Source organism: Sphingobium phenoxybenzoativorans (assembly GCF_001757355.1).
GTDB lineage: Bacteria > Pseudomonadota > Alphaproteobacteria > Sphingomonadales > Sphingomonadaceae > Sphingobium > Sphingobium phenoxybenzoativorans.
In genome coordinates, this window is sequence record NZ_MINO01000010.1 from 1 (window position 1) to 57,671 (window position 57,671).

At 57.9% G+C, this 57,671-nt stretch carries 50 protein-coding genes (1 of these 50 running past the window's edge); 32 read left to right on the forward strand and 18 right to left on the reverse strand.

The genetic code is table 11. The features are described 5' to 3' along the window. The first annotated feature begins 640 nt into the window (after nt 1-640). From BHQ40_RS07500 to BHQ40_RS07525, 6 genes are all read left to right on the forward strand, one after another. Nucleotides 641-1,699: a Rieske 2Fe-2S domain-containing protein gene (locus BHQ40_RS07500; RefSeq protein WP_070154635.1), complete on the forward strand. Its 1,059-nt coding sequence runs from the start codon at nt 641-643 to the stop codon at nt 1,697-1,699. A gap of 199 nt (nt 1,700-1,898) precedes the next feature. Next, a complete protein-coding gene (locus BHQ40_RS07505; protein WP_070154464.1) occupies nt 1,899-3,125 on the forward strand; it encodes a CaiB/BaiF CoA transferase family protein in 1,227 nt (408 codons plus the stop codon). Continuing rightward, entirely contained in the window at nt 3,122-4,045 is a 924-nt protein-coding gene (locus BHQ40_RS07510; RefSeq protein WP_070154466.1) for a hydroxymethylglutaryl-CoA lyase, read from the forward strand. The genes BHQ40_RS07505 and BHQ40_RS07510 overlap by 4 nt, the downstream gene beginning before the upstream one ends. Nucleotides 4,046-4,247: 202 nt before the next feature. Next, entirely contained in the window at nt 4,248-5,183 is a 936-nt protein-coding gene (locus tag BHQ40_RS07515; protein ID WP_070154468.1) for a LysR family transcriptional regulator, read from the forward strand. Between the two features lie 124 nt (nt 5,184-5,307). After that, nucleotides 5,308-5,835 carry a cupin domain-containing protein gene (locus BHQ40_RS07520; RefSeq protein WP_070154470.1) on the forward strand — a complete coding sequence of 176 codons (528 nt, stop codon included), beginning with the start codon at nt 5,308-5,310 and terminating at the stop codon, nt 5,833-5,835. 496 nt (nt 5,836-6,331) lie between these two features. Continuing rightward, nucleotides 6,332-8,593 carry a TonB-dependent receptor gene (locus BHQ40_RS07525; protein WP_070154472.1) on the forward strand — a complete coding sequence of 754 codons (2,262 nt, stop codon included), beginning with the start codon at nt 6,332-6,334 and terminating at the stop codon, nt 8,591-8,593. A 13-nt stretch (nt 8,594-8,606) separates the two neighbouring features. Here the strand turns inward: BHQ40_RS07525 and BHQ40_RS25615 are convergent, their stop codons facing one another. Then, nucleotides 8,607-8,825, reverse strand: a complete 219-nt coding sequence (locus BHQ40_RS25615; protein ID WP_139139221.1) for a hypothetical protein — start codon at nt 8,823-8,825, stop codon at nt 8,607-8,609. A 92-nt stretch (nt 8,826-8,917) separates the two neighbouring features. Between BHQ40_RS25615 and BHQ40_RS07530 the strand changes: the two genes are divergently transcribed. The 6 genes from BHQ40_RS07530 (at nt 8,918) to BHQ40_RS07555 (ending at nt 15,041) form a co-directional block, all read left to right on the forward strand. Further along, a complete protein-coding gene (locus tag BHQ40_RS07530; RefSeq protein WP_070154474.1) occupies nt 8,918-9,811 on the forward strand; it encodes a LysR family transcriptional regulator in 894 nt (297 codons plus the stop codon). A gap of 111 nt (nt 9,812-9,922) precedes the next feature. Further along, nucleotides 9,923-10,744, forward strand: a complete 822-nt coding sequence (locus BHQ40_RS07535; protein ID WP_070154475.1) for an SDR family NAD(P)-dependent oxidoreductase — start codon at nt 9,923-9,925, stop codon at nt 10,742-10,744. A 287-nt stretch (nt 10,745-11,031) separates the two neighbouring features. Continuing rightward, the gene (locus tag BHQ40_RS07540; protein WP_070154477.1) at nt 11,032-12,099 is read left to right on the forward strand and encodes an LLM class flavin-dependent oxidoreductase; all 1,068 of its coding nucleotides are present in this window, start codon (nt 11,032-11,034) and stop codon (nt 12,097-12,099) included. Between the two features lie 23 nt (nt 12,100-12,122). Beyond that, a complete protein-coding gene (locus tag BHQ40_RS07545) occupies nt 12,123-13,310 on the forward strand; it encodes a CaiB/BaiF CoA transferase family protein (RefSeq protein ID WP_070154479.1) in 1,188 nt (395 codons plus the stop codon). Beyond that, a complete protein-coding gene (locus BHQ40_RS07550; protein WP_070154481.1) occupies nt 13,311-14,102 on the forward strand; it encodes an enoyl-CoA hydratase/isomerase family protein in 792 nt (263 codons plus the stop codon). 87 nt (nt 14,103-14,189) lie between these two features. Next, nucleotides 14,190-15,041 (forward strand): MaoC/PaaZ C-terminal domain-containing protein, encoded by an 852-nt coding sequence (locus BHQ40_RS07555; RefSeq protein WP_070154483.1) that lies wholly within the window; start codon nt 14,190-14,192, stop codon nt 15,039-15,041. A 137-nt stretch (nt 15,042-15,178) separates the two neighbouring features. On the opposite strand, the gene BHQ40_RS07560 is transcribed toward BHQ40_RS07555, so the two are convergent. After that, the gene (locus BHQ40_RS07560) at nt 15,179-16,162 is read right to left on the reverse strand and encodes an Ldh family oxidoreductase (RefSeq protein WP_070154485.1); all 984 of its coding nucleotides are present in this window, start codon (nt 16,160-16,162) and stop codon (nt 15,179-15,181) included. Between the two features lie 583 nt (nt 16,163-16,745). Here BHQ40_RS07560 and BHQ40_RS07565 point away from each other — a divergent pair. The 4 genes from BHQ40_RS07565 to BHQ40_RS07580 all read left to right on the forward strand — a co-directional run bounded on the left by BHQ40_RS07565 (nt 16,746) and on the right by BHQ40_RS07580 (nt 20,984). After that, complete coding sequence (locus BHQ40_RS07565; protein ID WP_083276765.1) at nt 16,746-18,266, forward strand: aldehyde dehydrogenase family protein; 1,521 nt, start codon at nt 16,746-16,748, stop codon at nt 18,264-18,266. 99 nt (nt 18,267-18,365) lie between these two features. Further along, nucleotides 18,366-19,166 carry an enoyl-CoA hydratase-related protein gene (locus BHQ40_RS07570; RefSeq protein ID WP_070154487.1) on the forward strand — a complete coding sequence of 267 codons (801 nt, stop codon included), beginning with the start codon at nt 18,366-18,368 and terminating at the stop codon, nt 19,164-19,166. Nucleotides 19,167-19,212: 46 nt separating this feature from the next. Continuing rightward, entirely contained in the window at nt 19,213-20,130 is a 918-nt protein-coding gene (locus tag BHQ40_RS07575) for an SDR family NAD(P)-dependent oxidoreductase (RefSeq protein WP_070154489.1), read from the forward strand. An 86-nt stretch (nt 20,131-20,216) separates the two neighbouring features. Beyond that, nucleotides 20,217-20,984, forward strand: coding sequence for an SDR family NAD(P)-dependent oxidoreductase (locus BHQ40_RS07580; RefSeq protein ID WP_070154491.1), 768 nt, complete (start codon nt 20,217-20,219; stop codon nt 20,982-20,984). 114 nt (nt 20,985-21,098) lie between these two features. Here the strand turns inward: BHQ40_RS07580 and BHQ40_RS07585 are convergent, their stop codons facing one another. Both BHQ40_RS07585 and BHQ40_RS07590 read right to left on the reverse strand, forming a co-directional pair. Further along, a complete protein-coding gene (locus BHQ40_RS07585) occupies nt 21,099-21,392 on the reverse strand; it encodes a putative quinol monooxygenase (protein WP_070154493.1) in 294 nt (97 codons plus the stop codon). Between the two features lie 102 nt (nt 21,393-21,494). Continuing rightward, the gene (locus BHQ40_RS07590; protein WP_070154495.1) at nt 21,495-22,319 is read right to left on the reverse strand and encodes an IclR family transcriptional regulator; all 825 of its coding nucleotides are present in this window, start codon (nt 22,317-22,319) and stop codon (nt 21,495-21,497) included. 144 nt (nt 22,320-22,463) lie between these two features. On the opposite strand from BHQ40_RS07590, the gene BHQ40_RS07595 reads away from it, so the two are divergent. The 13 genes from BHQ40_RS07595 to BHQ40_RS07655 all read left to right on the forward strand — a co-directional run bounded on the left by BHQ40_RS07595 (nt 22,464) and on the right by BHQ40_RS07655 (nt 40,461). Beyond that, nucleotides 22,464-24,029, forward strand: coding sequence for an acetate--CoA ligase (locus BHQ40_RS07595; protein ID WP_070154639.1), 1,566 nt, complete (start codon nt 22,464-22,466; stop codon nt 24,027-24,029). A gap of 20 nt (nt 24,030-24,049) precedes the next feature. Continuing rightward, the gene (locus BHQ40_RS07600) at nt 24,050-25,195 is read left to right on the forward strand and encodes an FAS1-like dehydratase domain-containing protein (RefSeq protein WP_070154497.1); all 1,146 of its coding nucleotides are present in this window, start codon (nt 24,050-24,052) and stop codon (nt 25,193-25,195) included. 107 nt (nt 25,196-25,302) lie between these two features. Further along, nucleotides 25,303-26,904, forward strand: coding sequence for a carboxyl transferase domain-containing protein (locus tag BHQ40_RS07605; RefSeq protein ID WP_070154499.1), 1,602 nt, complete (start codon nt 25,303-25,305; stop codon nt 26,902-26,904). A gap of 5 nt (nt 26,905-26,909) precedes the next feature. After that, nucleotides 26,910-28,781 (forward strand): acetyl-CoA carboxylase biotin carboxylase subunit, encoded by a 1,872-nt coding sequence (locus BHQ40_RS07610; RefSeq protein WP_070154641.1) that lies wholly within the window; start codon nt 26,910-26,912, stop codon nt 28,779-28,781. Continuing rightward, entirely contained in the window at nt 28,781-29,233 is a 453-nt protein-coding gene (locus BHQ40_RS07615) for a MaoC family dehydratase (protein WP_070154501.1), read from the forward strand. The genes BHQ40_RS07610 and BHQ40_RS07615 overlap by 1 nt, the downstream gene beginning before the upstream one ends. A 14-nt stretch (nt 29,234-29,247) precedes the next feature. After that, nucleotides 29,248-30,090 (forward strand): HpcH/HpaI aldolase/citrate lyase family protein, encoded by an 843-nt coding sequence (locus tag BHQ40_RS07620; protein ID WP_070154503.1) that lies wholly within the window; start codon nt 29,248-29,250, stop codon nt 30,088-30,090. A 213-nt stretch (nt 30,091-30,303) separates the two neighbouring features. Continuing rightward, nucleotides 30,304-31,971, forward strand: coding sequence for a GMC family oxidoreductase (locus BHQ40_RS07625; protein ID WP_070154505.1), 1,668 nt, complete (start codon nt 30,304-30,306; stop codon nt 31,969-31,971). A gap of 38 nt (nt 31,972-32,009) precedes the next feature. Then, nucleotides 32,010-33,137: a 3,4-dihydroxy-2-butanone-4-phosphate synthase gene (locus BHQ40_RS07630; RefSeq protein ID WP_070154507.1), complete on the forward strand. Its 1,128-nt coding sequence runs from the start codon at nt 32,010-32,012 to the stop codon at nt 33,135-33,137. Between the two features lie 548 nt (nt 33,138-33,685). Beyond that, nucleotides 33,686-34,372 carry a class II aldolase/adducin family protein gene (locus tag BHQ40_RS07635; protein ID WP_070154509.1) on the forward strand — a complete coding sequence of 229 codons (687 nt, stop codon included), beginning with the start codon at nt 33,686-33,688 and terminating at the stop codon, nt 34,370-34,372. Between the two features lie 148 nt (nt 34,373-34,520). Beyond that, nucleotides 34,521-37,142 (forward strand): TonB-dependent receptor, encoded by a 2,622-nt coding sequence (locus BHQ40_RS07640; protein WP_070154511.1) that lies wholly within the window; start codon nt 34,521-34,523, stop codon nt 37,140-37,142. A gap of 12 nt (nt 37,143-37,154) precedes the next feature. Next, nucleotides 37,155-38,519, forward strand: a complete 1,365-nt coding sequence (locus tag BHQ40_RS07645) for an LLM class flavin-dependent oxidoreductase (RefSeq protein WP_070154513.1) — start codon at nt 37,155-37,157, stop codon at nt 38,517-38,519. 22 nt (nt 38,520-38,541) lie between these two features. Then, complete coding sequence (locus tag BHQ40_RS07650; RefSeq protein WP_139139222.1) at nt 38,542-39,675, forward strand: ABC transporter substrate-binding protein; 1,134 nt, start codon at nt 38,542-38,544, stop codon at nt 39,673-39,675. 15 nt (nt 39,676-39,690) lie between these two features. Then, nucleotides 39,691-40,461, forward strand: coding sequence for a GntR family transcriptional regulator (locus BHQ40_RS07655; protein ID WP_070154517.1), 771 nt, complete (start codon nt 39,691-39,693; stop codon nt 40,459-40,461). 30 nt (nt 40,462-40,491) lie between these two features. Here the strand turns inward: BHQ40_RS07655 and BHQ40_RS07660 are convergent, their stop codons facing one another. From BHQ40_RS07660 to BHQ40_RS07705, 10 genes are all read right to left on the reverse strand, one after another. Continuing rightward, entirely contained in the window at nt 40,492-41,118 is a 627-nt protein-coding gene (locus BHQ40_RS07660; RefSeq protein ID WP_070154518.1) for a chromate resistance protein ChrB domain-containing protein, read from the reverse strand. 64 nt (nt 41,119-41,182) lie between these two features. Then, entirely contained in the window at nt 41,183-41,971 is a 789-nt protein-coding gene (locus BHQ40_RS07665; RefSeq protein WP_216094861.1) for an SDR family NAD(P)-dependent oxidoreductase, read from the reverse strand. A 62-nt stretch (nt 41,972-42,033) separates the two neighbouring features. Further along, the gene (locus BHQ40_RS07670) at nt 42,034-42,894 is read right to left on the reverse strand and encodes a fumarylacetoacetate hydrolase family protein (protein WP_070154521.1); all 861 of its coding nucleotides are present in this window, start codon (nt 42,892-42,894) and stop codon (nt 42,034-42,036) included. Between the two features lie 47 nt (nt 42,895-42,941). After that, nucleotides 42,942-44,417, reverse strand: coding sequence for an aldehyde dehydrogenase (locus BHQ40_RS07675; protein ID WP_070154523.1), 1,476 nt, complete (start codon nt 44,415-44,417; stop codon nt 42,942-42,944). Nucleotides 44,418-44,425: 8 nt separating this feature from the next. Then, nucleotides 44,426-45,343, reverse strand: a complete 918-nt coding sequence (locus BHQ40_RS07680) for an SMP-30/gluconolactonase/LRE family protein (protein ID WP_070154525.1) — start codon at nt 45,341-45,343, stop codon at nt 44,426-44,428. Nucleotides 45,344-45,360: 17 nt separating this feature from the next. Continuing rightward, nucleotides 45,361-46,272, reverse strand: a complete 912-nt coding sequence (locus tag BHQ40_RS07685; protein WP_070154527.1) for an NAD(P)-dependent oxidoreductase — start codon at nt 46,270-46,272, stop codon at nt 45,361-45,363. Between the two features lie 92 nt (nt 46,273-46,364). Then, nucleotides 46,365-47,489 carry an LLM class flavin-dependent oxidoreductase gene (locus BHQ40_RS07690; protein ID WP_070154529.1) on the reverse strand — a complete coding sequence of 375 codons (1,125 nt, stop codon included), beginning with the start codon at nt 47,487-47,489 and terminating at the stop codon, nt 46,365-46,367. Nucleotides 47,490-47,528: 39 nt separating this feature from the next. Continuing rightward, on the reverse strand, nt 47,529-47,906 hold the full coding sequence (locus BHQ40_RS07695; RefSeq protein ID WP_070154531.1) for a carboxymuconolactone decarboxylase family protein: 378 nt from the start codon (nt 47,904-47,906) through the stop codon (nt 47,529-47,531). Beyond that, on the reverse strand, nt 47,903-49,153 hold the full coding sequence (locus BHQ40_RS07700; RefSeq protein ID WP_070154533.1) for a CaiB/BaiF CoA transferase family protein: 1,251 nt from the start codon (nt 49,151-49,153) through the stop codon (nt 47,903-47,905). Before BHQ40_RS07700 ends, BHQ40_RS07695 begins: the two co-directional genes overlap by 4 nt. Before the next feature lie 46 nt (nt 49,154-49,199). After that, nucleotides 49,200-49,952: an SDR family NAD(P)-dependent oxidoreductase gene (locus BHQ40_RS07705; RefSeq protein WP_070154534.1), complete on the reverse strand. Its 753-nt coding sequence runs from the start codon at nt 49,950-49,952 to the stop codon at nt 49,200-49,202. Between the two features lie 159 nt (nt 49,953-50,111). On the opposite strand from BHQ40_RS07705, the gene BHQ40_RS07710 reads away from it, so the two are divergent. Then, a complete protein-coding gene (locus BHQ40_RS07710) occupies nt 50,112-50,684 on the forward strand; it encodes a VOC family protein (RefSeq protein WP_070154535.1) in 573 nt (190 codons plus the stop codon). Between the two features lie 89 nt (nt 50,685-50,773). Further along, on the forward strand, nt 50,774-51,307 hold the full coding sequence (locus BHQ40_RS07715) for a cupin domain-containing protein (RefSeq protein WP_083276766.1): 534 nt from the start codon (nt 50,774-50,776) through the stop codon (nt 51,305-51,307). A 150-nt stretch (nt 51,308-51,457) separates the two neighbouring features. Here the strand turns inward: BHQ40_RS07715 and BHQ40_RS07720 are convergent, their stop codons facing one another. Then, nucleotides 51,458-53,572 carry a TonB-dependent receptor gene (locus tag BHQ40_RS07720; protein WP_171905794.1) on the reverse strand — a complete coding sequence of 705 codons (2,115 nt, stop codon included), beginning with the start codon at nt 53,570-53,572 and terminating at the stop codon, nt 51,458-51,460. A gap of 593 nt (nt 53,573-54,165) precedes the next feature. Next, nucleotides 54,166-55,962 carry an FAD-dependent monooxygenase gene (locus tag BHQ40_RS07725; protein ID WP_070154538.1) on the reverse strand — a complete coding sequence of 599 codons (1,797 nt, stop codon included), beginning with the start codon at nt 55,960-55,962 and terminating at the stop codon, nt 54,166-54,168. A gap of 381 nt (nt 55,963-56,343) precedes the next feature. Here BHQ40_RS07725 and BHQ40_RS07730 point away from each other — a divergent pair, with 381 nt between their 5' ends. Next, a complete protein-coding gene (locus tag BHQ40_RS07730; RefSeq protein WP_070154540.1) occupies nt 56,344-57,006 on the forward strand; it encodes a TetR/AcrR family transcriptional regulator in 663 nt (220 codons plus the stop codon). A 19-nt stretch (nt 57,007-57,025) separates the two neighbouring features. Here BHQ40_RS07730 and BHQ40_RS07735 read toward each other — a convergent pair whose 3' ends face one another. Continuing rightward, nucleotides 57,026-57,574 (reverse strand): carboxymuconolactone decarboxylase family protein, encoded by a 549-nt coding sequence (locus BHQ40_RS07735; protein WP_070154541.1) that lies wholly within the window; start codon nt 57,572-57,574, stop codon nt 57,026-57,028. Next, a protein-coding gene (locus tag BHQ40_RS07740; protein ID WP_070154544.1) for an AMP-binding protein crosses the window boundary here: on the reverse strand, nt 57,571-57,671 show its final stretch. The gene runs 1,555 nt beyond the window's last position; only the last 101 of its 1,656 coding nucleotides appear in the window; its start codon lies off the right edge, out of view — the gene reads right to left on this strand; the stop codon is at nt 57,571-57,573. The genes BHQ40_RS07735 and BHQ40_RS07740 overlap by 4 nt, the downstream gene beginning before the upstream one ends.

The window sequence follows — 57,671 nt, forward strand, 5'->3', positions numbered from 1 at the left end:
CCGCCTACGAACCCGCGACCGCCGATGATGCGTCGAGCTGGACCAGCGAGCGCGAGACCGTAAACGCCTGATAAAAGCCCACGCCGCATCAGTTCACTTTGGTCGTGAGCTGATGCGGACGAGCCAAGCATCTTCCACGACGTTAAAATGGTTGCGGCCAGTATGGGCTGTTTCAGTGGTGGGAGGCTAGTGGTCAGTCTGGGGAGGGTCCGCCGCCTGGTCTGTGGTCATTGGTTCGTGTGATTTATCTTCACAGCGCAGATCAGGTTGTGATGCATGTGGTGATCGCCTGCGGAATTTTGTGAAGGCGTTTCGCTAAATCTTCGTGATGGCCCCCTTCGGTAGTTTGCCTAGGCATCCGGTAAACGTCCCGCCGGTAATCCACTGCATATTTTCGGGCAGGCGGTTGGCGCAGAAATATCAGGCAAACGGACGCCGCCCGACCTCGCGCGAATTATCGATAGAGCGTTTGCGTTAGGCAGAACTTCCAAAGGGCAGGCCGTTTCACTGGCTACAGGGCCCAGGATGATGCTGGTGCTGGATTTGCCTTCGCTCAGCCGGTGAGAGCGAACATACCGTCAATTGCAAAGCGAAAAATCGCTGGCGGTTGACCGGTCCAAAATCACTAGGAGAGGTTTTGGTGAGCTATATTAAAGACCGCTGGTATTGCGCCGCCTGGGGCCATGAACTGGTTCGAGATCCTTTCACGCGCACATTGCTGAACGAAAAAGTCGTTTTATATCGAACGGAGCAGGGGCATCCGGTCGCTCTCGGCAATGTCTGCCCTCATCGCTTCGCGCCGATGCATCAAGGCAGGTTGCGGGGGAACGATATCGAATGTCCCTATCATGGACTTCGTTTCTCTCCAGACGGCGCATGTGCGCTCAATCCTCATGGTTCGATGATCCCGCCGGGATTGCGCCTCAAATCCTATCCAGTGATCGATAGATACGCCATGGTCTGGATATGGATGGGCGAAGCCGATGAGGCCGATCCGGCGCTTATCCCAGAATTTCCGGCGCATGATGATGGCGGATATAAAACAGTCGGCGGCATGATTCCGGTCAAGGGAAGCTACCAGCTTGTCGCCGACAATCTGCTCGATCTTTCCCATACCCAATTTCTGCATCCGATACTCGTGGTCCCTGACGACCCGGAAACCAGGGTCGAGCATGATATCCTGCAGGATGGCGACACGATTACCACCATATATAATCAGCGAAATACCAGGCCCTTTGGTTTTACCGGATTGATCTGGCCAGATGCCCCGGAGAGGCTGGACGGCCTGAGCGGCGTCCGGTGGGACGCGCCCGCCAATATGCTTCTAAAGCTGCATTTCGTCTCGCGCGATCCGGGCGATGACAGGGAATTGCGCATTTGGGGAGCGGAGCTTGTGACGCCGGAGACTGAGACCAGTTGCCACTATTTCTGGTCTGCATCGCGCAACTTCCGCCTGGACGATGAAATGTTCGGTCAGCAGCTTGGCGATGCGATCGCCAATGTCTTTACGTTTGAGGATGGCGCCATGATTGCCGAGGTGCAGGCGAACATGGGTGATGAGACCGATTTAATCGCCATGCGGCCGGTAATTCTTCCAACCGATCAGGCGGCGATCCGCGCACGCAGGATAGTCGGCAAACTGCTTCGGGCCGAGCAGAGCAGGAAAGGTGAGCCGGAACAGGTTATAGCTCAACTGTAAAATTGTTCGGATGGTCAGTCGGATTGGCCAAAATTCGAAGTCCAATGAGCTCGGTCTTGGCGCAGCAAGCCACTGGATATCTATCAATCATATCAAACCGCGAACCCGCCTTTGCCGAACGCGAAATGGACTTGCGGGGCCATGGCAATAGCAGGGGATCGATGACCTCGCGGTCACTCCAACAATGACGGAATAATATATGGCGGCCTTGTTAAACGGACTGCGGATTTTGGAGATTGGGCATTTCGTAGCAGCGCCGTTCTGCACGCGCCTGTTGGGCGATCTGGGTGCAGACATAATCAAGATAGAGCCGCTCGATGGTGATCCGGTGCGTCAATGGGGTGCGCAAATCGACGGCAAATCGCTGTGGTGGTCGATGCATGGGCGGAACAAGCGCAGCATTACGCTCAATTTGAAGAAGCCCGAAGCGCGCGAGATCATCCTTGGTCTGGTTGCGTCATGCGATGCCGTTGTTGAAAATTTCAGGCCGGGTCAGCTTGCAAAGCTTGGGCTGGGACCGGACGTGCTGCGTGGCGTGCGCCCCGACCTGGTGATGGCGCACATTTCAGGATTTGGGCAGGATGGCCCATATCGCGACCGCGCGGCGTTCGGCGTCGTGGGTGAAGCGGTCGGAGGGCTTCGTTATCTGACCAATCATCGGCCGGGCGAGAGCGATCTTCCTCCTGTACGAGTTGGCGTTAGCATCGGGGACTCGCTCGCCGGCCTCTATGCCGCTTTCGGCGTTATGGCGGCGCTTTGGGAGCGTGACCGGTCTGGCCGCCCCAGCGATAGCGAAGCGGCTTCGCCGCACAGCCTTGACGTGGCGCTGTCGGAGGCTGTTTTCAGTATGATGGAGGGGATGCTCCCCGAATATGGGGCGCTTGGGAAAGTGAAGCAGCCGACAGGCGGCGGCATCGCAACGGCTGCGCCATCCAATGCTTACCCGACCGCAGACGGTAACTGGATGCTGATTGCGGCAAATTCGGAACCACTGTTCGCCAAACTCGCCATGCTGATGGGTAAGCCCGAACTGATCGGCGATCCGCGCTATGTCTCCAACCAGACCAGGGTTGAGAATGCGGCGCAGCTTGACGCCGTCATCAGCGACTGGAGCAGCGGTTTTAATTCCGAGGATTTGGCGGATAAGCTCGTCGCCGCTGACATTCCCGCGTGTAAGGCCTATACTGCGGCGGATTGTGCGGCGGATCCCCAATTTCGCTATCGGGATATGGTGCGCGCGGTTGATGATCCGCAATTTGCCGACCCCGTTTTGCAAGCGGGCATTGTGCCGCGTGTCGGCAGTTCCGCGGGTTCGATCCGCTGGCCGGGGCCGCCGCTTGGCGCTCACACCGAAGAAATTCTTGTCGGAATGCTAGGCATGCATCCGACGGAGGTCGCGAAGCTCAGGGCCGAGGGAGTGATATGATGCGCGACGTAACGCTGGTTGAGGTTGGCACGCGGGATGGTTTTCAGCCGATAGCGCCGTTTATCCCGACTGAAACCAAAATTGCCCTGATGGGTAAGCTGTACGAAGCCGGTATCCGGCGGATGGAAGTGACATCTTTCGTCAATCCGGCGGCGGTGCCGCAACTTGCCGATGCAGCGCAAATACTCGATGCGGCCAGGGATTTTCCTGATCTGGATGCGCAGGTGCTTGTTCCGACGGTCCGGCAAGCCGAACGCGCGCTTGCTGCTGGCGCAAATCATCTCGCCTTTGTTCTGTCCGTGTCCGAAGCGCATAATCAGAATAATGTGCGGCGGTCTCCGGCGCAGTCCGTGGACGAGTGCCGGGATATCGTAAATCTTCTGCCGGCGGGCACCAAGCTGCGCGTCAACGTCGCCACCGCATTTGATTGCCCCTTTCTTGGCGAACTCGATCAGTCGGAGACGCTGGCAATCGCCCGCAGGCTGGCAGAGATTGCCCCTGAAGCTGAAATCGCACTGTGTGACACCACGGGGCGCGTAAGCCCGGACCGCATTTCCTCTCTCTTTGAACTGGTGCAGAAAGAATGTGCGCCTTCGGTCCGCTGGGCGTTCCATGGCCATGACACCTATGGAATGGGCGCAGCCAATGTCTGGGCGGCATGGAATGCGGGGATCGATGTTATCGATTCCTCGATCGCCGGGCTGGGCGGCTGCCCATTCGCTCCCGGAGCCACGGGCAATGTCGCGACCGAAGACGTCGCCTGGATGTTCAACAATGCCGGGATTAAAACCGGAATCGATATCACCCGCCTTGTCGAGGCGGCAGATGCGTTTGCGAAGATTCCGGGCGCCTTGATTGGTGGACGGGTGCGCGATGCTGTTGCGGCGCGCGAACGTGCTGACAGGGCCAGAGCCGCATGACAGGCTGGAAAACGGCTCTCTGTAAAATTCGGATTTTGCGGATTTGTGATCGCACTTGACACTTACTGTTCAAATGATCAACAAAAGGATGGTCTTTTTGCTATTGGGTGATCATTGCTGAGTCATCTCGCTCGGCATCATGGAGGAGCGGGCACCTCATTGCGTTTGTTTGTTCTGGGGGTGATCGTGCGGTCAAATTGTCATGGTGGCTAATCATAGCTGGTCCATCAAAGAGATTGATCTCACTTCGCTGAGGTTGTTTGCCGCGACGGTGGAGGAAGGCACGCTGGCCCGCGCGGCGGAGCGTGAGCATATCGCGATATCCGCAATCAGCCGGCGCATTTCTGACCTGGAATGGCGTTGCGGCGTCACGCTGCTGGAAAGGCGAGACCGGGGCGTCGTTCCGAGTGCGGCCGGCCAGATACTGGTAAACCAGATCCGCGATCTTCTCGATCTGCTTCAGCGCATGGTGCTGGACATGGAGGCGATACGGGGCGGGACGCGCGGGCATATTCGCGTTCATGCGCATATGTCGGCGACGTCAGGTCTGCTGCCGGGAAAAATTGCCGAATTTGTCGCCGCCAATCCTGGCGTTGATGTCGAGCTCGACGAATTTACCAGCATCGAAGTGATCCATTCGGTGCGCACTGGCACGGCCGATATTGGATTGGTGTCGGGCACTGTGGATGGCGGTGACCTACACTTGATACCGTGGGAAATCGATGAGCTGGTTGCGATCCTGCCGCCGGGCCACGCGCTTGCGGAGCGCAGTTCGCTCCAGCTTTCCGACATGCTGGGCGAATATTTCGTTGGTATGCAGCGAGACAGCGCGTTGCTGAGTTTGTACCGGCATCAGGCGATGGTTTTGGGTAAGACGCTCAAAGAGCGCGCGCACGCGACCAGCTTTGAGAGTGTGCGCAAGATGGTGTCGGTGGGCCTCGGCGTGGCAATATTGCCTGCGGTCGCTGCGCATCCCTTTGTCGAAGAATTGGGCATCAATGTCCGGCCGTTGAAAGAAACCTGGGCGCATCGCCCCTTGATGCTGTGCGTGCGCGACCCGGCGCAACTTCTCGCGGCGACGCGATTGCTCGTACAACATCTGACAGGCGAGGCTCCCCGCCTGATGGCGCGCGCGTGACCACATTTCGTCAAATTGCGAACGCACCTTTGCCAAACGCGAAATAGACTCGCCGGGCCACGACAAGGGAATAAGTCCGCGCGGCCGCGCATGGCGGCATCGGCGTAGAATTAGGAGATGGATCATGCCTGTCAAACGCAGACGTGTGGTTACTGCACATAAGAATAACCGCGCGATCGTTGCGAGCGATGTCGAGCTTCCCATGGAAACCATTCCGGGGGTAAAAGGCTTCACAATATGCGATATGTGGGCTGCTGCGGATATCCAACTTCCTGATGATGGCGAGTTGCGCGAATATCCGTGGTTCTTTCCTCCGGTCGGCGGTTTTCGCTGCACGCATTTGGTGCTGGACGCCAATACAGAGGCTAATCATGAGGAGCTGCAGCCTGGGGAGGATGATGGAAAACCCAGCGCGCTCTCTGAAATGACCGACAAGCCTGGGATGCATCGGTCCGCAACCGTTGATGCTGGATATATTGTGAGCGGCAGCGTGGTATGTGAGCTTGACGATGGCGAGACCATGACGCTTCATGCGGGCGATACATTTATTCAGGGCGGCACCATCCATGCATGGAGCAATCCCTTTGACGAACCGTGCCACATATTTGCCGTCAGCGTTGGCGCCAAGCATGCGCTTGTTGAAGGTCATTAATTCGTCAACCGATGTGCGGCGTCGCTAGGCGGCGTCATACCGATAGAAGGAAGGGTCGAGCCACAGAATGGCTTGGCCCTTTTTCTGTTCTAAGCTGAGCGGCCCAGTTGCTGAGACCCGCGTTAAAGGGACTGACTTGCTGATCAGCTAATCATCTAACGCAAAGCATGATCGCGATTTTTGATAAAATGTGTGAAATCAGCGGCGCTCGGCAAATTGCATTAATAGCTTCGCTAGTCCGAGGTATGTCTTTTAAATACATGAATTTAAAAGATAATTTTTCGATATGGCTCAGCGCTGGCTGTCGTGCCCGCTTATTCCTTTCCCCCAAAAAGTGATGAATTCCGCAATCTCGGAAAGGCTCACTTGCCCAACCGGGAATGGAGTTGCCTCCCCTTCTTTGGGAAAATGCCGCTTCGAGTTTCAACCGCACCACTCTCCGGAAACAGGGGATGTGGGCGCATATCTTTGCCTGATACTCTGGGAGGGGGTAATAATGCTTCGCAAATTCCTGACTTCATCTGCAATTTTGACTGTGTCGATGCTTGGCGCGACCGCAGTCAATGCGCAGCAAACAGGTTCGGCTCCACAGGATGCTGCAGCGGACCAAGGCTCAAAGATCGAGGACATCGTCGTAACCGCACAGCGGCAGACGTCGAGCGTTCAGCAGACGCCTCTGGCGATCACGGCTGTCGGGGGCGACATGCTGAAGGATCGCGGCATTGCCGATCTCGATGCGTTGACGCGCTCAATCCCGAATGTGAACTTCTCGCGTCTTGGGGGAGACGCGCGGATATTCATTCGCGGTATCGGTCTTGAGGGCGTTGACGCAGGCGCCGACGGCCGCGTCGCCGTCTACACCGATGATGTCGTTAATGCTCGCCCGCAGGCTGCGCTGACGTCGCTCTTTGACATCAATCGCATCGAGGTGCTTCGCGGGCCGCAGGGTACGCTTTACGGCCGCAACGCAACGGCTGGCGCTGTTAACATCATCTCCAATGACCCGACGGATACCTTGGATGGTTATGCTGCGATCACCGCTGGCAATTATAACCTGATCCGCACGGAAGGCGCGATCAGCGGTCCTTTGTCCGACACGGTTTCTGCGCGTTTCGCTTTCCAGACCAATGATCGTGACGGCTTCGGAAAGAATATCACCACGGGCAACGATGTTGACAGCGAGCGGAGCCGCGCGGCGCGCGCTAAGCTGCGTTTCGAGCCGTCAGAGACGTTCCATCTGACCCTGACCGGCGACTATCGCTGGGAGAAGGACAATGCAGGCGGCTACGCCTTTGTTCGCAATAATCCGTTCTTCCCTGATGTGGCCACTGTGAATGGCTTTGCGCATCCGGCGAGCCGGCGTGATCGCGCCGGTATTGATCAGCGCTTCTACATGGAAAATTATGGTCTGTCGGCAAACGCCACGCTTGAAATTGCGGACCATGTCGATCTCACTTCGGTTACCGGCTATCGCCACGTCAACCAGGCAGGCACCAGCACCGGTGATGACGCCGATCCTTCGACCACCACGCTTGATGTCGCCAACAAGGCGGACCAGTTTTCGCAGGAATTGCGTTTGTCGCTGAAGCGCGGGCCGGTCGATCTGGTCGTCGGCGGCTTCTATTTCCATGAGAAGAATAGCTTCCGGCTGAATCTCGGCGCGTCCGGTCTTCTGTTCGGCGGAAATCTGCAGCCCATCTATCAGGGCTTTGGCCAGGGCGGCACGCAAAAGACGAATGCCTATGCCGCTTTCGCCCAGGCTACTCTTCACGTTACTGACGCTTTGGGCATCGATATCGGCGCGCGGTACAGCTATGAAAAGCGGGCCATCGATCGCTATAATCAGCTCGATTTCGTCAATATCTATCAGCCCACAACGCCTTTGGTCGTTGGGTGCGTTGCTCCGCCGATTACCGGTTTCATCCCCGGAACCACGAGCTGCAGCGCGACTGGTCCGAGCAGCGCGTCCTGGTCGTCCTTCGATCCGAAGGCTACTGTTCATTATCAGGTGGCTGACGGTGTCATGGCCTATGCGACCTATTCGCGTGGTTTCAAGAGCGGTGGTTTCGACTTCACTCAGTTGAGCCCGGCCTATAACCCTGAGAAGCTCACCAATTATGAGGCGGGTATCAAGGCCGATCTTTTCGACCGGAGCGTTCGCGTCAATCTGTCCGGCTTCTATTATGACTATAGCAACCTGCAGATCACCATCCTCAACCTGCAGCCGCCAACGCCTGGCCCTGTAACGCTCAACGCGGCGAAGGCCCGGCTCTATGGTGCGGAAGCGGAAATCACCGCAGTCCCCGTCGATGATCTGCGGATGTCGTTCAATCTCGCTTGGCTGAAAAGCGAATATCGTGAGCTTTTCGACACGAACCTGTTCACGGGACAGTTGACCAATCTGGCAGGCAACCAGTTGACATCCGCGCCCAAGTATAAGGTGGTTAGCGAGATCGGTTATACCTTCCATCCGGACTTCGCCGACATTACGCCTCGCGCGGAGCTGAGCTGGACGAGCAAGCTGCAATTCTCCCAGTTCAATTTTGACTTCGTGTCGCAGCCGTCGCGCTGGGAGCTGAACCTCTATCTGGATGTTGTTCGCAAGGGCGATTGGACGATCAGCGCCTATGGCCGCAGCGTCACCAATAAGCTGTATTATGTTTCTCAGGTGGTTGCCGCGCCCTTCTCCGGTGCGCCGATCCTCGGCATGCCGGCGGCTCCGGCGACATATGGGCTTTCTGTAACCAAGCACTTCTAACTCTTGAAAATGATCACTGCCGCCAGTCGAAAATGGCGGGCGGCAGTGGCCAAACCGGCGAAGGAATAGCGGTCACGTCTTTATTTCCCTGCAACACCTGCAACTGTTTGAGACGGCTGGATGTGAGATTCTGCGGCCAGGGACCGGCTTGCCCCCGTTCTTCTGGGGAGGCTTCATTCCATGATGATTTCCCGCTCTTTACGGCGTCAAGAATGCTGCGGGCCTCGACCAAGAAAATAGAATTTCCGCATAGATCCAGAGCATGGGCAATTCGGGGATGCCGGCCAGTTTTCGCAATGGTCTGTTGAGTAGGGGAGGCGTAACATGAATGAACTTGCCGAGCTGCGGACCTTTGTCGCCGTTGTGGAAAATGGCAGTTTTTCAAAAACGGCAAGGCAGACTGGAAGATCCACCAGTTCAATCGCCCGCCAAGTGAGCGCCCTTGAAGATCGGCTGGGGATCAGCCTTCTGCACAGAACGACACGGCAGCAAGGACTGACAGACGGCGGCGCCGCCTTCTATGAGGGCGCGATAAAAGTTCTATCCAGTCTGGACAATCTCCAGCGCGATGTGTCGGCTTACCAGAGCGAACTGAAAGGTGTCTTGCGCGCCCAGATCCGCGCCTCGGCGGCCCTGTCCATCATTGCGCCGGAACTTCCCCGATTTTTGGAACAATATCCGGACATCAAGCTCAACCTCGTCCTTGCGGATGAGCAGGTCGATCTCGTCGCCAATGGCCTCGACGTTGCCGTCTGGCTGGGGCATCTCAACGACTCCGGCCTCATCGCGCGGCGCCTTAGCGCAAACAAGCGGATACTTTGTGGAAGTCCCGCCTATTTTGAACGCTATGGCGAGCCGAAGCATCCTTCGGATCTTCAACAGCATAACTGCCTTTTGTACCGCGCGGTGAACTACGGCAATCTGTGGCGGTTTGAGAAAGGCGACGAGAAGCTGGAAGTGCATGTTGCCGGTAATCTGGAATCCGAAAATGGATCGATCCTGCTTACCAGTTGCATAAATGGCATAGGGTTGTTTGTGGCGCAGGAATGGATGCTCCGCGGCCCCGTGCGTGACGGACGGTTGCGTCCCGTGCTGACCGATTACATCATCAACCCGTCGAACGACAATGACACGGCGCTCCATGTCGTATGGCCGCCGACGAAGAAGCTCTCGCCAAAGGCGCGCGCCTTCATCGATTTTCTGGTCTCGCTTTTTTAGCATGGCATTGTCCGGCTGGCTCCTTTGTGGCCATCCCGGAAATATCCTGATGGCTGAGCGTCGCGGCGGCCCGCGCATCTGCCTGCTGATGAGAAATCAAGGAGTATTACAATGACCGGATCATCCCGTGATCGTACGAGTAATGGTCCGGTAGCCGGAAGGCTTGCCGGCAAGATCGCCGTCGTGACAGGGGCAGGCGGGGGGCAGGGGCAGGCTGCGGCTATTCTCTTTGCGCAGGCGGGCGCAATCGTCGTGGCAAGCGATCTGAACCAGGCAGGCGTGGAGGCGACCACGCGGATGGCGCGCGAGCAGGGGTTGCAGATTTACATGAGCGCGGTCGATGCTGCCGATGAGGCTTCCGTGGGACCATGGATTGATGATGCGGCAAAGGCGCATGGCGGCCTGGATATTCTCTACAATAACGCAGCGAACACCCATTTCGCGCCCTTCGGTGAAATGACTCTGCATCAGTGGCGCGAAACGATGCGGCTTGAACTGGATATCGTGTTTCTTCCGTCCAGGGCGATCTGGCGTCACCTTGTGGCGCGTGGCGGAGGGGCGATTATCAACATTGCGTCAGTTTCGGGCATGCGCGCTACGGAGTTTATTGGGGCCGCCGCACATGCCACTGGCAAAAGCGGGGTCATTGGCTTTACGCGCCAGCTTGCGCTTGAAGGCGCTCCGCATTGGATCCGCGCCAATTCGATATCGCCCGGCCCCATTGTCGCGCCTCCAACGGAAGCGATGCTGGCGCAAAGCGAGGAGTTTGCGAGAAACTTCAACGGCTGGCCGATGATGTCGCGCACCGGACGACCGTTGGACATCGCCTATGCGGGACTGTTCCTGGCTTCAGACGAAGCGTCCTTCATCACCGGTGCAAACCTTGCCGTAGATGGCGGCTGGTCCACAAAGGGCGGATATACGGCGCACTGAGATGTTCGGGGTTGATCACGCTATTGATGCATATTGTTGAAAGGCGAGGCGGTCTCTGTTGAGCCTTTGGCGGGGGTAAATCCAAGAACTGCTGGGGCAATGCCGTTTTTGCATAGTCAAAAGAGCATTGGATTGTTGCTTGAATCGCGACGGTGTTCGCCAATTTGCGATGGTTCTCAATAATGTCCGCTCCGATACAATCACCCGTATCGCAACAAACAGCTCCAAGCAGATGGTGATCAACCATCGCGAACGCGGCGGGGCATGGAAATTCGAGAGGGCGAAACATGACCACATTCGGTACTTTGAATTTGATGCAGCAGCGCGATGCCGTGAAGCCGCGCGAACAGATCTTCAAGGAGTCTGTGGAGCAGGTCGTCCTCGCTGATGAGCTTGGCTTTGACAATGTTTGGTTCGCCGAGCATCACTTCTCCAACTACGGCCTGTGCCCTTCTCCTCTGATGATGGTGGCGCACACAGCCGCAAAGACGAAGCGCATCAAGCTTGGCAGCGGCGTTGTCATTGCGCCTCTCTATCACCCCTCAAGGCTGTTGGCGGAAATCGGGCTGGCCGATATTCTCACCGAGGGTCGCCTCGAACTGGGTGTCGGCAAGGGTTATCAGGGTTATGAGTTTGAGCGCTTCGGCGTCACTCTGGAAGATTCTGCTGATATCACCACGGAGATGTTTGACCTGATCGAACTGGGTCTGTCTGAAAAGACGTTCGATTATAACGGTAAGCACTTCAACCTTCCGCGTTCCACGATTAGCTGCAAGCCGCTGCAGAAGCCTACGCCGCCAATCTGGTATGCCGGTGGTGAAGTGGCGCATCTGAGGCGCTGCGCTCGTAACGACTATCCGGTATTCATGTCGGGCGCGCTGGGCGGCCTGACGCGACTGATCGGCATACGCAAGGAATATGAGAAGCTGGTTGCCGCAGAAGGCCGCAATCCCGCCGACGCCAAGGTTGCCTGCAGCCGCATGGTATTCGTCACCGACAGCAAGGCCGAGGCGGATCACTTCCTCGATTGCGCCCGTTACCAGCAGCGGCTTGCGCTGAGCTTCAAGAACCGTCGCGAGAATGTGAGCGAAGATTACATCATCGGCGAAGTGCCGTTTGAAGGCGAGCCGGACATGGATCGCATCCGCCACAATCTGCCGGTCGGCGACGTGGATACGGTTGTCGAGAAGATGGTGGCGTTGCTGCGTGGTCTGCAGCCTCATCATGTCGCACTGCTCATGCAGGTTGGCGACATGGAGCATAAGAGCGTCACGAAATCCATGGAGCGCTTCATCACGGACGTCGTTCCGGCGGTGCAGAAAGAACTCAAGAAGTTCGAGCAGGAAGCCGCTTAACTCTCTGAAGGTTCTTAAAAGACATGCAGTATCCATTGCAGGGCGTAAAGGTCCTGGACCTGAGCAGGGTTCTTGCCGGGCCATATTGTGGCCAGTTGCTTGCCGATATGGGCGCCGACGTTCTGAAGGTCGAAAGTCCTGAAGGCGATGAAAACCGGGGCTGGGGCGATCGGACAGCCGATGGCCTTAGCTGCAACTTCAGCAGCGTGAACCGTGGCAAACGCAGCGTTGTCATGAACTTCAAGGCTCCCGGGGCCAAGGAAGCGCTGGCGCAGCTTGTCCGGGAATCCGATGTCGTTATCGAGAGCTTCCTCCCGGAATCATCCAAGCGCCTCGGCATTACGTTCGAAGCGTTGAAGGAGATCAAGCCGGACATCATCCTCTGTTCTATTACGGGATATGGCTCGCGCGGTCCGATGCGGGACAAGCCTGGCTACGATCTGATGATGCAGGCTTTTTCCAGTGTCATGCTGGGAACCGGTACGGAAGACGGTGAGCCGGTAAGGTGCGGCGTCTCCTTCATTGACATGTCGACGGGCCTGATCGCCTATGGCGGCATTCTCACGGCTTTGCACAGCCGCGGCGTCAATGGCGGGTGCCATGTGGAAGTGTCGCTTCTGCGCACTGCCATTTCAATTCTTGGCTATCAGGCCGTGAATTGGCTGCAGACCGGGCGTTTGCCGCAGCGTCAGGGATCGGGGGTTATGCATCTCGTTCCCTATCAGGCGTTCAAATGCCGTGACGGCTATATATTGTCCGGGGCAACGAATGACCTTGCATGGCGGCGTTTCAGCACGGCTCTGGGCAGGCCGGAACTGGGGGTCGATCCGCGCTTCGCGACCAATGATGACCGGTTGCAGAATAGAGCGGAACTGATCGCTCTGGTCAGTGCGATTTTCGAGACGAACGATGCCGCTTATTGGGTAGAGAAGTTCGAAGAGAACCGTGTCGCAATCTCCCCGCTCAATACGCTTGATCAGGTTCTTACGCATGACCAGCTCAAGGAGAATGATATTCTCCTTTCGCTCGCGGAAAGCGGTCAGGAGCCAAAATCCTTCATCGGCGCGCCTTTCACGCTGAATAAGGAAACGCTATTCTCGCAGCGTCTTGTGCCGCATCTTGGGGCCGATAATGACGAGATTTTGAGAGCGCATATGCAGTTGAGCGACGAGCAGATTGAACGGCTGACAGGTCTGCGGGAGCAGGCCTGAGTGGGACGCATATCCATCGAACGGGGCGTTCGCGGTGACTGTCACCTGATTATTGATAATCCGCATCGCCGCAATGCGATGAATCTCTCAATGATCGAGTCGCTCGAAAAGCATTTCGTGGATTTCGCGCTGGATAGTGACTGCCGGATGATAATCATCCGGGGTGCCGATGGGAATTTCTGCAGCGGCCGCGATTTGAGTGACTTTCAGGGCGCGGACGTGCTCGATGATGATGCCGTCCGCGCTGACTATGCGATACTCTGCCGGCTGATGCTGGCGATAGAAGCGTTTCCCAAGCCTCTGGTCAGCATTATTCAGGGGCATGCCATTGGCCTGGGCGTGGCGATTGCGGCAGGATCTGATGTCGTGATTGCCGCAACCGATGCGGCATTTAGTTTCCCCGAAGTGCGCTTTGGTATAGCGCCAACCCTCTCGGCAGCGATGCTGTTGCGTAATGTTGGGCCGAAGAAGGCCCTATATGCGTTGTTGACCGGTTCGAGATTTGACGGACAGGAAGCGGAGCGGATCGGTCTGGTTTCCAGAGCCGTCGCGCCAGAGGAGTTTGACTCCACGGTTGGCGCATTAATTGACGGATTGCTCCTTGCAGATCCTGAAGCCTGCGCTCACCTGAAAAAACTGGTGCAGGCGGTTGATACAGCGACACTTCCGCAAGCGCTGGATGCTGCCATGGAATGGGCGGTAAAATCGGTCCGAAGCGAAGGCGCTGCCGAAGGCCGCAAGGCGCGACAGGAGAAAAGGCCGCCTGCGTGGGTGTTGCCTGGATCGTCGTAAAGCACGGCGCTAAGTGGCTTTCCGTAAGAAAAGTTGACCAAAGATCCCGTGCGACAGGCGCGGCAATTGAGTTAGGCGAGGATTCCGATGGCGATCGACTATGACAAGTTGATGAATTTTGAGATCCCCGATGTCGAACAGGATCTGACTCAACGAGATACTATTTTGTACGCGCTTTCCGTGGGTCTTGGCCAGAATCCGACGGACGCCGATGAACTGCGTTTCGTGACGGAACATGGACCTCTGCAGGCGCTTCCATCCATAGCGACCGTGCTTGGGTATCCGGGGGCCTGGCTTCTTGATCCAGAGACTGGCGTGGATGCTGCGAAACGCGTTCATGGCGAACAAGGGATAATCATCCACAAGCCTCTGCCCGTTGAGGGCAAGATCGTCGGCAAGACGAGAGTGGCCGCGATCGTCGACAAGGGCGAGGGCAGGGGCGCGTTGCTCTATGTAGATAAGGAACTGCGCGACTTTGCGACAGGGGAACTGCTGGCATCTGCACCCAGCACGATATTCCTGCGTGGCGACGGCGGTTTCGGAGGGCCATCTGGCCCCGTCAAGCCGGCGCATCGCCTCCCCGACAGGGCGCCTGATACCCATTTAAAGCTGGAGACCCGGCCGGAGCAGGCCCTTCTTTACCGGTTGAACGGCGACTATAATCCTCTCCATTCCGATCCGGCTGCGGCCATTGCCGCTGGTTTTGACAGGCCGATATTGCATGGCCTGTGCACGTTCGGAATAGTTTGTCATGCGCTGGTGAAGGTGTTTGGCGATTCTCAGCCGGAAAGATTGCGCGAAATGGAGCTGCGTTTCTCTGCGCCGGTACTGCCGGGGGAAACCATCAGCGTTGAGATGTGGAATGATGGATCATTCCAGGCGCGTGTTGTGGAACGCGACGCCATCGTAGTTAGCAACGGCCGCTCCGTATTTAATTAGACGGGATTTAACGGGATAGGCGGGGCCGACTGATCAGTCCCGGCATTTTCCGGACGCCAAAAATCACCGCCGAATGTACGGGGAGAGCAGCTTCCGGAATGCCTCGCTCATCGATCGGGAAATGTTGGCGACAGTGTTCAGTCGTCCAACAGCGCCAACAACCCCGCATAGACTTTATCATCGAGATCGATCTTGCCCCGGACCCGGCCTTCACGCCGGTTCTTATGGCCATGTTCGCCAGGAATCCGAACGGGCGGCTGACCAGGGGCTGGCCGCGAGGTCTTGATGTCGTTGATGAAGGATGAAACCTGAGTTTTAAACTTGTCGGCTGGCATCAGCATGGCCGGGTCGAACACGAGGAAGAAGAAACCGGAATCCTGAAAATCCGCTGCGGGGGCAGCGCCGCCCGCCAATGCTCCGAAAATCTGAACCGCTATGGACAGAGCGGAACCGCGAGGACCGCCCCAGGCCAGCATGGCTCCCGCAAGGGCGCCGGAAGGATCCGTGGTTGGAAGGCCTTCTTCGTCAACCGCCGTGTCCTCCGGCAATTCCCTTCCCGATCTCTGCCGCAGCAGGACCTCACCCAAAGCGACTGCGCTGGTCCCGAAGTCTATGACCAGGGGGTCGCCATCGGCCGGGAAGCTGAGCGAAACAGGATTGGTGCCCAGAAGTTTGTCAATGCTCCCATGTGGTGCGACGACCGCGCGCGAACTGGCCGTATGAATGGCGACCATTCCCGCCCGCGCCGCGCGATCGACATAGTAGGACAGGCGGCCACTGAACCAGCTATTGTGGACGCCGACGATGCCGACACCGGTTTCCTTCGCCAGGGCAACCGCCTTGTCTATCGCCATCAGAGACGTGACATATCCAGTAACGCCGCCGCCATCGATGACTGCGCAGGACGCGCTCTCGCGGATCGTCCTGATGGGTTCGCCCGGTCCGACCTTACGCAGCATTTCAACGATCGAAAAGATGCGCGGAGGCCCGGCAAATGCGTGTCCGCTCATGGCGGCATCGATCAAATGATCGAGCACCATGTCCGCATGTTCGGGCTTCATTCCATGCCGGGTAAGAACGCGGGTGCCGAGTTCCTTGATCTCGTCTGCGCTGATTTCCATCCAGTTATCCTCTACGTCGGTCATTTCTATTCGCGATTTGCGGGAGGAGCCGGAATTTGTCCTCCAAAGTCCGGCACATTCCGACTATCGCGTCCACAATCGCTGAAAGGAGGAGGCCGCGTATAACGCCATAGCCCGCCCTCAATTTCGGCTTGCAGCCTCATGACAAAGAAATCGACGCAAGGGATCGATCACCCTCTGTCAGGATGTCAACAGCGCTGCACTATAGGGGGATGATGATTGTTCCAAATATGCAATATCGGCAAAGACCTTTGCGGGATGTGCGTTAAATGCCGATCACGGTTTGGGCATTGGCGACACGCATAATCGCCGCGACTTGCTCCGTTTCCGCGCCTTTCTCTGCCTAAACGGCCTGAAAGGATTGTTGCGGATCGGAGAAGGATGCTTTCCGGATAAAGCACGAGGCGGAATGCCGCATCGGATGTAAGTTTCCCCGTGGATGAGCTTCATGAGAGGCGGCGGATCGTCCCAAATGGTCCTGCGCGCTGCATGGCGTATCCTAACCCGTTTCGAAAAAGCGGGTGAGTTTATCACATGGGCGACAGCGCCGAAGGAGAGATAGGTGAGTTCCGAGTCCACGCAGGCGGTAGCATCAAAATTGACCATCGCCGAGACAGCCGCTCCACCGACATTCGGCCTATGGATCAACGGCAAGAGCCTCCCGGCCCTCTCCGGAGCGACTTTTGAGCGGAGCAATCCGTTCAACGGTTCCATAGCGGGCGTTTACGCCAATGGCGACTTTGAGGATGGCATGCTGGCGCTCAAGGCGTCGCGCGCTGCATTCGATTCTGGTCTGTGGCCGAGCAGCAGGGCGCGGACGCGTTTCGAGGTGCTTACGCGCGTGGCCCGTATTTTGGGTGAGCGCAGCGAGGCGTTCGTCGAGCGCATGATCGCCGAGTCCGGTAAGCCCAGGTCTGTTGCGCTTGGCGAACTTGCGACGTCCATTCGTACGTTCGAATATTATGCTGGCCTTGCGCTGGATCTGCATGGTTCGGCGATCAGTGATCGCGCCCCTGATGCGATGGGTATGATCCTGCATGAGCCGATCGGCGTGGCCGGATTGATCACTCCGTGGAATTTCCCGCTGCTTAATCCCGTGGTGAAGATTGCGCCCGCGATCGCGGCGGGGTGCACAATCATTATCAAGCCCTCGCATCTGTGCGCCGGCCCTACTTTGCTTCTTGCGCAGTATCTTACGGAAGCAGGTCTGCCGGACGGTGTAATCAACGTCGTTACAAGCGATCTTGGCGGCGGCGCTGTCGTGGGGCAGTTGATCTCTGAATCGGAGATGGTCGACAAGGTCGCGTTCACCGGATCGAATATGACCGGCCGGATCGTGATGCGTTCGGCGGCTTCCACTTTCAAGCCGGTTTCACTCGAGCTTGGCGGCAAATCCGCAAATATCATTTTTGACGATGCGCCGTTCGATGAGGCTGCAGCGGTTTCCGTCAACGCATTCTGCTTCAACAGCGGTCAGCAATGTTCGGCCGCCACCCGCCTGCTGGTGCAAAAAGGCATTCATGACCGGTTTGTGGAAGCGCTGGTGAAAAATACCAGCAAGCAGGTGATCGGCGATCCCAATGATGGCGCGACCATGATGGGTCCGCTGGTGAGCGCGGATCAGTTCAGCCGTGTTAGCGGACATATCGCCACTGGCCGGTCGGAAGGGAAATTGGTGGCTGGCGGTGGCGCACCGCAAGGTGCGGCATTCGATAATAGTTTCTTCATCGCCCCGACCATCTTTGATGGTGTCGATAATAGCGCCCGTATAGCGCAGGACGAAATTTTCGGGCCGGTCCTTTCCGTCATACCATTCTCTGACGAGGAGGACGCGATACGGATTGCCAATGATAGCCGCTACGGGCTTGCAGGCGGTGTCTGGACCAACTCCATTGGGCGGGCGCTTCGTGTGGCAAAGGCCATTCGCACGGGCAAGATGTTCGTGAACTGCTACAATAATTCCGGTTTGGATGACCTTCCGCACGGCGGATACAAGGAAAGCGGGATCGGGCGCGAACTGGGTCAGAAGGGACTGGAAGAATTCCAGCAGACCAAGAGTGTGCAGATCAAGATCGGGTCTTAACGGTCTGCGTCATACCTTCCTTCAAGGCCTCTGATCCCGGCGATTTTCCTCACATCGCTTGAGCGCCGCCCGTAACACCAGTCATTCCGGAGATGCCATTTGGACCATGTCCTTTATCGTCAGGAAGGTGCTGTAGCGATCATCACGCTCAATCGCCCTGAGCAGCGTAATATCCTATCATCTGATGAGATGCAGGCGGCGTTACTTGGGGCAATCGAGCGGCTGGCAAATGATCATGTGGTGAAGGTCGCTATCCTGACCGGCGCGGGCGCGGCCTTTTCGGCTGGCGGAGACATAAAGAAGATTGCCGAAACGGCTGGAAAGACATCGCCGCCCGTTTCTCGCACGCATTATATCAACGGCATACAACGCATTCCGCTTGCCATGTCGCGGTTGGAATTGCCGGTAATAGCAGCGGTAAACGGGCCGGCCGTAGGCGTAGGGCTTGATCTTGCCTGCATGTGCGACATCCGTATCGCCGCGCAAAGCGCCAAGTTTGCGGAGAGCTTCGTCAAGATTGGATATGTCCCCGGCGACGGCGGCGCCTGGCTGCTTCCGCGGGTCGTCGGCCTTCCCAAGGCGCTGGAAATGAGCCTGACCGGCGACATGATAGATGCGGATGAGGCGCTTACCTGGGGCCTGGTGACAAAGGTGGTTCCCGACGAACAGCTTATGGACGTGGCCATGGCGATGGCTTCTCGGATCGCCAGCAATCCGGGATTTGCGGTCAGGATGACCAAGCAGCTTTTGCACAAAAGCGGCGCGATGAGCCTTGAGGATCTGCTGAACTTTACGGCCACGGCGCAGGCGATCGCCGCTTCATCCGATGAGCACAAGCAGGCGGTGGAGGCGGCCCTGGCCGCCCTGCAGGCGAAGAAGCGGCGTCCAAAAGAAAACTAATTCAGAAATCGCCGGCTCAGTTCGGCACTGCGAATGGAGACTGATCATGGATCAGAATGGAATTTTGGCTGGCAAGGTTGCGCTGGTCACGGGAGCGGGTGGCGGCATCGGCCGCGAGATCGCAATTGCGATGGCTGCCGCTGGTGCGAAGGTGATGATCAACGATGTCGGCGCCAGTCTGTCCGGTGATGGCCAATCGAACACGCCCGCTCAGGAAACGCGCAGCCTGATTGAGCAGCGTGGCGGCGCTGCGGCGATTGACACCAATAGTGTGGCAGAACCCGACGCCGCGCAGCAAATGGTGAAGAATACAGTCGATACCTTCGGACGGATCGACATTGTCGTCAACAATGCAGGCATTCTCCGTGACACCATCTTTCACAAGATGAGTCCGAAAGACTGGGTGGACGTCATCAATGTCCATCTCAATGGCAGCTTCTTCGTAAGCCGCGCGGCCGCGGAATATTTCCGGGCGCAGGAAAGCGGCGCATATATCCATATGACGAGCACGTCCGGGCTGATCGGCAATTTCGGCCAAGCCAACTACTCCGCCGCGAAGCTCGGTATCGTTGCCCTGTCCAAATCGATCGCGCTCGACATGAAGCGCTATAATGTGCGTTCCAATTGCGTCGCACCCTTTGCCTGGAGCCGGATGACGAACGCCGTGCCGAATGAGACGCCCGACCAGCAGGCGCGGGTCGCCGTGCTCAAGCAAATGACGCCGGAGAAAAACGCGCCGCTCGTGGCCTATCTCGGTTCAGACCAGGCCAAGGATATAACGGGCCAGGTTTTCGCCACCCGTAACAACGAGATATTCCTGATGAGTGGCGTACGCCCGGTGCGGAGCGTCCATCGCGAAAACTGGACTCCCGAAAGCATCGCGGAACATGGCATCAAGGCGTTGATGGGAAGCGCCGTTCCGCTCGACCGGAGCAGCGATGTTTTTACCTGGGATCCGATCTGACCGGTCACCTCAAGAAGAATGATTGGTGGGCAATCCCTTCATTCTTCTGATCCGTGATGCAACAATCGTAGAAAGGAGAAGCGGCTATGTCTGGAGAATTGGCAGATAAAGTCATTATCGTAACGGGTGCGGCTGGCGGGATTGGCCGGGAAGCGGCCATTCGCTTTGCGCGTGCAGGTGCGCAAATCGCCATTGCCGACCTGATGGTCGAAGGCAGTGAAGAAACGGCGCAGATGATCACCAAGGACGGCGGAAACGTGATCGTCGTTCGCACCGACATCACGGCTGAGGAAGATGTCGAGGCGCTGGTCAATCGTACGCTGAGCCATTTCGGTCGCATCGACGGCGCGTTCAACAACGCTGGATTGGAACAGGCAGACAAGCTGCTCCACGAAATATCCCTGAAAGAATGGCAGAAGGTGGTCGGGGTTGATCTGACCGGCGTATTTATCTGCATGAAATATCAGATTCCGCCCATGCTGAAGGCTGGCGGCGGTTCTATCGTCAATACCGCCTCAGGATTGGGGCAAGTCGCTATTCCCAAAGCCTCCGAATATGTCGCCGCCAAGCATGGCGTAATCGGTCTCACGCGCGCCGCAGCGGTGGATTATGGAAAGCAGGGCGTGCGGGTCAATGCGATCCTGCCCGGTATCATCGAAACGCCGATGGTTAGCCGGCTCGTGAATGATCCGGCGTTTCTGCCAATCTTCGACAGTTATCGCGCCCGCCATCCGATGGGACGGCTTGGCAAGCCTGAGGAGGTTGCCGAAACCGCATTGTGGCTGCTGTCCGATGCAGCGTCCTACATTCACGGCGCGGCAATTTGCGTCGATGGTGGCGCGTTGGCAATTTAAGCGCGGCGCAAGCCGATTGAATATCCGGATAGGGGCCGCCCGGTAGGCGATCGCAATCGCGATCTTCCATGTTGGGCGGCCCTATTCGGTTCAACTTTCAGATTTTGTCCGACCTCAATTTTCGATCAGCGTTTCGAAGAAGCTTGCATCGGGCGGACCGTCGAGTGCGGCCATGATTGGCCCGAAAGCGCTCTTGGGAATCGACGCTCCGCTTTCCTTCTGCGCATCGGCGCTGGACCATGTTTCAATGAAGATGAAGCGCTTGCTGTTTCCAAGGTCGCTTAACAATTCAATACCCTCGCACCCGTTCAACGGGCGAACGATTTCGGACAGGGAAACCAATGCGGTTTGCAGCGCGGCCTCGTTCCCTTCGGAAGCCGTAAGAATATAATAGCGCTTGATAGCCATAATTTACTCCTGATTATAATCGTTTAATGCGTTTTCATTGATGCGGGAATTTGGCTGCGAAGCGCAAAATTGGGCGTTCAGGGAAACCGGCCTGCGCACTCATCATATTTCTTCGCCAGACAGTTGTTTTGACAGCGCTTGCGCTGATGCAAGCACTTCGTCTTGCAGCCGCTCCATCTTTTCGTCGCGAATGGTGCTGCTGATCCCGATGGCAACCAGCGCATGGTTGAGTCGCCGTCCATTTCCCCAGACGGGCGCGCTCATTACCGTAACGCCGCTCATGTAATTTCCGCTATCCACCGCAAAGCCGAGCTCGCGAGTCCGGTCGACTTCCTCCCACCATTGTTCCAGTGATGGCGCGTCGTCCCAGCGCAAAGAGCGGAAGCCTGCCTCCAGGTCTTCGCGTGCGTGACCGCCAAAGGCAGCAATGCATCGGCCTGTGGCACTAACCAGAGCGGGGAAACGGCTGCCGATCTGCGTGCTGATCTGGAAATTGGAGCTGGATCGTGAAAGCGCCACTGCAATGATATGCTCGGTCCCGACAATTCTGACACCTAGCAGGGTTACGCCAAAGTTGTTGGCGATCCTGTCGAGATGGGGCTGCGCCATTTCCGTGAAATGATTCTGCCGCAACCACTGACGGGCAAGGGTCAGCACGCCGGCATCAAGGGAATAGCGTTTCGTATTGTCGTCGAATGCGACAAGCTCCTCTGCAACCAGCGCCCTGAGTACGTGCAGGCAGGTGCTCGGCACCAGTCCAAGTTCGCGGGCGATCGCATGAACGCCAATCGGCGCATCATGTTTGCCAAGCAGGCGCAAAACCGCCGCAGCCCGTGAAATTGCCGGAGCTTTACTGTTTTCAACCGCGCGCGCGAGTTCGCGATCTATTCGCGGCGGGGGTGGGTTGGATGGCGTGGTTGTCTTCATGGGCAAATCCTATCGTTCAATATATACAACAACATTCTATATTTACAACAACATTCGTACGGGTATAGCTCCGAGCCGAGAGCGATCGCCCATGCGGGGCGATGCGCAATGCCCTCGCGGGCGCTGGACAAATGGATCGCATACATGGCCAAGCTGACTGACTACACGAGTTATGCCGATGCGCAGCAGTACGCCTCGTCAACGGCGCTTTGGGACCTGTTCGACGGAAATCTCGACCGCCTGAACATCGCCCATGAATGCATCGATCGTCATGCGGATGGTAGTGGCCGGATCGCCGTGCGCATTGCCCACTCTGACGGCCGCGATGAAGCGTTGAGCTTCGATCAGATATCGAGCGGCTCCTCGCGTTTCGCGCACTGGCTGCAGGAAAACGGCATTGAGCCGGGTGAGCGCGTCGCCTTCATGCTGGAGCCGTCGCTGCCATTCTATCTGTGCCTGTTCGGCGCGATCAAGCGTGGCGCAATCAGCGTTCCTCTGTTTACGCTGTTCGGCCTTGATGGGCTCCGTCTTCGCGTTGACGACTGCAAGCCGAAGCTCCTGATCACCAATGCGGAAAAGTTTGAGATGGCTTCGCAGGTCGAGGGCGTGCGGGTCATCGTTGCGGATGACGCGCTGCTGGCTGAACTGACCCAGTATCCCGATTCCTATGAAGTGACCAGCAAGGCCAATGACCTTGCTATCTTCCAATATACTTCGGGAACGACGCGTCTGTTGCCGGCCGCCGTCAAGCATACGCACCGTGCGCTTGTCGTGCTGATGTTCGCCGCGCTCTATGGCACGGGCATTCGGCCGGAGGATCAGTTCTTCTGTCCGTCCTCGCCAGCCTGGGGCCACGGGCTGTGGCATGGCACCCTTGCGCCGCTGGGGCTGGGCGTGACCACGGGAACATTTGCCGGACGTTTCGACGCGACCCGGCTGATGAAGGCCATGCAGGACTATGGCATCACCAACATGTCCGCGGCATCGACCCATTATCGCATGATGCGCAATGCCGGGACGGCAGGTGAGTTCACATTCGCCATAAAGAAGCTGTCTTATACCGGCGAACCGATCGATTCCGCGACGCTCGACTTCATCGATGCAACATTCCACGTTCCGGCGTGCAGCATGTATGGCACCACGGAAATCGGCGTGGTGCTGGTCAACTATCCGGGCGCCCCTGACTTTCAGGTCAAGCCGGGTTCATTGGGGAAGCCCATTCCCGGCCAAAAGCTGGAAGTGCAAAAGCCGGACGGCACGCCTTCCGACCCGGATGTTATCGGCGAACTGATGCTTTGGCGCCGTGAGGGTTGGGAAACCACCAAGGATTTGGCGAAGATCGACGACGAGGGTTATTTCTATCATGCGGGCCGTGCGGATGACGTGATCATCTCGGCAGGCTGGACGATGAGCGCCGTCGAAATCGAAAACACGCTGCTCAAGCATCCCGACGTCAAGGAAGCGGCCGTCATTGGCGTGCCCGACGCGACGCGCGGCCAGGTGGTCAAAGCCTTCATCGTCACGCCGCGTCCTGGCGACGACGAATATGTCAAGGAACTGCAAGTCTTTACCCGCGAAAGGCTGAGCCAGCACGAATTTCCGCGTCATGTGGAAATTGTCGAAGAACTGCCCAAGACGCCGGCTGGCAAGGTCAACCGCAAAATCCTTCGCGACCAGGAACAGGAAAAGCTGGCCGCCGCTGCAAACTAAAAACGAAAAGGAGTGCCGACATGGCAACGATAGCTGCTGAATCCACGAATAAGTTTCCAAAGATCACCGAGGCGGGCTTGGACGATCTCCGTAAGCGCATCGGTATTGCGATCACGGATACGGTCGAGCCCTGGAACTACGAAGCGACCCGCGATGGCATCCGCCATTATGCGCACGGCATTGGCGATGATAACCCCCTGTGGTGCGACCCGGCCTATGCGGCGAAATCGCCTTATGGCGAAATCGTTGCTCTGCCGAGCTTCCTGTTCTCGACCAGCCGTATCGTGTCCGGATATTGCGGCGGCCTTGCCGGCGTGCACGCCATGTGGGCGGGCGCTGACTGGACCTGGCACAAGCCGGTTCTGCGTGGCGACACCATCTCCACTCAAGCGTATCTGAAAGATCTGATCGAGCATCAGACCCGTTTCGCGGGACGGTCTTTCCAGCAGATCTATCACACCGACTTCTTCAACCAGCATGGCGACAAGGTTGCGGAGTGCGATAGCTGGGTGTTCCGCACCGATCGTGACGAAGCGCGCGAACGCGGCACCAAATATACCGAGGCGCGCGGCCGGGTTGAGCCGTTCACCGAAGAACAGCTCCAGGAATTCTACAAGCTGTATGAAGCTGAAGAAATCCGCGGCTCTACCCCGCGCTACTGGGAAGACGTCAAGGAAGGCGAGGCACTGCCTCGCATGATGAAGGGGCCGATGACGGTCACCGGCTTCATCGGTTATGCGCAGGGTTGGGGCGGCCTTTACATCCGCACCAACAAAATCGCGTACAAGATGTTCGCCAAGCATCCGGGCCTGGGCATCAGGAACCGTTTCAATGTTCCCGATTGCCCTGAGCGCGTGCACTGGGATGAGCCGTTCGCTCTCGAAGTGGGCGCGCCCGGCGCGTACGATTACGGTCCTGAGCGTTGCTCCTGGCTGACGCATCACCTCACCAACTGGATTGGCGACAAGGGCTTCCTGCGCCAGAGCAAGTGCCAGATCCGGCGCCACAATCCGGACGGTGATGCGGTGTTCATCGACGGCTCCGTGACCCGCAAGTTCCAGCAGGACGGACGCAACCTGGTTGAACTCAGCCAGTTGGCGACGACCCATCGCGGCGAAACATCCGCGATTGGTTCCGCAATCGTCGAGCTGCCCTCGCGCAGCTAAATGAGATAGCCGCGCGGCCAATCTTTGGCCGCGCGGCGCTCAGCCAATGCTGCGGTGCCTGATACGCGGCTTCCAGTGCCATAAGAATAAGAACGGCCTCTTTTGCGATGACAGTTTTGCAGAGCCTCTTTGACGGGGCTTCAGACGAGAGCGCGGCGCGTGCTGCGCACAATCGAGCGCTCGCCGATGAGTTGCAGGCTCGTGTTGCGACAGCGGCGCTAGGCGGGTCGGAAGCGCATCGGGCGCGGCATGTCGCTCGTGGCAAGCTGTTGCCGCGGGACAGAATTCATCGCCTGCTGGATCCCGGTTCTCCATTCCTGGAGATCGGTCAGCTCGCGGCCAATGGCATGTATGATGAGGAGGGCGGTCCTCCGGGTGCTGGCGTGATTGCCGGCATTGGTATGGTGCGCGACCGTCATTGCATGATCCTGGCCAACGACCCGACGGTGAAGGGCGGCGCTTATTTCCCGATGACGGTGAAGAAGCATCTTCGTGCGCAGGAAATTGCGCGCGAAAACAAACTGCCCTGCATTTATCTGGTCGATAGCGGCGGCGCGAACCTGCCGCATCAGGCCGAGGTGTTTCCTGATCGCGAACATTTTGGCCGCATCTTTTATAACCAGGCGCAGATGTCGGCTGAGGGCATTCCGCAGATCGCCTGCGTGATGGGAAGCTGCACGGCCGGTGGCGCCTATGTTCCCGCCATGTCGGATGAGACTGTGATCGTCCGCAATCAGGGTACGATTTTCCTGGCCGGTCCACCTCTGGTGAAGGCGGCGACCGGGGAGGTGATCTCAGCCGAAGAATTGGGCGGCGCGGAAACGCACGGCCGCAAGTCCGGCGTCGTCGATCATGTCGCGGAAAATGACGAGCATGCGCTGTTGATCGTTCGAGACATTGTGGCGACCTTGCAACCGCTGTCGCCTGCCTCGGTGAACGCGGCCAAGCCGCGAGCGCCGAAATATGATCCGGCCGAGCTATACGGCATCGTACCGTCCGACGTGCGTGCGCCCTATGATGTGCATGAGGTGATTTCGCGCATCGTCGACGGCAGCGAGTTTCACGAATTCAAGGCGCTGTACGGTACGACCCTCGTTTGTGGCTTTGCGCATATCTGGGGCATGCCGGTGGCGATCCTGGCGAATAATGGCGTGCTGTTCAGCGAGTCTGCTCTCAAGGGCGCGCACTTCATCGAACTCGCCTGCCAGCGCCGTATTCCGCTGCTGTTCCTGCAGAATATCTCCGGCTTCATGGTTGGCGGCAAATATGAGGCGGAAGGGATCGCAAAGAACGGCGCGAAGCTCGTCACCGCCGTCGCCACCGCCAGCGTACCGAAGATCACCGTACTGATCGGCGGCAGCTTCGGCGCGGGCAATTATGGCATGTGCGGCCGCGCCTATCAACCCCGCTTCCTGTTCACCTGGCCCAATGCGCGGATCAGCGTGATGGGCGGCGAGCAGGCGGCGAGCGTCCTCGCCACCGTTCATCGCGACGCTGACAAATGGAGTGCTGACGAAGCGGAAGCTTTCAAAGCTCCGATCCGCCAGAAATATGAAGATGAAGGCAATCCCTACTATGCCACTGCGCGGTTGTGGGATGATGGCATTATCGATCCTGCCCAGACGCGCGACGTGTTGGGGCTGGCTTTTGCCGCCTCTCTGAATGCCCCAATCCCCGAACGGCCGCAGTTCGGCCTGTTCAGGATGTAATGGTCATGATCAAATCGCTCCTCATCGCCAATCGTGGCGAGATCGCCCGCCGCATCATCCGCACCGCGCGAGATATGGGCATTCGGACCATTGCAGTGCATTCGGATGTCGATGCTGACATGCCCTTCGTGCGCGAAGCGGACGATGCGGTTTGCATTGGCCCCGCACTGGCGCGGGAATCCTATCTTGTGCAGGCGAAGATACTCGACGCCGCGAAAGCGACCGGGGCAGAGGCTATACATCCTGGTTATGGCTTCCTGTCCGAAAACGCGGAGTTCGCCGAAGCAGTCGAGGCTGCCGGAATTATCTGGGTCGGTGCGCCTGCTCATTCGATCCGTGCAATGGGTCTGAAGGATGCTGCGAAGAAGCTTATGGTCGAGGCCGGTGTGCCGGTCACGCCGGGCTATATGGGCGAAAACCAGGACCCTGCCCATTTGAAGGCCGAAGCGGATCGGATCGGATATCCCGTTCTGATCAAGGCGGTCGCAGGCGGCGGCGGCAAAGGCATGCGCAAGGTTGATGACAGCGGCCAGTTCGCTGACGCCCTGCTATCCTGTCAGCGCGAGGCTTCCGCCTCCTTCGGCGACGACCGCGTATTGATCGAGAAATATATCCTTGGTCCGCGGCATATCGAAGTGCAGGTCTTTGGCGATCGCCATGGCAATGTCGTCCACCTGTTCGAACGGGATTGTTCGCTTCAGCGCCGTCACCAGAAGGTGATCGAGGAAGCCCCGGCTCCGGGCATGGATGCGGCAACCCGCGCTGCCATTTGCGAAGCCGCGATCAAGGCCGCGAAGGCGGTCGATTATGTTGGCGCCGGCACCATCGAATTTATTGCCGATGCATCAGAAGGACTTCGCGCCGACCGCATCTGGTTCATGGAGATGAACACCCGTCTGCAGGTCGAGCATCCGGTCACAGAGGCGATCACCGGCCAGGATCTGGTGGAATGGCAGTTGCGGGTCGCGTCGGGCGAACCGTTGCCGCTGCGCCAGGACCAGCTTTCGATCAATGGCTGGGCGATGGAAGCTCGCCTCTATGCAGAAAACCCTTCGACAGGTTTTCTCCCATCGACCGGGCCTTTGACCCGGCTGCGCCTTCCGGAAAATATCCGGGTCGATAGCGGTGTCGAAGAAGGCGGTGAAGTGTCGCCTTATTATGATCCGATGATCGCCAAGCTGATTGTTGCCGCACCAAACCGTACGACGGCGGCCGCCAAGCTCGCCGAGGCGGCAGGGACGGTCGAGGTATGGCCTGTGCGCACCAATGCGGCCTTTTTGGCGCGGGCGGCGGCCGATCCCGATTTTGTCGCGGGTCATATCGATACCGGATTTATTGAGCGGCATGCTGATCGCTTGGTCCCCGCGACCGATCCTTCGGCGAAGGTCCAACAGGCGGCCGCCAAAGCGCTTCTTCCTGCGGACCCACTTGATCCCTGGAAAGCGATCGCCGGTTTTCGCGCAAATGCCGCGCCGGAAAACCGGGTCGCGGTGGAAATTGCCGGACATGGGCATGTGGTTGAACTGGATGGTGCGGAACCTTCGGGTGCGATTTGCGACGTCCGGGACGAAACGCTGTTGTTCATTGATGGTGAGGCATGGCCCATCAACGCTCCACAGGCTGATCATGCCGGAGGCGGCGGAGCCGTTTCGGACGGTGCGCTACTTGCGCCTATGCCGGGCAGGGTGATCGCTGTTGAGGTGACCCAGGGCGACAAGGTTATCAAGGGGCAGAAACTTCTGGTGCTTGAGGCCATGAAAATGGAGCAGGCGATGCTTGCGCCGTTTGATGGTGTCGTTGCCGAATTACAGGTCCGGGCTGGGGGCCAGGTGTCGGAAGGCACTGTGCTGGCGCGTATCGAGAAGGAAGAAGGCTGATGGCTGGGCGCTGGTTTGACGAATGGCAGGTAGGCGACAGGATCGTCCACGAGATACGTCGCACCGTCACCGAAACGGACAATCTGCTGTTTTCGACGATGACGCACAATCCGCAGCCATTGCACATTGATGTAGAGGCGGCAAAGGCCAGTGAGTTTGGCCAGATCCTGGTCAATGGCACTTTCACCTTCGCCCTGATGATTGGCCTTTCGGTGGGTGACACTACTCTTGGCACGCTCCTGGCCAATCTGGGGTATGACAAGCTGGTGATGCCCAAGCCGGTTTTCATCGGCGACACCATGCGGGCAGAAACGGAAGTCGCGGAAATCCGGGAATCCAAATCCCGTCCGGAAACCGGCATCGTGACCTTCCGCCATGTCTTGCTCAATCAGCGTGATGAGATCGTCTGTCAGTGCCTGCGGTCTGCCCTCCTGCGGAAAAAGCCCTCTTAAGGATATTCCACGTCATGAAACTTCGCTCGCTGCTTTTCGTCCCCGGAGATCGTCCAGAGCGAATGGAAAAGGCGCTGGGTCTGGGTGCTGATGCGCTGATCCTCGACCTGGAAGATTCTGTCGCAGAGTCCGCGAAAGGTGCCGCGCGGGATCATGTCAGTGCATTTCTTGCCAAGCCCCGCGATCATGGCGTCACCATTCTTGTCCGGGTGAATCCGCTGGATGGTCCCCATGCAGAGGCCGACATTGCTGCAATTGCCACAGTGAAGCCGGATGCCGTGGTATTGCCGAAAGCGGAGGGCAGCGCATCGGTGAAAAAGCTGATGACTCTCCTTTCCGGCAAGGGCTGTTCGGCTCCTATTCTGCCTATCGCAACCGAAACGCCGGCCGCTATTTTCACGCTGGGAAGCTATGGCGATGTCGCTGATCAGCTTTGCGGCCTGACCTGGGGGGCAGAGGACTTGCCCGCAGCCATAGGAGCCGCCACCAGCCGGGATGAGCAGGGGCAACTGCTTCCACCCTATGAGATGGCGCGTTCCCTCACCCTGTTTGGGGCGCACGCCGCTGGCGTAGCAGCGATAGAAACGGTTTATCCGGACTTCCGCAATGTCGAGGGAATGACTGCCTATGCCGCGCGCGCAGCGCGCGATGGCTTTACGGGCATGATGGCGATCCATCCCAGCCAGATAGCCATTATCAATGCCGCATTCACGCCGTCGGAATGCCAGATCGCCCATGCCAGGGGAGTCGTGGAAGCATTTGCCGCCAACCCCGGCGCCGGCGCGCTTCAGCTTGACGGAAAGATGATCGACGCACCGCATCTGAAGCAGGCCAAGGCGCTTCTTGCCCGTGCCTGACGGCGGCGAACCCGGCGGACTTTTCCGCAGCGGGTTCATCATGCGCCAAGCGAATGCGAAATTCGGTTACGTTGTTGTTTCCCAGTATAAAAGTTGTGCCGACTTGTGGGCTATTCCGCGCGTTCCTAGCTGCACCCGGCGCCACAAGAGGCTTGCGATCCTGCAAGGCCGACGCTGCCCACATGCAAGGGCACGGCGCGGAGGAATGCGGACGTGACCCAACATTACGATTATATCATTATCGGCGCCGGTTCTGCCGGCTGCGTGCTCGCCAATCGCCTGAGCGCCGACCCTTCCTTATCCATATTGCTGGTCGAGGCCGGGCCGTCCGACAATAGCTGGCTTGTCGATATGCCGCGCGGAATTGGCAAGCTTCTGACGCCCGGCAACGCCCATGTCTGGACCTATGAGGCGGCGCACAGCGGCAATAAAAAAGCTGAGATATGGCTTAAGGGCAAAACCCTGGGTGGATCGAGTTCCGTCAACGGAATGCTCTATGTACGGGGGCATCCAAGCGACTATGATCGCTGGGAGGCGGCGGGCTGCACTGGCTGGGGCTGGAGCAGCATGAAGCCGGTGTTCGAGGCCATGGAAAGCATTTTCGAGGAGCGGGCGGATAAGCGCAGCGGCAATGGTCCGTTGAAAGTCACGTTGCGCGCGGAGAGCGGCAATCCGCTCAGCGAAGGCTTCATTCAGGCGGCGCAGTCGATTGGTCTTCCGCGTTTCCTGAACAATAATGAGGCGTCTGACGGCGGTGTTGGTTATCAGCCCGCAAGTATCTGGCGCGGCCGGCGGCAAAGCGCGGCGAAGGCGTTCCTACATCCGGTGCGTTCGCGGCCCAATCTGCATATCGTAACGAATACCGTCGCGTTGCGCATCGCCTTTAAGGGAATAAAGGCCACTGGGGTCTGGTTGAAAGGGCCGAAAGGGGAGTATCTGGCCGAGGCGGGATGCGAGGTCATTTTGTCCGGTGGCTCGATAGAAACGCCCAAATTGCTGCAACTGTCCGGCGTAGGGCCTGCCGGACTTCTCAGCGGTCTTGGGATTCCAGTCATTGCCGACCGGTCTGACGTAGGCGAAAATCTGCGTGAGCATTTCCTTTTGCCCAACGTCTATCGCGTGACAGAGGGAAGCTTCAATAAGGATTTCCGTGGCGCCCGGCTGTTGGCCAATGTTCTGAAATATGCCCTGACGGGTTCCGGGCCGATGGCCAGCGCGGTTGCGGATGTGGTGGCTTATGCAAAAACGGACGATCGGCTGACACGGCCGGACGTACAGATCGGGCTGGGGCTGCAATCGCTTTTGCCGTCGGAGCATGGCGTTGGCGTGATGCGGGAGCCGGGTATTTCGCTGGTCTCCTATCTCATGCATCCGCAGAGCCGTGGCAGCGTCCGGATCAACTCGGCCGATGTGGACGCGCCACCCTCTATCGATCCCAACTATCTGGATGTGGAGGCTGACCGGGCGGCGGCCGTCGCCATATTGAAGTTGAATCGCGAACTGATGAGCCAGCCTGCATTGCGGCGCTTTGTGGTAGAAGAACTGGTCCCAGGTCCGGACGTCGCAAATGATGATCAGCAGATACTCGATTTCGTCCGGCGATCAGGCTCCACCGGATTTCATGTGTCCTGCACCTGCCGCATGGGCGCAGACGATCAGTCGGTGGTTGATCCAAAACTGCGTGTAAGGGGCGTAAGCGGGTTGCGGATAGCCGACACGTCGATCATGCCAGAACTCACATCGGGTAACACCAACGCCCCGGCAATGGCGATCGGGTGGCGCGCGGCGGACATCATATTATCTGAGAACAAGGCGGCAAAAGATATGGGCGCCCGTGGGCAGCGCGGGGGCACAGATTCTATCGCTGCCTCATCCTCCTGAATGCTTCACGTGATCACACTCTACGGAACAACCGAACCATGACAGACAGCAAGACAGCTTCATCGATCACTGCGATCAGGGATATCATTTCCGAGGCGCGGAACGGCCGTATGGTCATCCTTGTCGATAGTGAGGATGACGGCAGCGTGGGCAATCTGATGATCCCTGCCCAGATGACGACACCGGCGTCGATCAACTTCATGGCGACGGTAGGCAGGGGGTTGGTATCCTTGGCCATCACACCATCCCATGCCGACTTTTTCGGGCTATCGCAGATCGATCCGCGGGGTTCATCATCGGGGCAGGAACGGTTTACCGTTTCCATCGAGGCGCGGGAGGGCGTTACGACCGGCATTTCGGCAAATGACCGCGCACGCACGGTCGCAGCCGCGATCGACTTCACGACTGGGCGTGACGGACTGACGACGCCGGGCCATGTCTTTCCGATCATCGCGAGCGCTGGCGGCGTGTTGGAAAGAGCGCGGCGAGCGGAAGCTGCTGTCGACATTGCGAAGCTGGCGGGCTTCAACGCCTCCGGCGTGATCTGCGAGATACTGGATGCTGAGGGCAATGTGATGCGCTTGCCCGACATATACGACCTTGCCAAAGAACATGGGCTGAAAATCGGCACAATACGCGACCTCGTATCGTACCGCCGGGAATATGACCATGACGTGGAGAAAGTCACCGAAACCGATTTTGAAAGCCGGTTCGGCGGACATTGGCGGCTGATGGTCTATCGCAACCGCGCCAGCGGCAGCGAAACCCTGGTGCTGGTCAAGGGGCAGATCGCAGCATCCAGTGAACCAATATTGGTCCGCATGCATCAGCATAGTTACCTTGCGGACTCGCTGGGTGCGATCGGGAACAGAGCGGGGTTGCTGGAAGCGGCGATGGTGCAGATTGCCGAGGCTGGTAAGGGCGTCATCGTCCTTATCAACAAATATTCCTCGACCTATTATTCCGATACCATGCTGGCGCGTGTCGCGGGTAGGGCGCCGATCGAGACGACCGATTTTCGCGATTATGGCGGGGGTGCGCAAATCCTTGCCGAATTGGGGCTGAAGGAGATCATCCTGCTGTCCAACCGGCATACTTCATCGATGGCTCTAGTCGAATATGGGCTGAAAATCGTTGGCGTTAACACCATCGACCTTCCGCAGTGATCTTGGTCTGGAGTCCAATCAAGATTGCTACGTCATAGATGCATTTCGTTCGACAAAATGGGAGGCCGCCGGACATCCGGCGGCCTTTTTGCTGCTTGATCGGCATATGTTGGTTAGACGCATCCTAAATTGGATTGGTGCTGCGAGGAGACAACTTGCTCTGGCGGTTGAGACCGGTCGGCAGGTGACGCGCGATTGGCGATAACCATGAAAATTCCCCGCAAGGCCATTCCGAATTTGCCTATATTATGCGTCCCAAAGCGCATCCTGCCTGCCGCGTATTTGGAGTGATGTAGTCTGGCTTCACGATTGCATTATTGTTCTGGATAGCCGGAAACGAAACAGAGAACATCGATTATTCCCATAAAATCAAAGGGAAATGCCATGCGCTTAACGAACGGACATGCGCCATTCGCCCACCGGAATGTCCGTCTCATATAAAGTCATATATATGACATAGATGACCTATCAAAGCTGGGAGAAATGCTTTCTTGGGACGCCATAGCCTATTTTCTATCAATTTAGTTGTAATTAATTCGGAGGCATTCATGGCGACGTCCCTCTCATTCGCTGATCCAGATACGGATGCAGAACTGGCCGCATTTATCGAAGGTGTCCGGAAGGACGTGGCGCACGCAGCGGAAGTCCTGACACGGACAGGAACGCTGGTGGCAAGCTCGACAGGGTTCATCCTGCAACGCATTCCGGGGCAGGAACGGTCGGTTCTGGCCAACTATCCCGATCCCTGGACAGGCAATCTGCCGATAACCGTCATCAACTTCGATGGGTCGGGTGACGAAAAGCTGGCTTCGGTTGCAGATACGATGGCCGGTTTCCAGCAGGTGTTCGTCGTCCACCCGGAGATCACCACGATCATCCATATCCATACGCCATATCTGGGCGCCTATGCGCATTCACACACGGAATTTCCGCTGAACTATGCGGCTGTCGCCCGGCATACGCTGTCGCGGACCATGCCTGTTCTGATCGATCGCAGGCCCAATGAAGGCGTATTGATCATCGAGCATTTGAAACGCGACCCGCATTTGCGCGGTGTGATCGAGGGGAATGGAGGCGCAACCCTTTGGGGTGATGGCGTGATCCCCACAAACAAGTTCATCCTTCTGGCCGAAGAAGGCGCCAAATGCCAGGTGCTCGCCGCAGCGCTGGGCGGTACGCGCGAGTTCGGGCCAGCGGTGCTCGATGAGCAGTGGGCGCGTACCGGCCTGCGCTGACGCGTAAGGCCGTCCAAAACCATCATACGGACAATCGGGTCGGGCGTCCTACTCCGGTCTGATTTCGATCTCTTTCACATTCCGCTTCTGCCGGCGCTCAGCCGGCGGCTTTCGCGCGCTATGTGCTTGACCAAGGCAAGCCTCAACAATGTCTATTCTTATCCATGATCACCGGCAGGCTCATATAGCGCTCAGTCTCGCCCTATTGGGCAGCATTTCAGCGTCACCCGCTACACATGCGGCTGAAGCTGAGGACGTCGATGCAGCGGACAAGGCGGCCGAGATTATTGTCACTGCTGCAGGGCGGGAAAGCGATGTGCTGCCGCATCGGCCCAGCTCCTCCATCTACGGTGTCGACGGCACGGTTTTGGATACGCCACGAAGCGTGTCGCAGATTTCGCCCGACCAATTGCTGCGCGATGCAATCCGTACAACCGACGATTTTGTGAAATATGCCCCGGGCATCACGCGCGGCGGTGGCCAGAACGTCAACGCCACTCCATTCATTCGCGGATTGAAGTCCGACATTTTCCAGAACGGGCAGCGGATTTACGTCGACACGCTCGATCATCCGGTGAACTTCAACGCGTTTGAAGGCGCGGATATCGTCGCAGGACCTTCCTCCGTCATTTTCGGGCCTGCCGGGGGCAGCGGCGGTTATGTCAATTATCTCGCCAAACAACCGCATTTCGATGCCCAGCATTCGGAAGTGCGTGCGGAGATCGGCACCTGGGTTCCCGGCGACAAATCTTTTTCGGATTTTGGGCTGACGTTGGATACGGGTGGCCCGATCCGGAAAGACTTGGCCTATCGCATCAGCATACGTGGCAAACGCGGCGGCACTTATTACGATAATATCCGCAACAACTATAACAGCTTCTACGGCGCGCTGTCTTACAGGCCAGGCAATTCCATACGCATCGACTGGAACGGTTCGTTCGACAATTATTATGACTTCAACGCCACGCGCGGATGGAACCGCAACACGCAGGAACTGGTCAGCAATTTCGGCAGCTATTATGGCGGACGGGCGACGCCGATCATCAGTAGCCCTAATGTTGGCCTTTGGTCGCCTGTGTTTGCATCCAGCGATCCGACCTCTCCGACTATCGGCTGGCAGGCCCGTACGCCCGCAGGGCAGGGCCGCTATGTCGCGGGCGCAGTGCAGACGACGCCACTGCCCAGTGCGGCAATCGAAAATGCGGGAACAATTCTGGGCTGGGTCTATGATCCTTCAATACCCGGAAATGGCCTCACCCGGATAGGAGCGTCGCAAGGATCCGGCCGTCGCGAGGACAAGAACACGGCAAAGCGATATATCTCCCAGCTTCGTATCGGCGTTGACCTGTCCAGTAACTGGAATCTGCTGTCGAGCAGCTATTTTCAGCGCTCGGTAAGCACCACGGATTCCGTGGGCGCATTCTTCTATCAGAATCGCAGCACGGTTCTGGACCAGCGCTTCGAAGTGCGGGGCAAGCTGGACTTTGAACTCGGCGGGGTGAAGATCGGTCTGCAAAGCAATAGCGGCGCTGCAATACGTCATTTTAAATATGAGGGGCTTTCGGCGAACAACAGTTTCAACTTTGACCCCTATGATCTGACGCAGGACCCCTCGCTGGTGCAAAGTCCGGGGCGTCTCTATGGCCTGACCCAGCGCGATCCCAATTCGTCGGGTTCATGGATTGGTACGCCGGGTGTTCCCCAGCTTTCGCCCTATGTCGGTTATCTCAACATACCGCCCATGTATCCGGTCAATGACGGCTTCTATGCCGAGGTTGGCGGATTTCCTTTCCCTAGCGGGGCGGGAATCTACACAAGCGCCGGGCGCATGACGAACTACAGCCTGTTCACGCAACAGAATCTGAGCATCGGCGATCATGTTTCGATCAATCTTGGCGGCAACCTGACCAACATCCGCGCCAAGATATTCAATCCGGTCGTGATCAAGCCCGGCCAGGAAGCCAGTGATACGGGGAGCTATTGGCTGCCCAGCTATCAGGCGAGCCTGGTGATCAAGCCGAGTGACCGCAGTTCAATTTACTTCACCTATGACCGGTCGGAAGCGGTGAACCTAGGCATATTCGGCAGCTTCCTGATCTGGGGCTTTGGCAACACGCTCGACAGCAATGCTTTCCATAGCGTGAGCGAATTATATGAGGCTGGCGCGAAGTTCGAGGCAATCCCCGACAAGCTGTTTCTCTCGACGGCCGGCTTCATCCAGTATCGCGATCTTTCACCCGACCAGTTCGGTAATATCGCCCGAGTGCGCATCAAAGGTGTGGAGGCGGCGGCCCGCTACGAGGCGTCAGAACGGCTCTCTGGCGGCCTGAACTTCACCTATCTCGATCCGATCCAGACCTATGTCATGCCTTTCGGCTATACGCAGCAGGGTTTCTTCGCCGATAATGCGACGGCGTGGGGTGACCTTGGTGTGCTCAACCCTTTTCCGGCCGGCCGCCACCCGCTTCCCGGCCTGCCAAAGACGTCGATCAATGGCTATGTCGATTATAAATTCACGAAAAACATCGGCGCTCAGGCCGCTTTCTGGCTGACGGGGCCGTGGTACACAGACCTTAACAAGACGGTACGCATCCCAACCGAACATAATGTCGACCTGAGCCTCTATTATCGCGATGAGAGATTCGACTCCAGGATCAGCGTCCTCAACATCACCGATCAGAAGAATTTCCTGAGCGCGCTGACAGGCGCCGGGTTCCTGCAACCGCTGGCGCCGACTTCGGTCCAGGCGACCATCGCTTATCGTTTCTGAAGGAGCAAAGTCATGTCCAGGCGGCAAGGTCACCTCCATCTTACCCTGGTGCTTCACCCGATGGGCATTCATCAGGCCGGGTGGGCGCATCCCAAGTCCGTTTTCGGCAATAAACTGTCCGATTATGTGCATCTGGCGCAGCTCGCGGAAAATGCGCGGTTTGACGGGATATTCCTGGCCGACGGACCGTCGATGATTTCGGAGGATATGGAGGAGGGGAGCCGGCATCCCTATGGCGATGGCTTTGAACCGCTGACGCTTCTGTCTGCCCTATCCGCTGTCACCAGCCGCCTCGGTCTGATTGCGACGGCAAGCAGCACCTATAGCGAACCCTATAATGTGGCGCGGCAGTTCGCCTCTTTGGATAGATTGAGCAACGGCCGGGCGGGGTTCAACCTCGTCACCACCGTCAGCACGATCGCAGCAGCGAATTTTGGACGCACCCATCCGCCGCACGCCGAACGCTATGAACGCGCTGGCGAATTTATCGAGGTCCTTGAGGGCCTTTGGGACAGTTGGGAAGATGACGCCTTCATTCATGATCGGGATGAGGGGCGCTATTTCGACCCGGCCAAGGGGCATCTACTGAACTATAGCGGCAAGCATTTCTCCGTACGCGGGCCGCTTAACACTGCCCGGCCGGTGCAGGGCCACCCAGTGAAGGTGCAAGCGGGCGCTTCGGAAGTTGGAAAGCGACTGGCGGCACGCACCGCTGATGTGGTGTTCACCGTGTCGCAAACGCTTGAAGAAGCGAAGGCATTTTATAGCGATATCAAGCAGCTTGCGGCCGGATATGGCCGCAATCCCGATCATGTCCGCGTGCTTCCCGGCGTGGTGCCCTTTATCGGCCGGACGGAGGAGGAGGCGCAGGAGCAGTTCGAATATCTGCAAGACTTGCTCCATCCCGCATCGGGCGTCGCGAAATTGTCCGCCGCATTTGGCTTGGATCTAAGCGGATATCCCCTTGACGGCCCGTTACCGGATCTTCCGGCGACCGAAGCCAGCAAGGGTATGCAGGAATTGCTGACGTCCCTGGCGCGTCGCGAGAATATGACGCTCAGGCAACTCTATAAGCATGTGTCGGGGTCGTTCGGCCATCGCATGTTGATCGGCACCGGTAAGACCGTCGCTGACCAGCTTGAAGAATGGTATCATGCGGAGGCTGCCGACGGTTATAATATCATGTTCCCCTACCAGCCGGGCGGCATGGAGCAGTTTGTCGAGCATGTATTGCCCGAACTGCAGCGCCGGGGGGTATTCCGTACCGAATATGAAGGCGGCACCCTGCGTGAGCATCTGGGACTTCCGCGTCCGGATAACCGTCACGTCTTACGACATGACCCCGCGCGGGAACGCGCTGTCGCCACTGCAGATTGATCGACAGGAAAAGCTCAAAGACATGGCTGCAACTTCACAAGCATCGGCCGTGCGCGACGGCGCATTGTCCGAAATATGGTTCACACGGTGCCCGGTCCCGACTGCGACAGGACTGGCCTATAAGCTCGGTTGGCTGGACGCGGAGTTTGCGCGGGACGGCATACAGGTCAAAACGCTTCAGGACGCGCCGCAGGCGCTAGCGCGCCATCATTATGATCATCGCATGCCAACCCTGGTCCGTGAGGGGGGCAACCTTCTGGCGCTTGCTGCGCGTGCTCAGGGTGAGGACACACGGCTGGTCGGGTTGACCTGGATTGAAGACAGCCAGGTGATATTGGTCAGGCGGGACAGTGGCATCGCCACAGCCGCCGACTTGGCCGGAAAGCGGCTTGGCCTCCCGACCTTCACCGAACATCCGATCCCGGAGCATGTCCGTGGCATGAGCATAACACGGGCCATGTCCTTGATGGGATATAAGGGCGCGCTGGCTTCTGCAGGTTTGACGTTCGACGATGTCGAACTGGTTGAGGTGAATGGCACGATCGGCAATGTGCAGGGCGCGCGGCTGGGGGATGGGCCGATCCAGATGTGGGCCTATGACGCACTGGCCAAGGGGAAGATCGACGCGCTTTATGTGAAGGGCGCTTCCTCCCTCGATGACGCATATGCTGCTGGCCTGACTGTCGGTATCAATCTGGACAAGCTCCCGCACCCTCATTTCCGGGTGAATAATGGCACGCCGCGGCCGATTACCGTGCACCGGCGTTTTATCGACGAGCATTTCGACTATTTGGTGCGGTTTTTCGTGCAGACGCTGGCGGCCGCGGATTGGGCGAGAGAGAATGCGGACGACGTACGCCGCATTGTCGCACAGGAGACGCGCGGAACTGACGGCGCGGTGATTGATGGCTATGGCGAGGCATTCCATCATTCTCTGCAGCCCGAATTGTCGTCCGAAAGGATCGAACTTCTTGCCCAGCAAAAGAAGGCGCTATGGCTCCATGGCTTCTTGGAACGAGATTTCGATCTGGCGGAATGGATTGACCCCCGCCCCCTGGAGGAAGCAAGGCGGCGGCTCGATGCGGGGCTGACATTGCCGGCGAAGGCCAATAAGGGGGATTTTATTGGCGCAGGAACGGCTGACCTCTCTACCTGAGCGGCAAATGGAGGAATGGTGAAATCAGACGTGTCGGATCGACTGGACCGGTCTGTAGCCGCTGAGGGCAAGCTGTATGAGATTGTCCGCAGTCGCATCCTGAGCAAGATGCAGTCTGGCGAATGGCGAAGCGGCGAACGGCTTCCCGCCGAACCCGAACTGGCGTTAATGTTCGATGTCAGCGTCGGGACAGTGCGCAAGGCGGTCGATACTTTAGCTGAGCAACGCATTCTGACGCGCCGCCATGGCAGCGGGACCTATGTCACGGGGTCAACGCGCGAAACATTTCTCGATTCGGTATTCAGCTTCGTTGATCGCAAGGATCGCCGCATTGATACGACCTTCCGCGTTGTATCGATGCGGCTGACGTCGCCCAGTGAGGAAGCCGCGGAGGTTTTCCGCCTTGGCCCAGGCCAGAAGGTATTCCGGCTGAGAAATATCCGTCTGGTCGACAATGTCCCGCTGCTGTTCGATGATATCCAGGTTCCGCAGAATCGCTTCCCGCATCTTACAGTGCGGGATTTCCGGGAGGCTGACGCTGGAACGACTGTGCTCGACCTGTTGATGAAACAGTCTTCTGGTCATGTTGTGCGTGTCGAGGAACGGATCGAGGCGATCGGCGCAACGGCGTCCGTCGCGGAGATGTTGCAGATCAAGCCCAATGCGCCTCTGCTGCACATTGAACGGATCGCCTATTCGTTCGGTAATATCCCCGTCGAGCTTCGAAACCGCCTCGTCCACACAAAGGCGGCGCGTTATTTCAACAATTGGGGCGTGAAGTCATAGGGCCGTTTTTACACGCCGCCTTCGCGAATATTATCGATCCCGCAGGCGCTGCAGGGCTGGGGCCAAAGCTTCTGATACGGCAAATTCAGTATTGGGACCAAGTTTCGCGCCGCTTGCCCGGATGTCGCTAGCCAGCGTGACGGAGAACGCCGTGCGCCACATGCCGGCACCCATTTTCGCGATGCCGGCGTCTTCCTCATAATTCTTGGACAGTGATCGCCCCTGCACGAGCGCATATACCGCATCATAAAGCATCAGGCTCTTTTCCAATGCTTCCTCATCCGTGGCCGCCGACAGCACCACACCCTCAACAATTGCAAGAAGGCCGACCACGACCTCTCCGGGAAAGCCATGACTGTCCGGTTCGTTTCGGTTGAACAAATAGGATAGTCCGGAGGCGACAATATCCCCCACGGTTTTCAGATGAGGGTCGGAGAGAGAATATTTTCGCAGGATTTTCTCGAAGGTCGATCCCGACTGGTCATGGCTCGACAATTCGATACCCGGAAGGCCGAACTGGATGACATTTGAGTCCAGTTCAGCACCCCCACTATGACCCAGGAACAGAAATTCGGCATCGGGATCGACGAAGCGCTTGATGAGCCATGCCGAGATGGCCCGGTCGAAATGGATATGTTCGCGGGTCGCCCAACGCATAGTCTATGCTCCTTGAGATGAGGGTTTGCCGGTGGGCAATAGCGCGGCGGATCGGATCATGGTTCTATCCTGCCGACAGCCCATCATCCACCGGGATGATAGTGCCGTTGATGAATGACGCAGCATCGGAAGCCAGAAACAGCACGAGATTGGCAATTTCCTGCGGCGCGGCTTTGCGTTGGGGCAGGGACATGATCGGCACCAGCCTGCCGACATCGGCCAGGTCAAATTCCTTGAAATCCTTGCCCTTGGCGATGTCGGTATCGGTCAATCCTGGGCAGATTGCGTTGCACCGGATGCCATTGGGGCTGTATGTCCAGGCGACACTTTTTGTCAGGCCGATCAGGCCCGTCTTGGCTGTGCTGTACGCTGAGCCCGATATGCCCCCTCGCAATCCGGCAACCGACGATGTGTTCACGATAACGCCGTGATGTTGCGCTTGCATGATGGGAAGGACGGCGCGCGTCAGAAGGAAGGGGCCGGTCAGGTTCACTGCGATGACGCGATCCCAAAGCGCGGTGGACATTCGATGAACCGGCAACAGGTCATCAAGGATGCCGGCATTGTTGCAGCAGATGTCGATGCGGCCCCAGCGCGCTATCGTTTCAGCAACCATCGCGGTGACGGCATCCTCGTCTGCAATGTCCGCGACTACGGGATGCGCAATACCGCCCTGCTGCATGATCGTATCCGCCACGGTTTCGGCGCGCGTCCCGTCTATGTCATGCACGACGACCTTAGCCCCATTTTGTGCAAGCGTCTCGGCAATCGAGCGGCCGATGCCTGAACCCGCGCCGGTTACGATCGCCGATTGACCGGTCAAATCGACCTGCATCTGGGAAGAAGGTGGCATGTGGTTGTCCCTCTCGCTATTTATGCTTTCTTCTCAGGCGGCATCGCCCGGATCATGCCTCATCAGGCAGGAAGCGGCGCCTTTTCGTCGACCACCCGGTTTTCGATGGCCCCGATGCCCTCTATTTCCACGCGAACCACGTCGCCCGCCTTGAGCCATAGCGGCGGTTTCTTCGCCGCACCGACGCCACTGGGCGTACCGGTGAATAAGATGTCGCCAGGTTCCAGCGTCATCACCTGCGACAGGTAGGAAATCTGGTGCGCGCAATCGAAGATCAACTGATCGGTGCGCGAGTTCTGACGCAACTCGCCATTCACATAAGACCGGATGGCAAGATTGGCGGGGGACACTTCGTCCGGCGTCACTATCCAGGGGCCGTAGGGCGCATGGGTGTCGAATGACTTGCCAATGAAATGTTGCGTCGTGCGCAACTGCCAGTCCCGCACGCTGACATCATTGCCCGCGCAGAAGCCGAAGATCATGTCCAGCGCACGATCCTTGGGAACGTGACGGCAACGCTTACCGATCACGATGACCAGCTCCGCCTCATAATCCAGATGTTCCGACACGATTGGGCGATCAATGGGTTCGTAGGGGCCGTTGACTGATGTTGCGGCCTTGGAGAACCACATCGGATATTCGGGTGGCGCCTTGCCGCCCTCCGCAGCATGGTCGGCATAGTTCAGCCCGATCGCCAGTATCTTGCCAGGCCGCGTCACCGGCGCATGGAGAGTGACGTCCTGCAAAGGAATTTCGAAATTCCCGATGGCGCGGATTTCCGGCTGAACCCTGTCCCATGCATTCATCAGGGAAATCATGTCCGTCACCGGCTCGGACAGGCGGCCCGTCAGCGGAGCGACGCCTTTCCCATCGGACAGGCCGACCATGGGTTCACCGGAGGTTGAAAATGTGACCAGTTTCATGACGTCACCTTATTCGGTTGCTATCCAGAACATCCCTTGAAGGGCGATCAGCTTGCATAGGGATTGGGGTAGGCGCCGCTCAGATTCATGATAACGGCCCGCGGTTCCAAGAATGCGTCCAGTCCTTCCGGCCCATTTTCCCGTCCGAGTCCGCTCCTTCCGAAACCGCCATAAGGTATGGCAGTCCGCAGATAGCGGTAGCTGTTCACCCAGACAGTGCCAGCCCGTATGGCATTGGCAACGCGATGGGCGCGGCCAACATTCTGCGTCCACAAGCCCGCAGTGAGACCGTAAATGGTGCCGTTGGCGATGGCGACTGCTTCTTCCTCCGTGTCGAACGGAATTATTGAGCAGACCGGCCCGAATATTTCTTCCTGAGCGATGCGCATCGCTGGATCGACATCGGCGAACACGGTTGGCGCGATAAAATAGCCGTCTTTCAGTCCATCCGGCGCTAGGCGGTGACCGCCGGCGACCAGCCGTGCGCCTTCGCCCTTGCCGATGTCCACATAACCCAGCGTCTTTTCGAGCTGCTGCGCATTGGCATGCGGACCAATTTGCGTTCCAGTGTCGAGCGGTGAACCCGCGCGAATCTGCGCCGAACGCCGTGCGACTTCCTCAACCACCCTTTTATAAATGGATCGTTCGACCAACAGGCGGGAGCCAAGCGCGCAGCTTTGTCCAGTCGCCATGAAGGCGGCATGGGTGGCGGCGTTCAGGGCATTGTCGAGATCGGCGTCGGCGAACAGAATATGTGCGGACTTACCGCCATTTTCACAACTGAACCGTTTGAGCGTACCTGCCGCCGCCGCCATGATCCGCTGGGCGGTGCGGTGCTCGCCAGTGAAGCTGATCTTGTCGACATCGGGATGTTCAACCAGTCGCGCGCCGACCGTAGCGCCATAACCCGGCACGATGTTGATCACGCCTGGCGGTATGCCCGCTTCCTCGGCGATCTTGCCGAGTTGAAGTGCGGTGACTGAAGTTGTCTCGGCTGGCTTGATGACAATGGTGCACCCGGCCGCCAGTGCAGGAGCCATCTTCCATGCGGTCAGCAGCAATGGCGCGTTCCATGGCAGGATTGCACCGACCACGCCCACCGGCAACCGCTGCGTATAGACGAGCATGCCGGGATCGGTCGGGATTGTCCGGCCATCTATCTTATCGGCAAAACCGGCATAATAATTATACCATTGCCAATGATTGCGGATGTCAGGGCCGGTCTCGCGGACAGGGCGGCCATTGTCTCGCGATTCCCACTGGACCAACTGCTCTACATGTGTGTCGTAGATGGTGGCGAAACGCCGCAGCATCGCCGCCCGCTCAAATGCGCTGAGTTTGGACCAAGGGCCTTCCAAGGCGGCTCGCGCTGCCGCCACGGCCTTGTCGACATCGGCTGCACCGCCATAGGCGACCTTGGCCCATGGCTGCCCGGTCGATGGGTCGATAGTATCGACAATCTCACCCTCGATCGGGTCGATCCATTCGCCGCCAATATAAAGCTTTTCAAATCGCTCGGTCATCAGCCTGCCTATTGGTGGGAGTAGAGGGGAAGGCCCGGTGTCGGCAATTCAGCACGCAGGATTGCGGCATTATCCGAATCCACAATAAAGAGATGCCGGTTTTCCGGACCGCCAAAGGCGACATTGGTGAAGGACAGCCCCTTGGTCGGCGACTGTATCCGGTACAGAGGTTCGCCGATGCGGCTGAACACCCAGACCGATCCGCCGCCATAATGCGCGACTGCTATGCCGCCATCCTGGTCCACGGCCATCCCGTCCGGCCCCATACCGCCCGAAAGCTGGATATAGTTGCCGACCTTGGTCACATGGCCATCGGCAAGCAGCGGTACCCGCCATATGGCGTTGCCGCGGGTGACGCAGAGATACAGCGCATTCTCATCAGGGCTGAGGCCCAGGCCATTCGGGCTGGGAGCGAAATCAACGATCTTTTCGAGCCGTCCGTCCGTGCGGTGCCGGAATACGCGGCCAGTGGGGTCCTGAAGTCCCGTCTGTCCCTGATCCGTAAAATAGAGATCGCCATTCGTTGCAAAGACCAAGTCATTGCAGCCGCGAAAGCCTTCCAGATGGTCATGCGCCAGGAACTTTTCGACCTTGCCGGTCGCGGGGTTCAGCGTGACGATTCCGTTTTTCTGATCGGCGATATAGATCGTGCCGTCGCGATGAATGGCCGTCCCATTCGGCCACCCGTCATATTCCGCGACGAGGCTCCATTCCCTGTCCGGCGTGATTTTGAATACGCGGCCGAACGGAATATCGACAACAAAGAGATTGCCATCCCGGTCGAATGAGGGGCCTTCTAGGAAGCTCGAAATCTTCCGCCCACGCATGTTGACGTTGACCCATTCCGCCGGGGATTCCGATCGCGCGAAACTGGCGGGCAGGGTGGTGAAGATTTCCGCTTCGATGATTTGGGGAGGGGGATACATGCGGGCGTCTCCGGCAATCAGGCGTCGGGATCGGCGCTTGCGCCCTCCGGGCAGACATGCGCGCCTGCGGCGTCCTCAATATAGCGCAACGCCATGTTGACTTCCGCGTCAGCGCCCAGATCATTGATGATCGCGCCATAATATTCATCGACCAGGCCGCCGATAAGCAGCGGCACTTCGGAATCGGCCGCAAGCTTTGTGGCGAGCTTCACATCCTTGTGCATCAGTCCGAGCGTAAAGCCCTGATGCAGCTTGCCCGGCAGAATGTGGCGCTGGAAGGTGACGTCGAGCACATAGTTGCGGCCCGACCCCTTCAGCATAGCTTCGACCACCGTCTTGGGGTTGAGCCCGTTCTTTACCGCGAGCGCCACGACCTCGAATGTCAGCAGCCGCTGGCTTGCAGCCAGCAGGTTGTTGGTGACTTTCATTACATGGCCGCTGCCCACTGGACCGCAATGGAAGATATTGGGGCTGATTGTTTCAAGCACCGGCTTGATCCGCGCGAACTGCGCATCGGACCCGCCAGCCATCAGCGCTATGGTGCCCGCGATCGCATATTGGGGGCCGCCGCTGACCGGAACGTCGATGAGGTCGATGCCCATGGCTTCAAGTTCTGCAGCCATGGCGCGGGTCTGAAACGCATCGCCGGTTGTCTGGTCGACGATCATCCCGCCCGGCTTCATACCGGCGGCAATGCCATTCTCACCGAAGATTGCCTTGCGAACCTGATCGGACGTCTGGAGGCAGATGAACACGATATCATTGGCCGCGCCAACGTCGCGGGCGCTAGGCAATCCTTTGGCGCCTTCGGCTTCCAGCTTCGCAACAGCCGTTGCGGACAGATCGAACACATCAACCTGATGGCTGCTGCACAGGCGCGTTGCCAATGCTCCGCCCATGCTGCCGACACCGACATAACCCAGCTTCATTCATCTCTCCCATACGCCGGCCTCATTCGCCGGCTCAAAATAATGGTCGGGGCCGCCGCGCCTCGCATCGCGGCGGCCCCTCCCGTTTGGCATCAGGCGGCAGCGGTGCTCGCCTTGATGCCGCAAGCGGCTTCGACCTTCGGGACGACGCGCTCCATCACCAGCTTCATCGAGTTGACGCAATTTTCGTGGGGCAGGCCGCCGACGCTGGTCCACAACACGAATTCGTCAATGCCCAGTTTCTTCTGCAGGTTGATCAGGAAGTCGGCACAGCCGTCCGGGTCAGACGCGCAGATCGCACCATATTTGTGCAGCATGTCATATTCGAGATAGCCTTCCTTCATGGACTTGAGGTTGCCGCTCATCGCGGTTTCATAGCCCTTGACGATGACTTCCTCTTTCTTCGCGCCGAGCTGATGGCCGCTGACCTTGCGATAGAACCATGTGACATAGGCGCCGAAGGTGGAGCGGGCGCGCTCGGCATCGGTGTCGCAATAGAGCGGCACCAGCATCAGGCGCTTGGCGGCCTTCGGATCGCGGCCGATCTCGGCGCAATGGGCTTCATAGGTGCCGATCGACTCCGCCATCTTGTCGACCCATTCCTCGCGATAGATGCGATAGGCAAAGGGCGCACCCATGATCAGATTATAGCCGGATTCCGCGACAGCGATGAAGCTTTCGGGCGAAACGGTGGCCGACCAGATCGGCGGATGAGGCTTCTGCACTGGCTTCGGCAGCACTTCGACTTCCACCGGAATTTTCCAGAACTCACCATTGGGATTGTCGATCTTCTCCTCGGTCCAGGACCGCAGGATGATGTCGAGCGCCTCGGTATACATCTCGCGGCTCTTCGACATGTCGAGGCCAAGCGCAGTGAATTCATGCGGCTGATACGCGCGGCCGACACCGAAATCGAGACGGCCGTTCGACAGAACATCGACGAAGCCGAAATCGCCTGCAGTGCGAAGGGGATGGTTGAACGGGAGGACGGAGATCGCGCTGCCGATGCGGATTTTCTTGGTCGCCCGTGCGACCGCGGCAAGCAGCACCTGCGTCGAGGTGACGATGCCATAGGTCGAGAACAGATGCTCCGCGAGCCAGATCGAGTCATAACCAAGATCTTCGGCAAGCTTATATTGTTCCATATGCTCGTCGATCGTCTGGACAACCACGTCCTGATCGGGAGTCTGGCTAAGGCTGAAAATTCCCCAACGCATTTTTATCTCCTTTGTCCAATATTTTATATGAAAATGAAGTCAGATTTTGCCGAGTTCGCTAAGTGCTTCTTCAGCAACCTTGAACGCTCCGACGCCTGCGGGAAGTCCGCAGTAAACAATGCACTGGTACAGGACTTCCTGGATTTCCTGGACGCTCGCACCATTATTGATCCCGCCCTGAACGTGCAGCTTCAGTTCTGGCGCGCGATTGAGGGCAGTGAGGATGGCGATTACGAGAAGGCTGCGCGTCTTGCGGTCGAGCCCCGGCCTGGCCCAAACATCGCCGAAGCAGATTTCATCCGAAAACTCGCGGACCGGGCGATTGAAATCATTGGTCGAATTGACGCGTTTCTCGAAATATTCGTCGCCGATTATTTCGCGCAGATTCTTCCGGCCAATTTCAAGCTGCGTGCTCATGCGCTCTCCTGTAAAACTGAATTGGGTGTCTCTATGACCTTGGCGTCAGCCAGCCGGGCGATGTCGCCATCCGACATGCCGAGCAGGTCGCGGAGAATTTGGGGGCCATTTTCGCCGATCCGTGGCGGGGCCGAGGATGCGGACTGTGGGCTTCCCGGAAATTTGATCGAGCGGCCGGTCATCTTCATGTCGCCAGCGCTGCTATGATCGACTTCCACCACCATGTTCCGGGCCACAGACTGCGGATGGGTCAGGGCGGCTGTGACGCCCAGGATCGGCGCACTTGGAATATCCGCGTCCTGAAGAATCTTGCCGAGCTGTTGCACGGTGAAGGTTCGAGTCCGCTCGGACACCGCGGCGTCTATGATATCGCGGTGCGCGACCCGGCCTGTAACCGTAGCGAAACGCGGATCCTCCGCCATTTCCGAGATACCTAGACCGGCGCAGAGCTTCACCCAGAAGATCTGGGTAAGGCATGCAATGACCATTGTTCCGTCCGAAGCGGGGTAGACACCGTAAGGTACGATATTGGGGTGCCGCGATCCGGTCGGTTCGGGATCACGGCCGGTGACGAAGGCCAACTGGGCATAATAGCCCAGCATGCCGATCAGGGAATCGAACAGGCTGACGTCGATTTGACGTCCGGCGCCCGTGCTTGCGCGCTCGTTCAGGGCGGCAAGGATGGCGATGGCGCCGAACAGGCCGCCGGCCATATCGCCGAGCGGGATGCCAAGCTTGGTGGGAACGCCGCCGGGTTCGCCATTGAGGCTAAGCACGCCGGTCAGCGCCTGGATAACTATGTCGAAAGCAGGTGCATCGCGCAGGGGGCCGTCCTGGCCAAAACCACTGATCGCACAATAGACGAGACGGGGATTGGCTTCGGCCAGAACCGCATAGGACAAACCCAGCCGCTCCATCACGCCGGGCCGGAAATTTTCAATCAGAACGTCAGCTTCGCGAACGAGATCTATGAGGATGTCGCGTCCGCGAGGGTCGGAAAGATCAAGTGCCAGACTTTTCTTGTTCCGGTTGACGCCCAGGAAATAGTGGCTTTCTCCGCCGATAAAGGGCGCAAAACCGCGAGTCTCATCGCCCGTGCCGGGGCGTTCGATCTTGATGATCTCCGCGCCGAGGTCGCCGAGCATCTGGGTTGCAAAGGGGCCGGACAGGATTCGCGTCAGGTCAATGACCCTCGTCCCCTGGAGGGGGCCGGCCCAGTTCGACAATGCACCGCTCGACGTCGACATTCAGTTATCCACCCTTGAAATTCTGTTCTTCTGGTTCGGCGAGAAATTAGTCCTCTGGATAGCCGGCATAGGTAGCGTCTCCCGCCAGTTCGCCGCCGTCCGCCATATAGTCCGCCCCCGTCACCCAGCGCGCGTCGTCGCTGGCGAGGAACAATACGATCTGGGCGATATCGTCGGGCTGGCCGAGACGCTTGAGCGCGACATGGTCCGTCTTGAAGGGGGCTTTTTCGGTCGCAGGCGTCTGCGTCTGCCCCGGATGCACGGCATTCACGCGTATGCCATACGCGCCAAGCTCGACCGCAGCAGCCTTTGTCATGCCACGGACAGCCCACTTCGCGCTGACATAGCCGATGATCGCGGGATAGCCGCGCATGGCGGCCATGGAGGCGATGTTGATTATTGACCCGCCGCCTGCCTTTTTCATTATCGGCGTAACCGCGGTCACGCCAAAAAAGGCGCTGAAAAGGTTCAGGTCCAACGCGCGCTGAAACTTGGCACCATCCCAGGTTTCGAGAGGGGCGGCCTCAAGGCCGCCGACATTGTTCACAAGGACATTTACGGTGCCAAAGGCCTTTTCGGCTGCGGCCAGCATGTCGCGCCAGGATGGCTCGCTTGTGGCATCGTGCTGCTGGAAAACGGCTTTCGCGCCCAGGCTTTCGGCCAGAGCGCGTCCCTTCTCCGCGTCAATATCTCCAAACACGACATTGGCGCCTTGGGCGACAAGCGCACGCACGATTCCTTCGCCAATGCCGCTGGCGCCGCCGGTCACGATGGCCGTTTTACCCTGTACCCGATTCATCGTGACAAAACCTCCGTATTGCGTGGGCCAAAGAGCAAAAATGATGATCGGCTCATGGCAAAAAACGCATCTCTCTATTGATCATTTGAACAGTATGAGTCAAGAGTGATCACTGAAAGTGCGCCACATGTTCGCTGCGCAGCAGATTAGGAGGTATGAATGAGTGGGTCCCCGGAAGCCTTGTTGGCGAACAAAAGCCTAAGCCGCTTGCCAGTGCTCGCGCATTTCGTCGTGCGGGCTTTGCGCTATGAGGAAGTGGTGAATTGGCACCGCCAATTCTTTAACGCGGAGATCGTTTTCGCAAACGAACTGGCGACCTTCCTGACCTATGATGAGGAACATCACCGGATTGCAGTGGTCAACCGTTCAGGCTCGATCAAAGAGCATGACGAGAACCGCGCGGGCATCGATCATGTTGCGTTCAGCTACGCAAATATCGAGGATTTGCTGATTACCTATGTTCGGTTGCGTGATGGCGGCATCCGTCCGATCAGGGCTGTGAACCATGGTCCGACAACCTCCTTCTATTACAAGGATCCGGACGGAAACCGCATTGAGTTGCAGGTCGATAATTTCGCGACTTCGGAGGATACGCGCGCCTTTTTCGACTCCTCCTATTACAAAGCGGATATCAGCGGGATCAATTTTGACCCCGACGAATTTCTCGCAAAAGTGGAGAGCGGAGCGGATATCGCAGACCTCCTGCGCCGCGCCGACGTGCCTCCGCAATAGCCGTGTTTAGCTTATCACCTGATAAATAATTGAGGCGCTTGATCCGCCCGGCGATCGCTGGAGGCGGTTACGTGATTAGGAGACGGAAAATGTTTGTTACGCGCAGGCGAGTGGTTACCGCCCATAAGGACAAGCGCGCCATCGTTGCGAGCGATGTCCAGCTTCCCATGGATCCCGTGCCTGGTATGAAAGGCTGGAGAATATGTGACGTTTGGGCCGCCGCGGACATGCAGTTGCCCGATACGGGTGAGCGGCAAAATGTTCCCTGGTATTTTCCGCCAGTCGGCGGTTTCCGCTGCATTCAAGTTGTAATAGACGCGCACACTGTCGCCGGTCACGATGCTGTCGAAGCGGAGCTTGATGACGGTAAGCCCAGCGCGCTGTCCCATATGACCGACAATGACAAGCCCGGCATGCATCGTAGTGCGAGCGTTGATGTCGGCTTCATCGTGGAAGGCAGCGTGGTGTGCGAACTGGACGACGGTGAAACCATGACCCTGCATGCGGGGGACACGTTCATTCAGGGCGGAACCATCCATGCCTGGAGCAATCCCTTTGACACGCCATGTTATATGGTCGCAGTCAGCATAGGCGCCAATCACGCTCTGGTTGAAGGGCACTGATCATCTTGCGGACATCTGTACCGCGCTGACCTTGGATTTTTCCAATAAGAAACCCCGCCATCGAAATGGCGGGGTTTCTTATTGGATATCGGATATCGGTAAATCGGCCAGCCAGGACTTTGCTCAACTGGCCGATCTATATTTCTCCGATCAGAACTTCTTGCTGATCGAAATACCGAACGTCCGTGGCGCGCCAAACTGGCCGACGATCGGGAACCCGAAATAGTTGGACCCTACGGTGCTGGACACGGTGTAGAGCTTCTTGGTCGCGTTCTTCATAAAGAGGCTCGCCGACAATCCCTGATCCGGCAGTTCGAAGTCAACGAACAGGTCAAGCAACGTATATCCAGGCTGGCTGGAAAAAGGCAGTTGAAGCACGGAATGCTCCACCCGGCTGGTATAGGTGGCGTCTACCCGCGGCGTGACATCCAGCGCCCCGGAATGGAAGGTGTAGGCCAGGGCGCCATGTATCCTCCATTCAGGTGCATAGGTCAGCGGATTGCCGGCAAGATTATATGTGCCATCCGGGTTTGGCAGCGTGCCGTTGGGCAGGGGAACGCCGACATAGAGGCCGGTAAAGTCCGCCGTCGTGTAATCCTGATATTCGCTATGCAGATAGGCCGCGTCGAAATTGATCTGAAGATCATCGACCGGACGGGCGATGGCGTTCAGTTCAAAGCCGTAAAGTTTTGCGCGCGCGGCATTGTCGGTGATCAATTGATTGCCCAGCGGGCCGCCGACAAGGTTCACCTGCAGGTTCGAATATTTATAATAAAAAGCCGCCATGTTCAGCCGCAATCTGCGATCGAACAGGTCCGCCTTTATGCCGGCCTCGAAATCCTTGATGTCTTCCGGGTCGTAGGGCGGTTGCAGGAAGGCGACATTGAATCCGCCGCTCTTGAAGCCGGTGGAATAGGACGCATAGAGGAACAGGTCCTTGGAAGCCTGGAAATGTATTCCGACCTTCGGATCGAAGGAGGACCAGGAATCCGTCCCGGTGAAGCTGACATCCGTCGGATCCGATGGGAACAGCGGATAGCGCACATAGGGCGTCGCAAGATTGAAGCGATTGATTGTCGTCGCGAGGCGCTTTTCGTAGCTGTACCGCGCACCGATATCGATACCGAACTTGTCGGTCACGTTGACCGTGTTCTGCGTGAACAGCGCATAGGCATCCGTAGTCTGCGTGCCGCGGAAAACGGCACCCTCGGTCAGAAAGTCGATTGGGCCGCCCGGCGCGTTTTCGGTGAAGTAGAGAAGATTATTGCCGCCGCGGATGCCGGCGAAGTTCTTCTCGTGGAAATAATAGGCACCGACGACCATATCCAGAATGCCGAGCTTGCCGCCCAACCGGACTTCTTGCGTGTAACTGTCGGAATCTTCGACGAAGTCAGCCGGCTGAAGTTTTGCAGAGAGCGTCGATCCATCCGGGCTGCTGTAGGAATGAGAGTCCAAATGCTTGAACGCCGAGATCGATGTTAACGTCAGATCACCCAGATCATATTCCAGCGTACCTGTTCCGCCATATGCCTCCACCCGCATTTTCGGTCCCGGGCCGGCAAAGTCGCGCGGACCAGGGACGGACGCGCCGAGCACTCTCACAGCATAAAGCTGCTGGCCAGGAGGCTGGCGCAGATACCGGAAGCCGGCGCTATGGTCGTCCTCCAGGAAATAGTCGCCCTGCAAGGTTATCTTGAGCGCGCCATCATCATATTTCAGCTTGCCGCGCAGCGCGCGGGTGCGCTCATCATCAACATCGCCGCCAGTCACGATATTCTTGCCGAAGCCGGACCGGTCGCTGGTCTGGAAAGCCAGGCGAACGCCAACGGTATCAGACAAGGGCGCGCCAATTGCGCCCTCGGTGCGGACGGTCGCGTAATTGCCGACAGTAAGGCGGCCATAGCCGTTCACTTGGTCGCCTGGATCCCGCGAAATGATATTGACCGCGCCTGCGGTCGCATTTCGGCCATAGAGCGTGCCTTGCGGACCGCTCAGCACTTCCACGCGTTCTACGTCGAAGAAGGACCCCATCGCCGCCTGAACGCGCGCATTGTAAGCGCCATCTGTATAGATCGCGACGCGAGGGTCAGAGCCGGGCGCAATGGCGTCCACGCCGATGCCTCGAATGAATACGCGCGCGTCTCCGCCATTTCGCGAGAAGCTGATATTGGGGAGCCTGGCCGTCAGGGACTCGATATTGCTGACCTGCTGGCTCTGCAGGGAGTCGCCGGTGACGGCGTTGATGGCGATTGGCGTTGTCTGCACGGAAGAAACCCGCCGTTCGGCCGTGACAACGATATCTTCGATCCGCTGAGAGTCTTCGCTTTTTTCTGGCGATGTAGTTTGGCCATGGGCCGGATTTATAAGGGCTGCGATCCCCAGCAACGATGAGCTGGTCAAGCACCAGATATCTGACTTCTTCATGATTATTCTCCTCTCCCGTGATTATCTTTTCGCCGCGATAATGTTTCATATTTACAATATTAAACCAGTGAAATTTCGATAATCGAATGAAATTCAATCGGTAATATAAAAATGAAACCAAAAATTCGGACAATAAAATCAGTAAACTGGAGATATTATTTTCACAAGGAGGCACATTTTGTTGCCAAGGTTACATATGTGATACCATTTTACCTGTGAAATATCGTAACTATTAAGGGGTTATATCAATACAGTTCCGAAATATGAGAATTTCGATTAGTCATTACCGCGATATAACCCCATCACTTCATGGCCAACCGGTTGGGCAGCGGCTACCGGCCGGATTCCACAGAAAATCCGGTCGCACTGCTATGCCCGGCGACGCCCTTTCATGATGCAGCCTCTGCGTTGAAAGACTGTGCGGAGCCACCGGATCAGGCCCTTCCCGCCAACAATTGTTCGACCGCAGATCTGAGCGCAGACACGGCATCGGCTGCCCCGCTCATTGAGCGGAAGCCGACATGAGCATCCGGGCGCACAAGGATGCATCCGTTGTCGCTGATCTCCCGCACCTGGTCCCAGGCGCCTGCAGGATCACTGGCGTCACCATTATCGCCGACGCGAACGGTGCGTATCGTCAGGTTGGTTTCAGCAGAAATGACGGCTGCGGCATTGCACCATTCCTGTCCATCTTTTCCTGTCAGCAGCAAAAAGCCGCCCGTGGGGATGAGATCATGGGTGGAGACGCGTTCGCCACCGCAATGCAGCCAGGCGTGCGGCAGGCGTGATCCCGGCCTGCTGGTCGGACGATATTCATGCCCCATGGGGTCGCGCCAAGGAGCGGGCGAGCCGTCGGCAACCACTGCCCCATCATCATAATGGAACCCCATCTCGATATCGTGTGCGGCATATTCGATACGCTGCGTCGCAAATATTTCTTCCATCTGCGCACGCTTCGTGGCCCCCATCCGAGTATCCGACATGAGAAGCTCAAACCGCTTTACGGTTTGTTCGGGCGGTTCGCCGGGCACTGCGCCCATCGCGCCGGACAGCAGGAACAGGTTGCTCATGGTCAGCGTCGACCACTCGGCATTCCAACTGACGACGGGCCGCCGTTCACTTTCAAAGGAATTGAGCAAAGAAGCCGGAGCCTGTCCCTTCAGAACCAGAGCGAGTTTCCAGGCGATGTTGTGCGCATCCTGAAAACCGGAATTGAGGCCAAGCCCCGCGCCTGCGCCGTGACGGTGCGCAGCATCACCGATGAGGTGAACCCGGCCGAACGAGAATTTGTTCGCGATTACCTGCTCACGGGTCCAACTGTTGACCTTGATGACTTCCACCGGAACATCCAGCTTCAGCTTTCTCAGGCCTTCCTCGATAATTTCCTTCTCCGTCAGGCCCCTTCTGACCGGTTTGCCATCATCGTCCAGATCGTCCTTGCGCCAGACGCGGCCGAAATTAGAGGTCCATTCCTCACTGTGCCGATCGAAATTCTTCGGCCCAAAGGCAAGGAGCGAGGTCATCGCGTAGGGATCGCTGGGATGCCAGATGCGCCGCATCGGAATGTCGTCTTCGTCAAGAAGACCGCTCAGATCAGCCTTGAACCAGATCGTATACATCTCGCCAAGGTCGGTTTGCCCTTCCATTTTGACGCCGACCATCTCGCCGATGGTCTTGCCGCCATCAGCGCCGATGAGATAGTCGCATTCAACCTGGAATTCCTCGGAAGTTTCGCGGTTGCGGATCGTCGCGACGATGCCGCTGTCATTTTCCTCGAAGCTTAGAAACTCGTGCTGGAACAGGATGCGTCCGGGGCGGCGCGCTTCCGCGACCTCCAGCAGGATCGGCTCCAGCCTGACCTGCGGAATATTGGTCGGGGGAATGACGCCCTTACCCTCATAGTCGGCGCGATCCTCCATGCCGCCGAAAACCGGCCGCGCTACGATCTTGATCCGGTCCAACGGGCCATCGCCGCCTACCGACGTCAGCCAGCGAACGCGTTGCAGATTTTCCGGCTTAGCCCCCTTCGCGGCCACAGCCTCTGCAAATCCATGCTGGCGAAACACTTCCATGGTCCGCTGGCTGACATAATGGGCCTTGGGAAGATGGGATGTGGCCGGGTGCCGCTCAACCGTCAGAGCATCAATGCCGAGGTCGCCCAGGAAAATGGAAAGTGCCAGACCGCTTCCGCCAGCGCCGACAATCAGAACCTGGGTCTTAAGTTTATTCACGACATCGCCTCTCTGTGGTGATCGGTTAGCTTCTCATGGCTAGGGATAACCCCCCGCAGCACAATTTTTACATAATTCACGAATCCCGAAAGCGTCAACATACTTATCGTATGATCAGCAAGGAAATTGCGATCCTGTAATTGTGCGGGGCAGCAGGATTGATGAGGCGGCATTGCTGCTTATCGTCAAAAATGTCCATATTTGGGGATATTCGCGCAATCGCGCTGGCCGCTTTGCGCTGATCATGATATTGATCATGAGATCAGTTGTTGGGGCGAGAGAATTTCGGGATGATTGGGGTAGTCGGCGCTACCGTGCAGGATGACGGCGGCATGATGGTGAGCACGCTTGTCGCGCGTTTGCTGCTGGCGGCGCGAACCGATGGTTGACGACGCTACTCCGGAAAGTGCGTCTTCAACGGACGCGCAATCTCCCAGAAAAAGGCAGGCGCGGCGCGACCCCGATGAGGTGAAGGCGAGAATCCTGAATTCCGCGCTGACGGCCTTTTCAAATTATGGTTTTGAGGGCGCATCGATACGGCAGATTGCCAGGGATGCGCATACGTCGCTGCCGCTGCTGCTTTATCATTTCGGGTCCAAGGAAGATTTGTGGAAACGGATGATGGAGCATGTTCTCCAGGATGTTCGCAGCCGTTTCATCCCGGATGAACGGGAGGATTTGCCCGCGAGCGAACGGCTGCGCCGATATATCGCGGATACTGTCCGCCAATTCGCCAACACGCCTTCGCTGCATCGTCTGATGACGCTGGAGGGACATAACATTACCGATCGGCTCCTGTGGATATTCGAACACAACACCAAAGACAGTATGCGCTACATCACCAGGCTGATTATCGACGGTCAGAAAGAAGGGAAGGTGCGTATGGTCGATCCCGCGCGTCTGCGCTTCGCGATCAACGCTATGGCGGCGGTTCCTTTCGTTGTGTCGGCTGAATATCAATTGCTGACGAACAAAAATCCGTTCAGCACAGATGAGGTTGAGGGCACGATCGCATTGATCAATCAATTTGTCTTCGTGAGCTGATCAGGCGATCCCTCTCAACCTATGGGAATGGGTCCTGCTCATCGGGCGGCACCGGCACCTCAAACGCATTTATGGTGTGGCAGATCAGCGAATAATATCCGACGACGCCAACAATCTCTATGAGTTGTTCGGTGCCGAACAGATCCTGCGCAACACGGTAGCTAGCCCCGGATATCCGGTTGGTGCGCAGCAATTCGGAGCAGAAATCATACATCGCCCGCATTTCTGGAAGATCGTCCGGGATGGGAAGATCATCTTTGACGGCAGCGATAATGGCGGGGTCCAGTCCCTCGGACAAGGCGATGCGTTCATGCGCCCACCATTCAAACCCGGAGCGAAGATGTTTGCCCGTGATCAGGATCGCCAGTTCGCGCAGGTCTCCCCGCAGCTTTGTGCCGAAGCGGCAATATGCGCCGAGCTTCTGCGCATGGTCGGCCAGTTCTGGTATCCGCACCCATATGGACAGAGGCCCGGCGATGCCGCCGCGCGGACCGGACACAATATCATGATGCGCGCGCGCCTGCTCGGCGGTCATTTCTTCCGCGAGCAGGGGAGGGAGACGGCTCATGAGGCTTTGCTGGCAGTGTTTGCAGTTGCCTTTCTACGCTTGAACGCGCGTAAATCGATGGTGCGCGGGTCTTCGCGCGGATCGTCGATATCAACGA

Bases quoted from the DNA above. Each gene is read 5' to 3' on its own strand.
- BHQ40_RS07715 (WP_083276766.1), top strand. From the start codon at position 50,774: ATGTTTGTTACGCGCAGGCGAGTGGTTACCGCCCATAAGGACAAGCGC.
- BHQ40_RS07545 (WP_070154479.1), top strand. From the start codon at position 12,123: ATGCAGTATCCATTGCAGGGCGTAAAGGTCCTGGACCTGAGCAGGGTT.
- BHQ40_RS07575 (WP_070154489.1), top strand. From the start codon at position 19,213: ATGGATCAGAATGGAATTTTGGCTGGCAAGGTTGCGCTGGTCACGGGA.
- BHQ40_RS07630 (WP_070154507.1), top strand. From the start codon at position 32,010: ATGACAGACAGCAAGACAGCTTCATCGATCACTGCGATCAGGGATATC.
- BHQ40_RS07540 (WP_070154477.1), top strand. From the start codon at position 11,032: ATGACCACATTCGGTACTTTGAATTTGATGCAGCAGCGCGATGCCGTG.
- BHQ40_RS07600 (WP_070154497.1), top strand. From the start codon at position 24,050: ATGGCAACGATAGCTGCTGAATCCACGAATAAGTTTCCAAAGATCACC.
- BHQ40_RS07685 (WP_070154527.1), bottom strand. From the start codon at position 46,272: ATGAAGCTGGGTTATGTCGGTGTCGGCAGCATGGGCGGAGCATTGGCA.
- BHQ40_RS07525 (WP_070154472.1), top strand. From the start codon at position 6,332: ATGCTTCGCAAATTCCTGACTTCATCTGCAATTTTGACTGTGTCGATG.
- BHQ40_RS07590 (WP_070154495.1), bottom strand. From the start codon at position 22,319: ATGAAGACAACCACGCCATCCAACCCACCCCCGCCGCGAATAGATCGC.
- BHQ40_RS07595 (WP_070154639.1), top strand. From the start codon at position 22,464: ATGGCCAAGCTGACTGACTACACGAGTTATGCCGATGCGCAGCAGTAC.
- BHQ40_RS07610 (WP_070154641.1), top strand. From the start codon at position 26,910: ATGATCAAATCGCTCCTCATCGCCAATCGTGGCGAGATCGCCCGCCGC.
- BHQ40_RS07635 (WP_070154509.1), top strand. From the start codon at position 33,686: ATGGCGACGTCCCTCTCATTCGCTGATCCAGATACGGATGCAGAACTG.
- BHQ40_RS07535 (WP_070154475.1), top strand. From the start codon at position 9,923: ATGACCGGATCATCCCGTGATCGTACGAGTAATGGTCCGGTAGCCGGA.
- BHQ40_RS07665 (WP_216094861.1), bottom strand. From the start codon at position 41,971: ATGCCACCTTCTTCCCAGATGCAGGTCGATTTGACCGGTCAATCGGCG.
- BHQ40_RS07515 (WP_070154468.1), top strand. From the start codon at position 4,248: ATGGTGGCTAATCATAGCTGGTCCATCAAAGAGATTGATCTCACTTCG.
- BHQ40_RS07730 (WP_070154540.1), top strand. From the start codon at position 56,344: ATGGTTGACGACGCTACTCCGGAAAGTGCGTCTTCAACGGACGCGCAA.
- BHQ40_RS07670 (WP_070154521.1), bottom strand. From the start codon at position 42,894: ATGAAACTGGTCACATTTTCAACCTCCGGTGAACCCATGGTCGGCCTG.
- BHQ40_RS07510 (WP_070154466.1), top strand. From the start codon at position 3,122: ATGATGCGCGACGTAACGCTGGTTGAGGTTGGCACGCGGGATGGTTTT.
- BHQ40_RS07710 (WP_070154535.1), top strand. From the start codon at position 50,112: ATGAGTGGGTCCCCGGAAGCCTTGTTGGCGAACAAAAGCCTAAGCCGC.
- BHQ40_RS07700 (WP_070154533.1), bottom strand. From the start codon at position 49,153: ATGTCGACGTCGAGCGGTGCATTGTCGAACTGGGCCGGCCCCCTCCAG.
- BHQ40_RS07650 (WP_139139222.1), top strand. From the start codon at position 38,542: ATGGCTGCAACTTCACAAGCATCGGCCGTGCGCGACGGCGCATTGTCC.
- BHQ40_RS07690 (WP_070154529.1), bottom strand. From the start codon at position 47,489: ATGCGTTGGGGAATTTTCAGCCTTAGCCAGACTCCCGATCAGGACGTG.
- BHQ40_RS07660 (WP_070154518.1), bottom strand. From the start codon at position 41,118: ATGCGTTGGGCGACCCGCGAACATATCCATTTCGACCGGGCCATCTCG.
- BHQ40_RS07585 (WP_070154493.1), bottom strand. From the start codon at position 21,392: ATGGCTATCAAGCGCTATTATATTCTTACGGCTTCCGAAGGGAACGAG.
- BHQ40_RS07695 (WP_070154531.1), bottom strand. From the start codon at position 47,906: ATGAGCACGCAGCTTGAAATTGGCCGGAAGAATCTGCGCGAAATAATC.
- BHQ40_RS07705 (WP_070154534.1), bottom strand. From the start codon at position 49,952: ATGAATCGGGTACAGGGTAAAACGGCCATCGTGACCGGCGGCGCCAGC.
- BHQ40_RS07640 (WP_070154511.1), top strand. From the start codon at position 34,521: ATGTCTATTCTTATCCATGATCACCGGCAGGCTCATATAGCGCTCAGT.
- BHQ40_RS07605 (WP_070154499.1), top strand. From the start codon at position 25,303: ATGACAGTTTTGCAGAGCCTCTTTGACGGGGCTTCAGACGAGAGCGCG.
- BHQ40_RS07560 (WP_070154485.1), bottom strand. From the start codon at position 16,162: ATGGAAATCAGCGCAGACGAGATCAAGGAACTCGGCACCCGCGTTCTT.
- BHQ40_RS07645 (WP_070154513.1), top strand. From the start codon at position 37,155: ATGTCCAGGCGGCAAGGTCACCTCCATCTTACCCTGGTGCTTCACCCG.
- BHQ40_RS07680 (WP_070154525.1), bottom strand. From the start codon at position 45,343: ATGTATCCCCCTCCCCAAATCATCGAAGCGGAAATCTTCACCACCCTG.
- BHQ40_RS07675 (WP_070154523.1), bottom strand. From the start codon at position 44,417: ATGACCGAGCGATTTGAAAAGCTTTATATTGGCGGCGAATGGATCGAC.
- BHQ40_RS07735 (WP_070154541.1), bottom strand. From the start codon at position 57,574: ATGAGCCGTCTCCCTCCCCTGCTCGCGGAAGAAATGACCGCCGAGCAG.
- BHQ40_RS07655 (WP_070154517.1), top strand. From the start codon at position 39,691: ATGGTGAAATCAGACGTGTCGGATCGACTGGACCGGTCTGTAGCCGCT.
- BHQ40_RS07615 (WP_070154501.1), top strand. From the start codon at position 28,781: ATGGCTGGGCGCTGGTTTGACGAATGGCAGGTAGGCGACAGGATCGTC.
- BHQ40_RS07530 (WP_070154474.1), top strand. From the start codon at position 8,918: ATGAATGAACTTGCCGAGCTGCGGACCTTTGTCGCCGTTGTGGAAAAT.
- BHQ40_RS07620 (WP_070154503.1), top strand. From the start codon at position 29,248: ATGAAACTTCGCTCGCTGCTTTTCGTCCCCGGAGATCGTCCAGAGCGA.
- BHQ40_RS07555 (WP_070154483.1), top strand. From the start codon at position 14,190: ATGGCGATCGACTATGACAAGTTGATGAATTTTGAGATCCCCGATGTC.
- BHQ40_RS07520 (WP_070154470.1), top strand. From the start codon at position 5,308: ATGCCTGTCAAACGCAGACGTGTGGTTACTGCACATAAGAATAACCGC.
- BHQ40_RS07505 (WP_070154464.1), top strand. From the start codon at position 1,899: ATGGCGGCCTTGTTAAACGGACTGCGGATTTTGGAGATTGGGCATTTC.
- BHQ40_RS07580 (WP_070154491.1), top strand. From the start codon at position 20,217: ATGTCTGGAGAATTGGCAGATAAAGTCATTATCGTAACGGGTGCGGCT.